The organism is Bradyrhizobium sp., from assembly GCF_035935975.1.
In the GTDB taxonomy this organism is placed as follows: domain Bacteria; phylum Pseudomonadota; class Alphaproteobacteria; order Rhizobiales; family Xanthobacteraceae; genus Bradyrhizobium.
The window spans coordinates 560,716-606,991 of the sequence record NZ_DASYWN010000041.1 but is presented as its reverse complement, the minus strand read 5'-3'; the positions used below and the strand labels follow the sequence as shown (position 1 = coordinate 606,991).

The window sequence follows — 46,276 nt, the reverse complement described above, 5'->3', positions numbered from 1 at the left end:
GATCTCGAACGGCTTCCAGCAGGTCGATTCGGGCACCAAGATGATCCATCTCGGCAAGAACACGTCGAGCCGCATCATCTCGAAGGGCATCGCCGCCGGCAAGTCGCAGAACACCTATCGCGGTCTCGTCACCGCGCACCGCAAGGCGACCGGCGCGCGCAACTTCACCGCCTGCGATTCCCTGCTGATCGGCGACAAATGCGGCGCGCACACCGTGCCGTACATCGAGGCCAAGAACTCTTCGGCAACGTTCGAGCACGAGGCGACGACGTCGAAGATCTCCGAGGACGTGCTGTTCTACTGCGTCCAGCGCGGCCTTAGCCAGGAAGAGGCTGTCGGCCTCGTCGTCAACGGCTTCGTCAAGGACGTGCTGCAGCAACTGCCGATGGAATTCGCGGTGGAAGCGCAGAAGCTGATCTCGATCTCGCTTGAAGGGAGCGTCGGATGACCGCCTTCGAGCCCAACAGGCAAGGAGAAGTGTGATGACGGTGCTCCTCGACATCCGCGGGTTGAAGGCCGAGATCGACGGCCGGCAAATTCTCAACGGCCTCGATCTCGTCGTGAACAAGGGCGAGATCCATGCCATCATGGGTCCCAACGGCGCGGGCAAGTCGACCCTGTCCTATGTGCTGTCGGGAAAGCCGGGCTATGAGATCACCGGCGGCGAGGTGTTCTTCAATGGCGAGGATCTCCTCGCCATGGATCCGGACGAGCGCGCCGCTAAGGGGCTGTTCCTGGCCTTTCAGTATCCGCTGGAAATTCCGGGCGTCGCCACGCTCACGTTCCTGCGCACGGCGCTGAACGCCCAGCGCAAGAAGCGCGGGGAGGAGGAACTGTCGTCGCCCGACGTGCTCAAGCGCGTACGCGAACTCGCCAAGCAACTCAGCATCGATCCCGAGATGCTCAAACGGCCACTCAATGTCGGTTTCTCCGGTGGTGAGAAGAAGCGTAACGAGACGCTCCAGATGGCGCTGCTGGAGCCGCGCCTCTGCGTGCTGGACGAGACAGATTCCGGTCTCGACATCGACGCGCTGCGTATCGTCGCCGACGGTGTCAATCGCCTGCGCGCTGCGGACCGGGGGATGATCGTCATCACCCATTACCAGAGGCTGCTGGATTACATCGTGCCCGATGTCGTGCACGTGCTGTCGGCCGGCCGCATCGTCAAGACCGGCGGCAAGGAGCTCGCGCTCGAGCTGGAAGCAACGGGCTACGCGCAGTATCAGAGCGAGGCGGCCTGACAATGAATGCCGAGATCCGTCCCGTGAAGACCGCCGCCGAGATCGGGCTTGCCGATCTGTTCGCGGCTGCGCACAAGGGCCTGCCCGGCGGGAGCGATGTGAAGGCTCTCCGCCGCGATGCCTTCGATCGCTTCGTGGCACAGGGCCTGCCGCATTCGCGCGTCGAATCATGGAAATACACCGATCTCAGGCGCCTTGTGCGCGACGCCAAGCCGCTCGCGCCCCTGCCTAGTGCCGCTGCCAAGGCGGCTGCGGTAAAGTCGGGGACCGCCTTTGCGGACCTCGATTTTCGCAGGCTGGTCATCGTCGATGGCGCCTTCGTCCCCGAACTGTCGGATCTTGCCGATCTCGAGCCCGGCCTCAGCGTCCGTGCGACAATCAAGACACTCGATGGCGATGGCATGCCGAGCGCGCTCGATGCCGGGATGGCCGGGGATGACGTGGCTGTGGCACTCAACACCGCGTTCGCTGCAGATGGGGTGATGATCGCGGTCGATCCCGATGTCGTCGTGGCGCGGCCGATCCACCTGGCGTTCGTGACCACGGCCGCCACACCGTCCGCGATGTTCACGCGGTCGTTGCTGGAGCTCGGGAGCGGTGCCGCCGTCACGCTGGTCGAGACGCATGAGGGGCCGGATCAGTCGGAGTACCAGGTCAACACCGCGCTTCGGATGATCGTCGGGGACCGCGCCGTGCTCGACCATGTCAAGGTCACCGGTGAGGGCGCGGCCGCATTGCATATCGCGACGCTGCTGGCCGAGATCGGCGCTGGGGCGACCTATCGCGAATTCGGCTTCACGACCGGCGGCGCCGTGGTGCGCAACCAGCTCTTTCTGAGGTTTGCAGGCGAGGGGATCACGGCCAGCGTGCACCAGGCGTGCCTGCTGGCCGGCCGCCAGCACGCCGACACCACGCTGACCGTCGATCATGCCGCCGCCGGCTCTCAGAGCCGAGAGGTGTTCAAGGCCGTGGTCGACGACGAGGCTCGCGCGGTGTTCCAGGGCAAGATCACGGTGCAACCGGGCGCGCAGCAGACCGACGCAAGGATGATGGCGCGCGCGCTGCTGCTATCGGACGAGGCGGTCGCCAATTGCAAGCCGGAGTTGGAGATCTTCGCGGACGACGTTCAGTGCGGGCACGGCACGACCACGGGTGCGCTGGACGACCAGCTGAAGTTCTACCTGATGGCCCGGGGCATTCCGGAGAAGGAGGCCGAAGCGCTGCTGATCCAGGCGTTCGTGGGCGAGGTGATCGACGCAATCGTGCGCGAGGATCTGCGCGAGGCGTTGTCGCGGATAATGCTCGATTGGCTCAAGGGGCGGGACTAGGTCCATGCATCCGGCGGTGAGCAACGGAAGTTACGACGTCTATCGCGTCCGCCAGGACTTTCCGATCCTGTCCATGCAGGTCCACGGCAAGAAGCTGGTCTACCTGGACAACGCAGCCTCCGCGCAGAAGCCGCTGGCGGTGCTGGAGCGGTTGACCGAAGCCTACACCAGTGAATATGCCAACGTGCATCGCGGTCTGCACTACCTCGCCAACGCCGCCACGGAGGCCTATGAAGGCGCCCGCGACAGGGTCGCAAAGTTCCTCAATGCGGAGCGGCGCGAGGAGATCGTGTTCACGCGCGGCGCCACCGAAGCGATCAATCTCGTGGCGCAGACCTTCGGTCGTGAAAGGATCGGCGAGGGCGATGAGATCGTGCTCTCGATCATGGAGCACCACGCCAACATCGTTCCCTGGCACTTCCTGCGCGAGCGGCAGGGCGCGGTGATCAAATGGGCTCCGGTTGACGACGACGGCAATTTCCTGATCGACGAATTCGAAAAGCTGCTGACCGCGCGGACCAGGTTGGTCGCGATCACCCAGATGTCGAACGTGCTGGGCAGCGTCGTTCCGGTCAAGGAGGTCGTCCGCCTGGCTCATGCGCGCGGGATCCCGGTGCTGGTTGACGGCTCGCAGGCCGCCGTCCACATGGAGGTCGACGTACGCGATATCGACTGCGATTTCTACGTCATCACCGGCCACAAGCTGTACGGACCGACCGGGATCGGGGCGCTCTACGGCAAGTACGAGCACCTCGCCGCGATGCCGCCGTTCAACGGAGGCGGCGAGATGATCCGGGAAGTCTCGTGCGATTCCGTCAGCTATGGCGAGCCGCCGCATCGCTTCGAGGCAGGTACGCCGCCGATCGTGCAGGCGATCGGCTTGGGTGCTGCGATCGACTACATCGAGTCCATCGGCAAGGAGCGAATCCGAAAGCATGAGAGCGGCCTGCTCGCCTATGCCCAGGAACGGCTGCGCGGAATCAACTCGTTGCGGATCATCGGCACGGCCGCCGAGAAGGGGGCGCTGGTGTCCTTCGAGATGAAGAATGCCCACGCTCACGACTTTGCCACCGTGATCGACCGTTCGGGCGTCGCGGTGCGGGCAGGCACTCATTGCGCGATGCCGCTGCTCGATCGCTTCGGCGTGACCGCGACCTGCCGCGCCTCGTTCGCCCTCTACAACACGATGGAGGAGGTCGATGCGCTGGCGGAAGCCCTGACCAGGGCGCAGGAGCTGTTCTCATGAGTGGCCGGATCGCGACCAAGCCGCTGCCTGCCGAATCGCGGTCGGTCAAACCGCGGCCGGTCGCCCGCATCGTCTGCGACGCCCGTCAGCGTCAGGCGGTCCGGAACGGGGAGCGGCGTTTCACCGGCGAGTTTGCGCCCGGAGAACCGGTCTGCGCGGCGGCGCTGATCAGGAACGATGGCATGTATCCGCACAAAGATGTCGGGGAGGCGCTGGTGCACCCCGGCGACGCCGGGATCGTGCGCGAGAGCTGGCGCTTCCTCGGCGAGGTCTATTACACGGTCGAGTTCATGGCCCGGTCGGTGTTCGTCATCATGCGGGGCCGCGAGATGGTCCGGATGGGAACCGCCTTCGACGCCGCCTGACGTCCCCCGTAAGGTCTCAAGCGGCCTTGGCCAGCGTGGCGTGTGCGTCTGCGCGCATCCGGGCCACCATCGATCGGAAGCCGTTGGAGCGTTGCGGCGTCAAATGCTCGCCGAGACCGAGCTGTTCGAACAGCGTGACCGGATCTTCGCCGGCGATCTCCGAGGCCGTCCGTCCCGACAATAATGCAATCAGGATCGCGACCAGGCCGCGAACGATGTGGGCATCGCTGTCGCCGGCAAAGGTAAGGAACGGCTGTCCATCGCGCTGCTCGACGGCCGTTGCCAGCCAGACCTGGCTGACGCAGCCCTGCACCTTGTTGGCGTCGGTGCGCTGCACCTCGGGAAACGGCGGCAGCTTGCGCCCGAGCTCGATGACGTAGCGGTACCGATCGTCCCACTCCTCGAGCAGGGAAAAGTTCTCGATGATGTCCGTGATCGGCGCCGGTTGCGGTTGGGGCATCGGTTCCTTCCTGAAGGTTACGCTTGGAGGACCGCGTCAGCCGAAGGCCACGCGGATGAGCCGGGACGGCACGTTGCGAAAGATCGGGGTGGTCAGAGCCCGGTCGACCGCCTCGCACACCGCGTCGAACGAGATCGGCTTGCAGACGATGCCGCGCGCGCCGCGTTCGAGAGCGAGCCGGGCGAGCGGATCGGAGCTGCGGTCGGCGACGACCAGGACCGCTGCGCCGCCATAGCGTCTGCCGAGTGCCGCGACGATCCCGTCATTCTCGCCCTGCAGAATGCTCGTTCCGACGAGCACCGTGTCCGGTGCATCCATGGCCGACGCCAGGGCGTCGTCGAGCGACGCAAAAGTGTAGGTACGATAGCGCTCTTGCAGGATGTAGTGGAGCGCGGACCGCACCACCTGATCGCGTTCGATCACGAATACGGTCGATTGGTCGTCGTTCGCGTGCCATTCCGGTTCGTATTGCATGGAAACCTCGATGCGTTGGTGAGACGCATCAAGCAAGCTCCGTACCGCGGCGAGGATCGGTGTTTTCGTAAGCAAAGGCGCATGTTCGACGTGTGTTGGTCGCGCTCTCGGTTTGTTTTGTTTCAGACAGCCTCTCGCGCAGGTGCATGTCGACATGATGCGATGTCGGGTTTGCAACAATCGCCGGTCGCTTCGCTATCTGCCTTCAATCGCTTCGCTTTTCTCGCTCGGGAAGGGTTGGCACACCCGTTGCAAAAGTCTCTGCGCAAGGCGCGGTCGTCAGACCTGCTCTCCTCGCTATCCGGGAGCTGGTCGGCCCCGCGCGAGTGAGATCGAGAGAGCGGCGCGCCGGACCATCGGCCGAAGGAAAGCAGAGTGTCTACACCAGGGACAGATCGGGTTGTGAGATTTGTCCGTATATCGGGCGCTTCGGAGGAGGCGTCCGACCCTTCACACAGAGGATAACCGAAGGATATTCGCATGAGCCTAGCAACCACCGAGAGCGTCGCCGAGATCAAGGCCCGCAACAAGCAACTGATCGACGAGGTCCTGAAGGTTTATCCGGAGAAGACCGCCAAGCGCCGCGCCAAGCACCTCAATGTGCACGAGGCCGGCAAGTCCGATTGCGGCGTCAAGTCGAACCTGAAGTCGATTCCCGGTGTGATGACCATTCGCGGCTGCGCCTATGCCGGCTCGAAGGGCGTGGTGTGGGGGCCGATCAAGGACATGATCCACATCAGCCACGGCCCTGTGGGCTGCGGCCAGTATTCCTGGGCCGCGCGGCGCAACTACTACATTGGCACAACCGGCATCGACACCTTCGTCACGATGCAGTTCACCTCCGATTTCCAGGAAAAGGACATCGTGTTCGGAGGCGACAAGAAGCTCGCGAAGATCATCGACGAGATCCAGGAGCTGTTCCCGCTCAACCACGGCATCACCATCCAGTCCGAATGCCCGATCGGTCTGATCGGCGACGACATCGAGGCCGTCTCGAAGGTGAAGTCGAAGGAGTATGACGGCAAGACCATCGTGCCGGTGCGCTGCGAGGGCTTTCGCGGCGTCTCGCAGTCGCTCGGCCACCACATCGCCAACGATGCCGTGCGCGACTGGATCTTCGACAAGGTCTCCCCGGAAGCGAAGCCGGCGTTCGAATCCACGCCCTACGATGTCGCGATCATCGGCGACTACAACATCGGCGGCGACGCCTGGTCCTCGCGCATCCTGCTCGAGGAGATGGGGCTGCGCGTGATCGCGCAATGGTCCGGCGACGGCAGTCTTGCCGAGCTGGAGGCGACGCCCAAGGCGAAGCTGAACGTACTGCACTGCTATCGCTCGATGAACTACATCTCGCGTCACATGGAGGAGAAGTTCGGTATTCCCTGGTGCGAGTACAATTTCTTCGGCCCCTCCAAGATCGCGGAATCGCTGCGCAAGATCGCGAGCTTCTTCGACGACAAGATCAAGGAAGGCGCCGAGCGCGTCATCGCCAAATACCAGCCGCTGATGGATGCGGTGATCGCCAAGTATCGCCCGCGCCTCGAAGGCAAGACGGTGATGCTGTTCGTCGGCGGCCTGCGGCCCCGGCACGTGATCGGCGCCTATGAGGATCTCGGCATGGAGGTCGTCGGCACCGGCTACGAGTTCGGCCATAACGACGACTACCAGCGCACCGCCCAGCACTACGTCAAGGACGGCACGCTGATCTACGACGACGTCACCGGTTACGAGTTCGAGCGCTTCGTCGAGAAGATCCAGCCCGACCTCGTCGGCTCCGGCATCAAGGAGAAGTACGTCTTCCAGAAGATGGGTGTGCCGTTCCGGCAGATGCACTCCTGGGACTATTCCGGTCCCTATCACGGCTATGACGGGTTCGCGATCTTCGCGCGCGACATGGACATGGCCATCAACTCCCCGATCTGGAAGAAGACCAAGGCACCCTGGAAGGATGCCCCGCGGCCGAGCCTGATGGCGGCCGAATAACAGAGGCGAGGTCCGGCTCTTCCCGATCCCCGGGAAGAGCCGAGAGACAGGCGATCGAACACGACATCCAACGAAGGTGCCAAGATGACTCAGAATGCCGAACACGTGCTCGATCACTTCGAGCTGTTCCGCGGTCCGGAATACCAGCAGATGCTGGCCAACAAGAAGACGCTGTTCGAAAATCCGCATGATCCCGCGGAGGTCGAGCGCATCCGCGAATGGGCCAAGACGCCTGAATATCGCGAGAGGAATTTTGCCCGCGAGGCCCTGACCGTCAATCCTGCCAAGGCCTGCCAGCCGCTCGGCGCGGTGTTCGTCGCCGTCGGCTTCGAGGGCACGTTGCCCTTCGTGCACGGCTCGCAGGGCTGCGTCGCCTATTACCGCAGCCATCTGTCGCGGCATTTCAAGGAGCCGAGCTCCTGCGTCTCCTCGTCGATGACGGAGGACGCAGCCGTGTTCGGCGGCCTGAACAACATGATCGACGGGCTTGCCAACACCTACAACATGTATAAGCCGAAGATGATCGCGGTCTCCACCACCTGCATGGCGGAGGTGATCGGCGACGACCTCAACGCCTTCATCAAGACCGCCAAGGAGAAGGGCTCGGTTCCGGCGGAGTACGATGTTCCGTTCGCCCACACGCCCGCCTTCGTCGGCAGCCATGTGACCGGCTACGACAATGCACTCAAGGGCATTCTCGACCACTTTTGGGACGGCAAGGCCGGCACCGCGCCGAAGCTGGAGCGCAAGGAGAACGACAAGATCAACTTCATCGGCGGCTTCGATGGCTACACCGTCGGCAACATCCGCGAGATGAAGCGCATTTTCGAGCTGATGGGGATCGAGTACACGATCCTTGCCGACAACAGCGACGTGTTCGACACCCCGACCGACGGCGAATTCCGCATGTATGACGGCGGTACCACGCTGGAGGATGCCGCGAATGCAATCCACGCCAGGGCGACGATCTCCATGCAGCAATATTGCACGGAGAAGACGCTCCCCTTCATCGCAAACCACGGCCACGAGGTCGCAGCCTTCAACCATCCGGTCGGCGTCAGCGCCACTGACGAGTTCCTGATGACGCTGTCGCGGATCACCGGCAAGGCGATCCCGAAGGCGCTGGAGCAGGAGCGCGGTCGCCTGGTCGACGCCATGGCCGACTCCAGCGCGCATATCCACGGCAAGAAGTTCGCGATCTACGGCGATCCGGACCTCTGCTACGGGCTCGCGGCGTTCCTGCTCGAGCTCGGCGCCGAGCCGACCCACGTGCTCTCCACCAACGGCAACAAGGCGTGGGCCGAGAAGATGGAGGCGCTGTTTGCGAGTTCGCCGTTCGGCAAGAATTGCCACGCTTATGCCGGCAAGGATCTCTGGCACATGCGCTCGCTGCTGTTCACCGAGCCGGTCGACTTCCTGATCGGCAACACCTACGGCAAGTACCTGGAGCGCGACACGGGCACGCCGCTGATCCGCATCGGCTTCCCGGTGTTCGACCGCCATCATCACCATCGTTATCCGGTGTGGGGCTATCAGGGTGGCATGAACGTTCTGGTCAAGATCCTCGACAAGATCTTCGACGAGATCGACAAGAACACCAACGTGCCGGCCAAGACCGACTACAGCTTCGACATCATCCGTTGATGCCGGGGAGAGCTGCCGCCGCCCGACGGGGCGGCGGCAGACCACCAGTCTAGCCAGAGCGATCGAGACTGCGGGGCATCATGCTCGCGCAGCGGGTCAGGGAATAGGAGAGACGCATGAGCTCGCTGTCGGCCACCATTCAAGACGTCTTCAACGAGCCGGGCTGCGGCAAGAACGCCAACAAGACGGAGGCCGAGCGCAAGAAGGGCTGCACCAAGCAGCTGCAGCCAGGTGGGGCTGCCGGCGGCTGCGCCTTCGACGGCGCCAAGATCGCGCTCCAGCCGTTCACCGACGTCGCCCATCTCGTCCATGGTCCGATCGCCTGCGAGGGCAATTCCTGGGACAATCGCGGGTCAGCCTCGTCGGGCTCCGATCTCTGGCGGCGAAGCTTCACCACCGACATGAACGAGACCGATATCGTGTTCGGCGGCGAGAAGCGGCTCTACAAGGCGATCAAGGAGGTCATCGAGAAATACGATCCGCCGGCGATCTTCGTCTACCAGACCTGCGTGCCCGCCATGATCGGCGACGACATCAATGCGGTCTGCAAGGCCGCGGCGACGAAATTCGGCAAGCCGGTCATCCCCGTCAATTCCCCGGGCTTCGTCGGCCCGAAGAACCTCGGCAACAAGCTCGCCGGCGAAGCGCTGCTCGAGCACGTGATCGGTACCGAGGAGCCCGACTACACCACGCCTTACGACATCAACATCATCGGGGAATACAATCTCTCGGGCGAGTTCTGGCAGATCAAGCCGCTGCTCGACGAGCTCGGCATCCGCATCCTCTCCTGCATCTCCGGCGACGGCAAATATCGTGAGCTTGCCTATTCGCACCGGGCGAAGGCGGCGATGATGGTCTGCTCCAAGGCGATGATCAATGTCGCCCGCAAGATGGAGGAGCGCTACGGCATTCCGTTCTTCGAAGGCTCGTTCTACGGCATCCAGGATTCCAGCGATTCGCTGCGGGAGATTGCCCGTATGCTGATCGAGCGCGGTGCGCCGGCGGAACTGATGGAGCGGACCGAGGCGGTGATCGCACGCGAGGAAGCCAAGGCCTGGACTGCGATCGAGCGCTTCAAGCCGCGCTTCAAGGACAAGAAGGTGCTGCTGATCACCGGCGGCGTCAAATCCTGGTCGGTGGTCGCAGCGCTGCAGGAGGCGGGGCTGGAGATCGTCGGCACGTCCGTGAAGAAGTCGACCAAGGAGGACAAGGAGCGGATCAAGGAGCTGATGGGCCAGGACGCCCACATGATCGAGGATATGACACCGCGCGAGATGTACAAGATGCTGAAGGACGCGCGCGCCGACATCATGCTCTCCGGCGGCAAGTCGCAATTCGTCGCCCTGAAGGCGGCGATGCCCTGGCTCGACATCAACCAGGAGCGCTGTCACGGCTATATGGGCTACATCGGCATGGTCAAGCTGATGGAGGAAATCGAGAAGGCGCTCTACAACCCAATGTGGGCGCAGCTCCGCAAGCCAGCGCCGTGGGACGATGCCGGCGTCAACTGGCAGACCAAGGCGATGGCGGAGATGGATGCGCAGGCCGCGGAGATCGCCGCCGACCCGGCTCGCGCCGAGGCGGCGCGCCGCGCCAGGAAGATCTGCGTCTGCAAGACCGTCGACGTCGGCAGCATCGAGGATGCCATCGCTGCGCACGGCCTCACCACTGTCGATGGGGTGAAGGAGCATACCAACGCTTCGGGTGGCTGTGGTGCCTGCAAGGGACGGGTCGAGGACATCCTGGCGACCCGGCCGGCGCCGGTGCTGCAGGCAGCGGAGTAGGGCGCTCCTCATGGCGATCGTCACCACGTCCAAAAAGGCCTGCTCGGTCAATCCGCTCAAGATGAGCCAGCCGATCGGCGGCTCCTTCGCCTTCATGGGCCTGCGCGGTGCGATGCCGTTGCTGCACGGCTCGCAGGGCTGCACCTCGTTCGGGCTGACGCTGTTCGTGCGGCACTTCAAGGAGGCCGTGCCGATGCAGACCACGGCCATGAGCGAGGTTGCGACCGTGCTCGGCGGCTATGAGAATGTCGAGCAGGCCATCCTCAACATCTACAATCGCACCAAGCCCGAGATCATCGGCATCAACTCGACCGGCGTCACCGAGACCAAGGGCGACGACGTCGAGGGGTTTATTCGCCTGATCCGGCAGAAGCATCCGCAGCTCGAGAAGTTCCCGCTGGTCTACGTCTCCACGCCCGATTTCAAGGACGCGTTCCAGGACGGTTGGGAGAAGACGGTCGCGCGCATGGTCGAGTTGCTGGTCGATCCGGTCGACGCTTCGGCGCCTCGCGATCCCGCGCGCGTCAATGTCCTGCCGGGCTGCCACCTCACGCCCGGCGATCTCGACGAGCTGCGCACGATCATCGAGGATTTCGGGCTTCGCCCGTCCTTCCTGCCGGATCTCGCTGGCTCCCTCGATGGTCATATCCCGGACGAGTTCACGCCGACCACGATCGGCGGCATCGGGGTCGACGAGATCGCCACCATGGGGCAGGCGGGCTGGACGATCGCGATCGGCGCGCAGATGAAGCGTGCGGCGGAAGCCATGCAGGAGAGGGCCGGCGTGCCGTTCCGGCTGTTCGAGCGGCTCTGCGGGCTGATCCCCAATGACGAGTTCATCGCCTTCCTGAGTGAGATCAGCGGCCGGCCTGTGCCGCCGAAATATCGCCGGCAGCGCGGCCAGCTTGCGGACGCGATGCTGGACACGCATTTCCACATCGGCGGCCGCAAGCTGGCGATCGGTGCCGAGCCGGACCTGCTGTTCGACCTGTCGAGCATGCTGCACGAGATGGGCGCCGAGGTCTCGGTTGCGGTGACCACCACGGCGTCGCCCGTGCTGGAGCGTGTCAGGACGAACGAGGTCCTGATTGGCGATCTCGAGGATCTCGAGGAGCTCGCCAAGACGCGCGACTGCGATCTGCTCATCACCCATTCGCATGGCCGCCAGGCGGCCTCGCGCTTGAAAATCCCGTTCTATCGCGCGGGTTTCCCGATGTTCGACCGCCTCGGCGCCGGGCATCTGATGTCGGTCGGCTATCGTGGCACCCGCGATCTGGTGTTCGATCTCGCCAATCTCGTCATCGCCGACCGCGAGGACAACCATCAGCCGACGCCCGAGACCTGGCGGAACACCGAGACCGGCCTTCAGGTCGTTCCGCCGCAACTGCACTGAACGAAGGAGAGGGACCAGATCGATGAAAGTCGCCTTTGCGACCCAGGACCTGAAGCGCGTCGACGCGCATTTCGGCTGGGCCAAGAACATCGCCATCTACGACGTCAGCCCCGAGGGACACCATTTCGTCGAGGCCATCCAGTTCGATGGCGACCTCAAGGAGGACGGCAACGAGGACAAGCTGGCGCCGAAGATCGAGGCGATCAAGGATTGCACGATCCTCTATGTCGCGGCGATCGGCGGCTCGGGCGCGGCACGGGTCGTCGCCAACAACATCCACCCGATGAAGGTGGCGCAGCCTGAAGCGATCGACGACCTCTGCGTCAAGCTGGAGGACGTGCTGAAGGGGGCACCGCCGCCCTGGTTGCGCAAGGTGCTGGCGAAGGACCAGGAACGCAGCTTTGATCTCGAAGACTGAGGACAACCATCATGCCTGAGGCCGCAGAACTCGTTCAACCCGACGCCGCGGCCGACGCGCCGTTCGTCAAGGAGCTCGTCAAGATCTGGCGCGCCCAGGACACCCATGGCGCCTGGGAGGGCAAGAAGGATCTCGACCTGCTCGAGCCCTACATTCTCGACAAGGAGAAGCGGCGCGCGCTGCCGATCGTCGGCGATCCCGATCCCGATACGATCTGGCGCATGGAGCTGTTCTTCAATGCGGTCGCGCTTTCGGTCGAGAAGGCGACGGGAGTCATGATCTCGCCGATGCTGAAGATGCATCACGAAGGCTTCGGCCGCATGGTCCTGATCGGCGGACGGTTGATCGTCGTCAACAAGCAGTTGCGCGACGTGCACCGGTTCGGCTTCGACAATCTCGGCAAGCTCGCGGCCGAGGGCGACAAATACGTCGCCGGCGCCGTCGAAATGATCCGCAAATTCCCAGACGTTGCGAACTACTGAGGTTGAGCATGAGCGATCTTGAAACCCTGAAGGCCGAGATCAAGAAGCTGTCGGCCAAGGCGACGCAGGCCAAGATGGACCTCCACGATCTCTCGGAGGAGCTGCCGATCAACTGGACCTCGATCCTGAGCGTGGCCCAGAAGGCCCACGACGCCTTTTCCGAGCTCGAGCGCAAGCGCGAGGACCTCAAGATGCTGGAAAAGGCCTGACTGGATCCCGATCATGTCCTATGCAACCCGCGACGGCCGCGATTGGAGGCCGGATTATCTGGTTTCGATCGATCCCAAGAAATGCATCGGCTGCGGCCGCTGCTACAAGGTCTGCGGTCGCGAGGTCATGACGCTGAAGGGGATCAACGAGGACGGCGAGATGATCGACCTCGATGACGATGATGACGAGGTCGAGAAGAAAGTCATGGTGATGAACGACGACGGCGCCTGCATCGGTTGCGGCGCCTGCGCGCGGGTCTGCCCGACCAACTGCCAGACCCACGCTCCCGCGGCCGCCTGAGCGGTAACGGCGGACGTGTGATGAGTAAGACCCAGTTTGCCAGGTACAATATCGGCCAGGTGATCCGCCATCGGCTCTATGCGATGCGCGGGGTCATCTTCGACGTCGACACGTCGTTCGCCGGCACGGATGGCGAGCCGGTTACGAACGGGACTGCCAGTGGTCTGGTCTACCGGCTGTTTGCCGAGGACGACGAAGTTCCCTATGTGGCGAGTATCGCCGAAACTGACCTCGAGCCCGACGATTCCGGCGAGCCGGTCAGGCATCCCGGGATCGGGGCCATGTTCGAGGTCGGCGAGGCAGGCAGCTATCGCCGGCGCAGGCACCTGATCAATTGATGCGTGGCGAACCACGTCATCCGTTCTATTCGATGCCCTGCTCGCGTGCCTTCATCATTGCGGCAACGCGGAATCGCTCGTGGATGGCGACGGGATTGGCGAGCATGTCTGCTTCGGCCTGCTTGAACGCGGCGAGAACGACGTCGGCTTCCTCGCGCGTCAGGGGCACGCGCCCGGCCATGTGCGTCGCTTCGGGGGCGGCCGCCCGGATCGCACGGCGATAGGGGTGATCCTTCACCTCGATCAGCTCATTCGCCTCGAGCTTGCCGCCAAGCGTGATCGCGAGCCCGACGATTTCGAGCTTGCGGCCGTCCTGTGTGATCTTGACCAATATCGCCATTGTTACTCGGCCTCCTGCGCCGCGAACCACATGTAACCGCCGTCATCCCAGAGCCGCGCCAGGGCCTGGCCGGGGCTCCAGGCGGGATGCTGCTGCTTTGTCGCGCGAAACTCCGTCTCGAAGCGCGATGCGTCCTCACCCAGGAGATGAGCGACGAAGAAGTCGGCCTTCGATCGCAGAACGAAGGCCGATCGGTCGCCACTCGCCCGCAACTCGAACCTGTCGCCATCGGACAGGACACGGATTGCTGTCTCGCTTTCGTCTGTTGTGGCAGCCATCACGGGACCATCGGCATCGCGAAGCCGGGGCGGGGATGAGCGTCGTAATAGTCGGGCCGCTCCGGCCAGCCACCTTCGGCGTTGAACTTGAAGGCGGTGATCCTCACGGGCGCGCCTTGCGAGCAGGACACTTCGGCGAACTTGATCTCGCGCGGGCCGGGGCCGGCGGAGAAATCCGCAACCACAGTGCCGTCCGCCTTGCAGGCGCGGGCAAAGCCTGGTGTGCCGACGGTGCCCGCAGGCACGGGATTGGCTACGAAGCTGACGTCGGCGCCAAAGGCCGGGCTTGCGAATTTGAAGATGGCCAATACGCCGCTGCGATCGACCGGGCGATCGGCGGTGATCGGGCGCGCGACCGAATAGACGGTCAGCGTGCCGCCATCGAGCAGCGCCTTGATCTCGTCTTCTGAGCAGGCGGAAAATTCCGACGCGACGTTCATGTGCTTCTCCATGCCAACGGGCCTGAGTGAGCAACATCAATTTCCGTGCCACGCCGCGCCAGCACATTGAGACCGCATCAAGACCACCGGACGCGGCGGAAACGGCGCACGGCGGGTGCCCGGATGCGGCTTCGGCTGACGCGCCTTACAGCAAGCACGACGCGCATGTCGGATTCCGGACAGACGACATGACGAGGTCGCCGCCGCGCATCTAGCGCGAATCTTGCAATGCCGCCCGGGCACTTGACCGCACAGGAGGACAGCATGGACCAGAATACCGCTTATGCGATCTGCGCCTTCAATGACATTCCGAGCCAGCGGGCGATCGGCTTCCAGCTCATGATCGTCGGCGAGGACGGCGGCGCGCGGCCGTGGCCGATCGTGATCGTGCGCTGGGGCAAGCAGGTATTCGGCTATCTCAACCGGTGCCCGCACGACGGCGTGAACCTGGACTGGGAGCGCCACCAGTTCCTGGACGGCAACGGCACCAGGCTGATGTGCGGCAAGCATGGCGCGACGTTCGAGCTCGGCACCGGCCATTGCGTCGATGGACCGTGCAAGGGCGACAGCCTGACGCCGATCGCGCTGGCCGTCCTCGACGGCGATATCTGCGTCACCGGCGTGACGCTGGTCGAGGACGACGAAACGGTCTGCGAAGAGGAAGCCTGACGCCGCTGCGTCAGACCGGGCGGTTTTCGTTGCGGTTCTTCACCGGTTCCATCTTTGCCACGCCGTCTTCAAAGGAGATCTCGGCATAGGAACCGTCGAGATCCCTGGCGGCGTCGAGCAGGTAGTCGAGCTTGCCGGCGGTGTCGAGCTTCTTGATGTCGTTCTTGTCGACGCCGGCGAGGTCCATCATTTCCTTCCACACCGTGGATTCGTCGCACGGCAAGATCCGGAACTCGATATCGCCGATCCTGGTGCGGTATTTGGCCAGCAGGTCGATGTTGTTGCAGAACATGAAGTAGCTGCCCTTCGGGCTGAGCGCGCCGTTCATCACCTTGGCGACGTCGGCGAGATAGGCGAAGGAATGCAGATAGCCCGCGAGCACCGGGATGGTCTCTTCACCCTCTTGCGCGACCGTCAGCACCTGCTCGATCGAATAGTCGGGCGGCCGCTTCTCGTCGGCGACCTGAGCCTGGAACTTCAGCGCAATATCGCCGCGAAAGCCGAAACGGCCGGGCTTCGTCGTGTCGCCTTTCAGCACCGCGTTGAGCAGCCGCCCTTCCTTGTCCAGGCGGCCGAGAGCGGTGTTGTCGATCGACGTCATGAATACCTCCTTGGTTCATCTGCCGCGCGGATCTCGGTCGGGCGCGGAATCTCAACGGCCCTTATGCAAGGAGTTTGCCGCCCTTCATCAGTGACACCGAAAGTTCGAAGGCTGGGCAAATTCGGCCGGTCTTGTTCAGCGGATCGGCTCCGTCCGGTATCGCGTTGCCATTCCGTTTGTTGCGGCGCTGCCAAGGCTCCGTGTCGCAAACCCGACACGCGTCGCAAAGGCAACAGACGAAAGGTGATGAAAACGCTGCGGTTTCAGGCGGATGTGCTCTGGCACGGGACTTGCGATCCCTCATTGCAACAGACCCAGACAGCGAGGGCGAGCGATGATCAATCTGACGGACAGCGCGGTGAATGCGGTGAAGACCGCGATCTCCTCGGCGGCGGAGCCGGCGAGCGGGCTCCGGATCATGGTCGAGACCGGCGGCTGCGCCGGGTTCAAATACATGATGGGCCTCGCCGAGGAAGCCAAGCCTGACGACACCGTGATCGAACGCGGCGGCGTGAAGGTGTTCGTCGACAACAAGAGCCACGAGCATCTCAACGGCACCACGATCGACTTCGTCGTTGCGCTGGAGGGGTCCGGCTTCACCTTCGACAATCCCAACGCGAAGTCGAGCTGCTCCTGCGGCAAGTCGTTCAGCTAAGCCGTCCCCTTATCCGACCCGCAAGAAAGAGAATACGAAATGCTCGTCGAATCCGAACATTTGAAGCAGCCGCCGGCGACCGAACCCTCGGATCGCGAGCGCATCGTCCGCGCCGTGCTCGATGAGGTTCGCCCCAATCTCAAGCGCGACGGGGGTGATTGCGAGCTGATCGAGATCGACGGCAACAAGATCATGGTTAAGCTCACCGGGGCCTGCGTGTTCTGCAAGCTCGCCAGCGCGACGTTGGAGGGTATCCAGGCCCGGCTGATCGAACGGCTCGGTGAGTTCGTCCGCCTGATCCCAGTTGCTGGAGCGGCCAAGCCTCGTCACTGAACAGGCCTCGTCACTGAGAGAGGGATGCCGTGCGGCCGATCTACCTCGACAATAACGCGACGACCCGCACGGATCCCTCCGTCGTCGCGGCGATGCTGCCGTTCTTCTCCGAGCAGTTCGGCAACGCGTCCTCGGTGCATGCCTTCGGCAGCGACGTCGCAGGGGCGGTGAGGGAAGCGCGGCGCGGAGTTCAGGCGCTGATCGGCGCCGCCTTCGACCATGAGATCGTATTCACTTCGGGCGGGACCGAAGCCGACAACACCGCGATCCTCTCGGCCCTGGCCGTGCAGGAGGGGCGCGACGAGATCGTCACCACGGCGGTGGAGCATCCCGCTGTGCTGTCGTTGGTCGACGAGTTGGGCCGCCGCGGCGTCAAGAGCCATCTCATTCCCGTCGATACGCGCGGCCGATTGGACATCGAGGCCTATCGGCGCGCGCTCGGTCCCCGTACCGCCATTGCATCCGTGATGTGGGCGAACAACGAGACCGGCACGATCTTCCCCGTCGAATTCCTGGCCAAGATGGCCCATTCGGCCGGCGCGCTGTTTCACACCGACGCGGTGCAGGCCGTGGGCCGGATTCCGGTCGATCTGAAGTCGACCGAGATCGACATGCTGTCGTTGTCCGGCCACAAGCTGCACGGGCCCAAGGGGATCGGCGCGCTCTATCTTCGCAAGGGAACGCCATTCAAGCCGCTGATCCTGGGCGGGCCGCAGGAACGTCGTCGCCGCGCCGGCACGGAGAACGTTCCCGGCATCGTCGGTCTCGGCAAGGCGGCAGCGCTTGCGGCTGCGCACCTCGAGCAGGAGCGGACGCAAGTGGCCGCGCTGCGTGACCGGATGGAGCAGGGCATTCTTCGGCTCGGCCACTGCATGGTGCTGGGCGATCTGAAAAGCCGGCTGCCGAACACGTCGAACATCGCCTTCGAGCATCTCGAGGGTGAGGCGATCATCCATCATTTGAACCGCGTCGGCATTGCCGCTTCGCTCGGCTCGGCCTGTGCGTCCGGCTCGATGGAGCCGTCGCACGTGCTGCGCGCGATGAACGTTCCGCCGCGCGTACTGCGCGGCGCGATCCGCTTCTCGTTGTCGCGCGAGACCGCGCCCGACGATATCGACCGCGTCCTGCAGGTTCTGCCGGACATCCTTTCGAAACTGAGAGCATTGTCTCCTTCGTGGCAAGAGCGCGCGAGCGACACCTCTCTTACCGAGGAGCTCAGCTCATGAAAGTCATGATTCGCCGCTCGCCCGAGACCGGCCTGTCGATCTACGTGCCGAAGAAGGATCTCGAGGAGCCGATCGTCGAATCCGAGCACGAGACGCTGTGGGGCGGCTGGATCAAGATCGCCAATGGTTGGGTGCTCGATTTGCCGCAGATGGCCGCCGATACCAACTTGCCGATCACGATCAATGCCAAGAAGCGTGGCGGAGAGGGAGACGAGTGATGAACGCGCCGGTTCCGCAGATCGACTTCGCCAATCCGGCCGATGCCGAGGCCATCCTCGGCGGTGTCGTCGCGCGCATGCGCGCAGGCGAGGTCATTCCCTATCTCGGGCCGGCCGTCGCGGAGCTTGCGGCGCCCGCGGTGCCGATGAATCCGGAAGCGCTGGCGGCCTTCTTCGGCACCAAGGTCGCGCTGCCGCGACGTGCCAGAGGCAATGCCTGGGCGTCGGCGCAGCACATCGAAAGCACACGTCATCGGGCCACCGTGACCGCACTGATGGCGGAGGCTTTTGCGACGCCGGTGACGCCGACGGCGCTGCAGCGCCATCTTGCGACGTTGCCGCTGCCGCTGATTGTCGATAGCTGGTACGACGGTGCGATGCGCAGCGCGTTCGCAGGGCGTGGCGATTGGGGCGAGATCCAGGGCATCACCCGGGCCGGCATCGGTGAAGATCGCTGGTATCGCTTCTACGATGCCGCCGGGAAGGAAGTCGATCGCGCGGAAGCCAAGGGCTGGACCACAATTCTCTACAAGCCCCATGGCGGCGTGGCGCCGGCGAAGAACTTCCTGATCTCCGACGCGGACTATGTCGAGGTGCTGACGGAGATCGACATCCAGACGCCGATTCCGGACGAGGTGAAGGCGCGCCGCACCGGCCGCAGCTTCCTGTTCCTCGGTTGCCGCTTCAACGACCAGCTGCTGCGCACCTATGCCCGGCAGGTGTCGAAGCGCTCGGCTGAGAGCCACTATGCCGTGGTCGAGCCGGATGCGCTGTCGAAGAACGAGCTGCGCTTCCTGGTCAGCCAGGGCCTGACCCCGCTCGCGATCCCGCTTTCGCGCGCGATCGAGATCGTATTGGCGGGCTGATTGTCATTGCATATTCGGTCTGATCCCGCTGCGCGAACCAGCTTCGCGCGGCGCGGCTTCGGCTGCACATCGAGGCTCGCGGTCGATGACGTCGCATCTGTCATCTTTCCAACACGCGTTGCCAATCCGACATTTCCCGACGCGCGCGCTAACTCCTTGAAGTCAGCCATGAAAGTCGCCGAGCGCGACGATGGCATGCAGGTTGCTAATACCTTTCTAGAACGACTCTTAGGACGCTTCTCGAAAACCGGATCTGTTCGGCCTGCAAGGAGAACTGAACGATGGATGCTTCAGCGCAATACGATTTGAATAACGGCAATGGCGCCGAGATCGGCGAGATCATGCAAAGCATCGCCGAGCACAAGGGCTGCGGCACCACCGGCGGCAGCGGCAAGGCGAGCTGCGGATCGCAGGCCGGGCAGGGCGACCTGCCGACCGAGATCTGGGAGAAGGTGAAGAACCATCCCTGCTACAGCGAGGAAGCGCATCATCACTACGCGCGCATGCATGTCGCGGTGGCGCCCGCCTGCAACATCCAGTGCAACTACTGCAATCGCAAATACGACTGCGCCAATGAATCGCGCCCCGGCGTGGTCAGCGAGAAGCTGACGCCGGAACAGGCCGCCAAGAAGGTGCTCGCGGTCGCTTCCACCATTCCGCAAATGACCGTGCTTGGCATCGCCGGCCCCGGCGATCCGCTGGCCAACCCCGAAAAGACCTTCAAGACCTTCGAGCTGATCTACAACACGGCGCCTGACATCAAGCTGTGCCTGTCGACCAACGGCCTCATGCTGCCCGATCACGTCGACACCATCGCGAAGTACAACGTCGACCACGTCACCATTACCATCAACATGGTCGACCCCGAGATCGGGGCGCAGATCTATCCCTGGATCTTCTACAAGCACAAGCGCTACACGGGTTACGAGGCCGCCAAGATCCTGACCGATCGCCAGCTCCAGGGTCTGGAGATGCTCACCGAGCGCGGCATCCTCTGCAAGATCAACTCGGTGATGATTCCCGGCATCAATGACCAGCACCTGGTCGAGGTCAACAGGGCCGTGAAGTCGCGCGGCGCCTTCCTGCACAACATCATGCCGCTGATCTCCGCGCCGGAGCACGGCACCGTGTTCGGCCTGAACGGCCAGCGCGGTCCGAGCGCGCAGGAGCTGAAAGCGCTGCAGGATTCCTGCGAAGGCGAGATGAACATGATGCGGCATTGCCGGCAGTGCCGCGCCGACGCGGTCGGCCTGCTCGGCGAGGACCGCAGTGCCGAGTTCACCACCGAGAAGATCATGGCGATGGAGGTGAAGTACGACGCCGACACCCGCAAGGCCTATCAGGCCAAGGTCGAGGAGGAGCGCGTCGCCAAGGTCGCCGCCAAGCAGGAGGAGCTTGCCGAGCTCGCAGGCAATTCCAGCGACATCAAGGTGCTGGCCGCGGTCGCGACCAAAGGCTCCGGCCTGATCAACGAGCACTTTGGCCATGCCAAGGAGTTCCAGGTCTACGAACTCTCCACGGCAGGCGCGAAATTCGTCGGCCACCGCCGCGTCGATCTCTACTGCCAGGGCGGCTACGGTGAGGAAGACAGCCTCGAAACCATCATCCGCGCCATCAACGACTGCCACGCGGTGTTCGTGGCCAAGATCGGCGGCTGCCCGAAGGCCGACCTGGTCAAGGCCGGCATCGAGCCGGTCGACCAATATGCGCACGAGTTCATCGAGAAGTCGGCGATCGCCTGGTTCAAGGCTTATCTCGACAAGGTCAACAGCGGCGAGATCGCGCACGCGGAGCGCGGCGATGCCGCCATCCGCCAGGGCGCGTTGATTTCGGCGGCTTGAGGAGAGAGCGATGCCGTTCAAGATCATCGCCTCGCAATGCACGAGCTGCTCAGCCTGCGAGCCGGAATGCCCGAACGTCGCCATCCGCGAGAAGGGCGGCACGTTCGTGATCGATCCAAAGAAATGCACCGAATGCCTTGGCCATTTCGACGAACCGCAATGCGTGGCGGTGTGCCCGGTCGACAACACCTGCGTGATCGATACGTCGCTGCCGCGCTACCAGGCACCAGCTTGAGAGGGACGACATGAACTTCACGATCACACCGGCGGCGCAGAAATTCATGCGCATGATGCTCCGCGTGGACGGCGGGGCGGGCAGCGGTTTCCGCCTCGCGGTCAGCCCGGGCGGCTGTTCGGGCCTTGCGGCGGATATCCACGTGCTTGCCGCGCCGCAGGCCGGCGACGCCGTGGTCGAGCGCGATGGCGTCAAGCTGTTCCTGCCGGCAGAAAGCCGGTTGCTGCTCGACGGCGTCACCATCGACTTCAAGGATACGCCGACCCAGACCGGGCTGGTGTTCCACGATCCGAAGCAGGTCTCCTGCGGTCATCATTAGGTGGTCCCGATGCAGTCCGACGCGGGCTTCAATCCGCAATCCGAGATCAACGACGCGCTGGTCACCGGCGCGTTGCTCGGTGGCGGACTGCCGAGCGAGGCCGAGCATCACCTTTGGCAGGCCGGACTGTCCTATCACCTGGATGGGATTGCGGAGAGCCATCTGCGGGAGGCCGAAGCGCTCGCGCCCGGCCACGCGGCGGTGCTGATAGGGCTCTATCGCTTCTACTTCTACAAGGGCCGCCTTGCCGAGGCGCTGGAGATCGCAAACCGCTGTCTCGCCAAGGCGGCGCACGACAATGGCCTACCGCCCGACTGGCAAGCTGTCTCCGCCGGTGACGCCGCGTTCGGCCAGTATGAGAGCATGCTGCCGCGGTTCTTCCTGTTCTCGCTGAAGGGATATGCCTACCTCCAGATGCGGCTGGGGCGGATCGAGGAGGGGCGGCTCGCGGTCCGGAAGCTGTTGGAGCTCGATCCCACCGACAAGATCGGCGCCAAGGTGCTGCTTGGCGTTCTCGATCGGAAGGGGCACGACGATGATGACTGACGACATCGACGAAGCCTGCGACTGGCGGGGCGATCAGGTCGACTGTGCCGGCTGCGCACATCTGGCGCTCAACACCGCCGGCGGCTGCCGCATCAGGCATGCCTGCGTCAACGATCGCTATGCACGCCGGATCGATCGGTTCTTCAATTGGAACCCCGATCTTGCCGACGTCTATCTCGGCCATCCGCATTTCGAGGTGCGTGCGATCGCCGCCAAGTTCGCCAATCTGTTTCTGCTGCCTCCGCTGCTGGGGGACGCCGACGAAACCGTGCGCTGGAACGCGGTCCGGCGGCTCCCCAAGCGCTACGCGCTGCAATTGCGCAAGGATCCGCATCGGGAGGTCAGGATGCGGGTTGCGACCCTGATCGAAGGTGACGAACTGCTGCCGATGGCCTCCGACGAGGACTACTACGTCCGTCTCGTCGTCGCGCGCAAGCTGGCGCCGCTGCTGCTCGGTCGGATGATCGACGATGAGGAGGCGGAAGTGCGCCGCGTCGTGGCCCGGCGCATTCCGGATGGATGGCTGCCCGGCATGATCAACGATCGCGATGCCGCGGTGCGGCTCGAGATCGCGCAGCGCCTGTCGCCGGAACTGCTGGTGCTGATGCGCCGCGACCCGGACTGGCGCATCCGCTACGAGGTCGCCAGCCGGGCCGCGGTCGACGAGCTCATGCTGCTCGCCGAGGACGATGACAGCATGGCGCGCGAGGTCGCGCGCACGCGCGTGGCGGTGCGGTTGGAACGGGAAACGGAGGCGTCCGTATGAGCAACATCGTCCGCGACAGTGACGTCGTCGAGCTGAGTGCGCCGCCCTTCTTCAGCTTCGGCGAGAAGGTGCGGGCCAAGCGCACCATCCGCAACGACGGCACCTATGCCGGCAAGGAGATCGGCGACATCCTCGCCAAGAAGGGAGAGGTCGGTTACGTCGTCTCGATCGGCACGTTCCTGCAGCAATTCTACATCTACGGCGTCGAATTCCTCGAAAGCGGAAACCGCGTCGGGATGAAGCGCAAGGAGCTCGACCCCGCCACCCCGCGCGACATTGTCGAGGACATTCCGTTGCCGGAGACCGCATCATGATGATCGAACCCAAGCTGCCGAAATATCAATGGGGCCAGCGCGTGAAGGCGGCGGTGGACCTGCACAATGACGGCTCGTTTCCCGATGCGCCGGCGGAGGGTCTCCTGGTCGGCATCGGCGACACCGGGGAGATCGTCCAGGTCGGTCGGCACACCGAGGCAAACCTGCCGATCTACCTCGTCGAGTTCGGCGAGCGGCTTGTGGTCGGCTGTCTCGAAGAAGAAATCAGTGCGCTGTAGGAGGCGCGAGATGAATGCCGCGGTCCTCAGACAGATCGACCCGGGGATGCCAGCGCATCCCAACGAGCTCGACCGCAAGCGGATCGAGCGCGCGTTGGGATCGCGGCAGCGCTACCGCTACGTCTCGCCGAAGGTGAGCTGCGTGACCGGGGGCTATCACATCGAGAGTCCGTGCTGCTCGCGCAACATCGACGCCGACGGAGGCGTGATCGACGTCGCACTGCTGCATCACGATGCGGCCAGCGCGACCTGGCAGGTCTTTCGCAAGGATCACCGGACCGGCGCCTGGGAGCTGCACGGCGTTCATCAGCGGCTGGGGTCGGTCACCGACGTCCTGAACGCCGATCCCGAGCGCGTGTTCTGGCAATAGCAGGATTTGACCGAGATGGCATTGGCAGCGGCGGAGCTGGCGGAAATTGAGCAGGTGCTGACGACGTCGGATGCGGCGGCGCAGGCCTATCTCGAGCTGAGACGAAAATTCGCGCACCTTGTCTGGATCCGCTGCGATGCATCCGACGTGACGGAGACGCCGTTCCGCAGCTTTGACGCGTTCGACCTGCACCTGCTCGACAGCGCCGATCACTGCGCGCAGATTACCGACGATCCCGCGCGCGCGACCGGACTCGTACTGGCGAAGCGGGAGGCCAGGTCATGACCGAGCCTGCTCTGGCCTATGACGACGTCGCTGAGACTTGCGAGGCGCCTGCCGAGGCGGGCCAGGGCGCCGTCATTCCGCTCTCCGACCCTGATATCACGCTGGCCGAGATCGCGGCGGTGGATGCCGTCCTGCGCTCGCCGCGGCTCTCCAGCGGACCGCTCGTGGAAGAGTTCGAGGCGGCGTTTGCCGCCTATGTCGGCCGGGCCTACGCGGTCGCGGTGCCCAGCGGCACGATCGGCCTCCTGCTCGTGCTGAAGGCCTGCGGCATCGGTACAGGCGACGAGGTCGTCGCCTCGTCCTATTCGTTCCGTGAAACCGCGCACGCGATCAGCCTCGCCGGCGCACGGCCGGTGTTTGCCGATATCGACTACTGGTCCGGCAATCTGGCGCCCGCAAAGGTGGAGGAGCGGATCACGGCCAGGACCCGCGCCGTCCTCGCCTGCAACAACAACGGCCATCCTGCGCCCTGGTCGGAGCTGCGCGATATCGCGACCCGGCACGGTCTCCTCCTGCTGGAGGATTCCAGCGAGGCGATCGGCTCGCGCTACAAGGGCGCGCTGGTCGGCAGCTTCGGCGACGTCGCGGTGTTCGATTTCGCCCAGCCGTCGCTCCTGACTTGCGGTGAGGGCGGCATGGTCGTGACCGACGATGTCGATCTCGCGGTGACCTTGCGCCGTCATCGGTCACATCGGCTGAACGAGCGCTCTTCTGTCGTGGTCAGCTCGACGGCGGCCTATCAGGCCGGGATCAGTGACCTCGCCGCCGCGCTCGGGCTGGCGCAGCTCGGCCGCATCGATGAGATCATCGAGCGGCGCCGGTTGACCGAGCAGCTCTACGCGACCCACGTGCAGTCGTTCGAGGGCATCAAGCCGCCTTACGTCGCCCCCGACGTGACGGAGGTGAACTGGTTCCTCTATCTCGTGCATCTCGGCACGCGCTTTACCCGGTCGAGCCGCGACGCCATTGCCGAGGATCTCCGCGTCGAGCAGGTGGAGGCGGCAGCCTACAGTCATCCGCTGCACCTGCAGCGGCACTATTTCGATCTCGGCTATCGCCGCGGCGACCTGCTGGTCACCGAGAAGATCGCCGATCGCGCCGTCGCGCTGCCGTTCCATACGCATCTCACCGACAGCCAGATCGAATTCATCGTCGAGACCATGAAGGACGCCTCGATCAACGTCGGCGCAGGGGCGGCGATCTACTGAATAACAGATCCGTACAACAGAGAGGGTAAAGACATGACCACACTGACGATCATGCCCGAGGGCAAGACCATCGAGGTTGCGGAGGGAACGACGCTGCTGGCCGCGCTGCTCGGCGCCGAGATCGCGATCCCGCACAAATGCGAGGGCCAGGCCAAATGCGGCTCCTGCCACATCTACGTGCAGGAGGGCCGCAAGGGCCTGTCGAAGATCGCGCGGCTCGAGAACGAGAAGCTCGATGCGATCGTCGGTGTCGGCTCGAAATCGCGGCTCGCCTGCCAGGCCACCGTGCTCGGCACCGAGGACGTCAAGATCGAGCTGCTCGGCTTCTCGTCGGGCCTGTGAGCGGGAGCGGAGCCATGGACACGAACGTCATTCTTCACGCGCGCTTTGCGCCGAACGGCGCCGTGGTCGAGATGAGCGAGCGGCCCGATGGCCTCACGCCGCAGGCCTGGTTCGACTTCCTGAGCGACAAGGCCGGCGACGTCTACCAGACGCTCGCCGGGGGCCGGGGTGTTTTCAGGCTGACGCGCGAGGAACTCGCGGCGCTCAAGCAAGCGGCCGTGCCGGCGGCGGCCTGACCGGCGAGGGGAGTGCCCATGGGCCCGGAAGAGATCGAAGTCTTCGTCATCTGCGCCAGCGATGACATCGAGCGTGGCGGGGCCAGGGCTTTCAGCCTGTCGCGCATCGACGTGTCAGGCGAGAGCCGGCCCTTTCCGATCGTGGTGATCCGGACCCATGACAACGCCTATGTCGGTTATGTCCACGCCTGTCCGCATGACGGGGTCTGGCTCAACATCGGCAGCGGCGACTTCTTCACGCAGGACCGCGCGTTCCTCAAATGCGGCCGCCACGGTGCCACGTTCGAGATCGACAGCGGGCTCTGCATCGACGGTCCCTGCAACGGCAAGAACCTCCAGCCGATCGCGCTGGCGGTGGTGGACGGCGAAGTCTGCCTTTGTGGCGAGCGCCTGGTCGAGGATGACCGGCCGTTCGGCGGCTTCGAGGACCATGATGAAACCATGGAAATCATGATTCACCCGGACTAGGAGGCCAGGCGTGACCGTCGCTCAACTGCTCGATCGACTGAGAGGGCTGCCGGAGGACGCCGTTGTTCTGATGGATAGCGGGGACGGGCTGTCGCGCGTGTCCACGCTGGAATTTGTCGCCGATCAAGGCCCTGGCGCGCCGGCGGAGGTCATCCTGTCGCCCAGCATGGACGAGTAGAGGCGTACAGCAGAAAGCATAGGCATGAGCGATAGCGCGGTCACAGTTTCAATGTTCGAGCGGATCGGCGGCACGGTCGTGATCGACCGCCTCGTAGAGAGCTTCTATCGCCGGATGGATACGCTCCCCGAAGCCGAAGGCATTCGGGCCATGCATCCGGACGATCTCGCGTCGACCAAGCAGGTGCTCAAGCGCTATCTGTCCGAATGGACCGGGGGTCCAAAACTCTATTCGCCGGAGAAGGGTCATCCGCGACTGCGTCAGCGCCATATGGGCTTTCCGATCGGCAGTTCCGAGCGCGACGCCTGGCTGCTGTGCATGCGCGGCGCGCTGGAGGAGACGGTCGCCGATGAAGCAGCTTGCGGAGAGCTCGATGCCGCACTCACCAAGCTCGCCGACTGGATGCGCAACCAGGCCGGAAATCCACATGACGCGCGCGGCGGGCACGCCTGAGAGACGTTCCGTCACCCCGACAGCGGCAGGCCAAAGAATTCTTCCTCGGCGCCGCCCCACGCCTTGTGCAGGGCAAGGCCGCTTTGCCACCGTCCCAGTTCAGACTCATTGGCTGCGCGGTGCGTGATCTTGCCTTCGGGCTTCTCGGCCAGCAGGAAAGCCTTGCCGTTTCGAATGAAGCGGTTGAGATCCTTGGTGTCGGTCGGCCGCACCACGCAACGTGGCGCATCGTCGATGAGAATGGTGGTCGGAAGCATGCGGAACTCCCTGCTGTCGGCTAGAGCATGATCTAAAGCGCGATGACGATTCATCCTAATCTCGTCGCTCTTTAGAAGCCGTCTTGCTTGCGGCCCCAGGGGTGCGAGCCCGGGACCAGCACCGCCTTGATCCCGGCCTTGGCGATGTCGGCCATGCTGGCGTAGAGCGTCCCCTCGTGCACCAGGGCGCCGCGTCCCGTCATGATGGCGACGTAGCGGGCCGCGGGATCGGTCTCGCAGAGATAGCCTCCACCGGGATCGAGCGTGTTGCGAGCGTTGCCGTCCCAGTCGATGAAAAATCCAGCCGCGATTGACATCAGTGTTCCCCTCAGTCCATCGGCGGTCCGAGATCGTCGCCGCCCTTCTTCTTTTTCTTCTTCTCGGTCTTCGCCTGGGCATAGGCGCCGGCATTCTTCAGCAGGATCGGCTTTTGTCCCTCGACATATTGCGAGATCCAGAACAGGGTCCGTTCCAGCGCCTGCTCCGCCGCATCCTCGCGAAAACTGCCGCGCTCGTCGCAGGAGAACCCCTGGGCGGCTTCGGGATATGTGAAGGCGCTGACGTCAGGACGCCAGGCACGGAACTGTGCGATGGCCTCCAATGGAAGCTCCGGATCGCACTCGCCGAAATGCAGCAGCGTCGGCACCTTCCGTTTCTCACGATAGTCGGCGACGGTCGCGCTGCCGTCATAGCCGATCACGCAGGCGATGCCGTTGACCTTGTTGGCCGCGGCGTAGGCGAGGTCGCCGCCCCAGCAATAGCCGACGACCGCGACCTTGCCGGCGTCCTTCACCGCGTCGACGGTCGCCTGGATGTCCGAGATGGCCTGCTCCTTGCCGATCTGCGCGCTGATGGCCGCGCCCTCGGCCTTGCCACCCTCGTCGTGACCGAGGCTGACGCCCGGCTTCACCCGGTCGAACAGGGATGGTGCGATCGCGACATAACCCGCGGCTGCGAACGCATCGGCGGCCTTGCGGATTTCCGGCGTGAGGCCGAAAACATCCTGGAGAACGACGACGGCGCCCTTGGGCACCTCCGTCGGCTCGGCACGATAGGCGGAGAAGCTGGCTCCGTCACTGGCGGTCAGTTCGATCATCTGCGTTCTCTCCTCTCAGGTGGAGCATTGGCTGTTGCGCTAGAGCAGGCCGAGCTCGAGCTTGACGTCGTCGGACATCCGCGATGAGTCCCAGGGGGGATCGAAGACCAGTCGCACCGCGACCTTCTCGATGCCGGCAACCTCGATCACCGCCTTCTCGACCCAGCTCAGCATCTCGCCCGCGACCGGGCAGCCCGGCGCGGTCAGGGTCATGTCGATCTCGACCAGGCCGGCATCCTTCGGCTCGATCCGGTAGATCAGGCCGAGGTCGTAGACGTTCACGGGAATCTCGGGATCGTGAACGGTCCGCAGCGCGGCGACGATGCCCGCGGTCAGCGTGTCGTTGCCGGCGAGGTCTGTCGTCATGGTCACCTCACTGGAGTCCCTCGGCGAGCGCGGCGACGACCGGCCAGCCGACCGCGCCTGTGGGGTCGAGCCGGCGCAGGGCTGCAAGCAGTTCGTGTGCCTGCCTTTGCTCGTCCTTGCGCAGATGGATGAAGGCGAGCGCCTTCAACGTATAGAGTGCGAAGCGGCCGGCGCCGTCCGGCAGCTCGGCGTGCGGCTGCCAGCTTCGCCAATCGGGGCTCCAGCCGGCCTGATGCGCGGCCTCGCGCAGCCCGCGCTCAGCGATGCTCTGGGCCTCGTCGAGACGGCCGCGATAGGTGTGGGTCTTGTAGAGGCAGAAATAGACCGCAAGCTCCGTCGGCGCCGCATCCAGGGCCTGGCGGAAAATGCGATCGGCCTCGAGAGGATCGCGGCGATAGCTGACCACGCCCTGCTGGAGCAGCGCGTCGATCTCAGGCGCGAGATCCCCGAAATTGATAGAGTCGGAATCGACGAGAACGGCCGTCATGCGCCGCTCGCCATTGTCGGGATTCGGCGCGGCTCGCTCAACCTGCCGGAGTCTGTATGAGACACTTCGAGTTCCTCGTCTTGTGTATCGGAATACGGATGTGTCCTCGCAAAGCAAAAGCTGGGCCGGACGGAAAAATGCCGTGACGTCGCATCGCTTCGAGGTGCGGCGAAGCATTATCGTCCTGTGCGGAGCGAAGTCGCCCGAGTTCGTCACGTCATCGACACGGCTGCGTGCGGCGTTGTCGCAAGTCGAACATGACGGCGGCGCGGAGGCACGCAAGTCCCTCTGAATGCACATGTTCCGAAACTGGTTTGGCGCTTGCATGGCGTGGCGCGAACAGGAGTGTGCGACATGGCGATGGCGGGACCGGACATCGAGCTATTGATCAGGGAAGCGTTTCCGGACGCCCATGTGATCGTGACCGACCTTGCCGGCGATGGCGATCACTACGGCGCGCGCGTCGTTTCGCAGGCATTCGCCGGAAAGAGCCGGATTCAACAACATCAGATGGTCTACGCCGCCCTGAAGGGACGAATGGGCGAGGCGCTCCACGCGCTCGCGCTCGAAACCGCGGTGCCGACATGAACATGGAAGGACAGAGCATGAATGAGCCGACCGAACAACGAATCAAGGACATCATCGCGGGCAGCGACGTCGTGCTGTTCATGAAGGGCATCCCGGCCGCGCCGCAATGCGGCTTCTCCGGCACTGTCGTGCAGATCCTGAACGGCCTTGGCGTGTCCTTCACCGGCATCAACGTGCTTGCTGATCCCGACATCCGCGACGGCATCAAGACGTTCTCGAACTGGCCGACCATTCCCCAGCTCTACGTCAAGGGGGAGTTCATCGGCGGCTGCGACATCGTGCGCGAGATGTCCAAGCTGGGTGAGCTGGCCGCGGTGTTGAACGACAAGGGCGTTGCGGTGGCGGCGTCATGAGCGACGGCATGAACGAAGAGTTCGAGCTGCCGCAGCTCTATCGCCATCACGTTTTCGCCTGCCACACCCAGCGGCCGCCGGGTCATCCGCGCGGAAGCTGTGGTGCCTCCGGCGGTGGACCGTTGTGGGAGCGGCTTGGCAAGGCGATCGAGACAAAGGGGCTCACGGATGTCGGATTCACGGCATCGGGCTGTCTCGGCTTCTGTGCCGCCGGTCCGCTGATGGTCGTCTATCCCGACGGCGTCTGGTATCGGCCGACGACGCCTGAGGATATCGACGAGATCGTCGACGAGCACCTGACGCAAGGCCGGCGCGTCGACCGCCTGGTGATGGTGCTTGCGCGGAGCTGAGGTTACTGCTCCGCGCAGCGCGGCGTCGCCTCCGGCCGCGTGCAAGCCTGCAGGTCGTCGCGTTCGCCGCCGAGCAGTGACGGCACCGGTTCTCGGTCGAAACCGGCGCATCTTGCGCCATCGACATCGATCAGCGGACGCCGGATCAGAAGGGGATCGGCGAGCATCAGGGCGATCGCGTTTGCCGCATCGATCTCCGCAGGCTTTACGTCGCCCGACTTGACCCGCGGTGCGGCCGGATTGAACCACGAGATGACAGACGTCTCGCCGAAGAAGCTACGCAGCTCCGTTGCCGTCCATGGCTCCGTCAGCAGGCTCTTCGCGAGCACCCGATGTCCGGCGGCTTCCAGCGCGCGGATCTGCCGGGCGTTGGTTCCGCAGCCCGGCTTCTGGTAAAACAGCACGACCGCCACGCCGGCACTCCTACTTCATCGCGCTGAGCTGGATCAGCGGTGCAGCGCCACCGCGGCCGAGGATCGTGTCGACCTTCTTGCGGACGCCTTCCAGCGTCAGCGGCTTGACCACGGCGCCATGGGCGCCGGCCTTGATCCCTTCGACCGCAGTGGTCTCGTCCGACTTGTCGGTGACGATGAGAATGCGCACGCTCGGGAAGCGCGTACCGATCTCGTCGATCAGGCCCGGTCCGCGCGCCTTCAGGAACGAGACTCCGAGCAGAACCACGTCGGGCTTGAGCCAGTCCACGCCCTTGGCATAGGCCTCTTCTGGCGTGGCGAGCTCGTGCGTTTCGATCTCGTCGTGCAGCATGAATTGGAGCGCTGCGCGGGTGATCTCGTCTTCGTCCACGACGAATACGCGCCGCTGGTCGACGGCCTTGGCGGTCTCGACACCGATCTGCATCTGTCCTTCTCCTCTGATGGTCTCGCATTGGGGATGAGCAATTTCCGTTCCGCGCCTGCGTGACGGAATTGCGGTGCATTCGCACCGTAATCGCCGGACAGCTTGTCTGGTTTCTGACAGAGACCCTACCTCTGTAGGGTTCGACACAGCTTCTGTCGGCCGTGGCGGTCGAAATATTTCGCGAACGTGATCAGCACCTTAGAGCGCGCACGGCGAATGGCACGGCCATTGCTAATTGGATGCAGCAACAACGAGTGAGGGCTGAGAACACGCCGACGCCGATGGCGAGCGATGTTCTCCTTCCCGAACCCCGCGGGCCCACGCTTCTGAGAGAGAAGCAATCTCGCGCGAGAAGCGCGGAGTCATTGGCAATCGGTTGATGGAGAGCAACATGTCTTCACTGAGACAAATCGCGTTTTACGGCAAGGGTGGTATCGGCAAATCGACGACGTCGCAGAACACGCTCGCGGCGCTTGCCGAGATGGGCCACAAGATCCTGATCGTCGGCTGCGACCCCAAGGCGGACTCGACCCGCCTGATCCTGCACGCCAAGGCGCAGGACACGATCTTGAGTCTGGCGGCGAACGCCGGCAGCGTCGAGGACCTCGAAATTGAGGACGTGATGAAGGTCGGCTACCAGAACATCCGCTGCGTCGAGTCCGGTGGTCCGGAGCCGGGCGTCGGCTGCGCCGGCCGAGGCGTCATCACCTCGATCAACTTTCTGGAAGAGAACGGCGCCTATGAGGACATCGACTACGTGTCCTACGACGTGCTCGGCGACGTCGTCTGTGGCGGCTTCGCGATGCCGATCCGCGAGAACAAGGCGCAGGAGATCTATATCGTGATGTCCGGCGAGATGATGGCGATGTATGCCGCCAACAACATCTCCAAGGGCATTCTGAAATACGCCAATTCCGGCGGCGTGCGCCTCGGCGGCCTGGTCTGCAACGAACGCCAGACCGACAAGGAGCTGGAGCTGGCGGAAGCGCTGGCCAAGAAGCTCGGCACTCAGCTCATCTATTTCGTGCCGCGCGACAACATCGTGCAGCACGCGGAGCTGCGCCGCATGACGGTGCTGGAATATGCGCCGGAGTCCAAGCAGGCGGATCACTATCGCAACCTCGCGAACAGGATCCACAACAACGCCGGCAAAGGCATCATCCCGACTCCGATCACCATGGACGAGCTCGAGGACATGCTGATGGAGCACGGCATCATGAAGGCGGTCGACGAGAGCCAGGTCGGCAAGTCCGCCGCCGAGCTCGCGACGGCCTGACCACCTGCCGGCCTCCTCATATCGGGGAGGCCGGCCCCTGTCGACGATCCCTGCGGCATAACCGGCGGAGCTTTCCGTGATTGCGGCGCAAGCGAGTACGATCCAAGCGACGGCGCATCTGCCGGCAGGGGCCGACGTCGATGGGCCGCATGGCGGGATAGAATTCTACCGTCTGCTGACCGGCCGCGATCCGGCGGAAGTCGAGATCAGCGCCGACGATGATTTCGACCGTCATGTGCTGGCGTCGATCCTGGCTGTCGCCGCGATGGACGGTGGCTCGATCGCAGAGCGCGCCGGTCTGTCGGACCAGGAGTTCAACGATCTGCTGGCCGGCCATTTCCCGGCGGCCATGGTCCGCGCCTTCGCGTGGATGCCGAAATCCGCGGGCGAGCTCGATGACGAGACCATCATGGTGCGCGATCTCCTGCTCGGGCAGCGCTCGACGGATGGCGAGGTGGGCCGCTGGCTCGCAGCGATGGTGGCGCGGCGCGCGATGGAGCCGAACCATCTCTGGGAGGACCTCGGATTGCGCGAGCGGCCGGAATTGTCGCGCCTGCTGACGCGCCATTTTGCGCCGCTGGCGACCCGCAATACCAGGAACATGCGCTGGAAGCGCTTCTTCTACCGCATGCTCTGTGAGGACGACGGCTTCGTGATGTGCACGACGCCGGTCTGCACCCAATGCAACGATTTTGACCTCTGCTTCGGTGAGGAGAGCGGCGAGAGCCGCATGGCCGAACGCCGGCGGGAATATTTGCGTGACGGCGGCGATCATGCCGATGCCGGCCGGTCGGCGTGAGGTGATCATGGACGCTTTCCCCCAGATATCGCTGATCGAACGACCGGACTTGCGGTCTGCCTGCCATGAGCCCGGCGACGACGGAGCCGTCACGTCACGCCGGTTGCGCAATGCGGGTCTGCGGCCGACGCGTCAGCGGGTGTTGCTGGGGGATTTGCTGTTCGGTCGGGGTGACCGGCATGTCACCGCCGAGATGCTGTTTGCCGAGGCGGCAGGGGCCAACATCCAGCTCTCGCTGGCCACGGTCTACAACACGCTGAACCAGTTCACCCAGGCCGGGTTGCTTCGCCGGATCGGGCCGGATGGCTCGCGGTCGTTCTTCGACACCAATACGACGGTGCATCCGCATTTCTATCTTCACGGCGAGGATGTCCTCGTCGACGTCCCCGAGACGCTTCTTCTGGAACAGATGCCCGAGCCCTTGCCGGGCCATGAGATCTCGCGGCTCGACATCATCATCCATATCCGCCGCAAACCCGCTGGGATCTGACACGTCGCCTATCTGACGCTGTCGTATTTGCGACAAAGCCGACGGTGCCGATAAGTCTATGTATTTCAATTGCTTGGTGATCATTCTGACGGTGGCACGGGGGTTGCTGAACGCCTGATCGAATGAATGATCTGGAGTGCGCGGATGGCGTTTTCCGACCCGACGAAGCGACTGGATGGCGGTCAGCCCCGACCGGTCGTCCTCAACGACACCACCTTGCGCGACGGCGAACAAGCGCCGGGCGTTGCCTTCACCACCGCGGAAAAAGTCTCGATCGCGCGCGCGCTGGCGTCCGCCGGCGTCACCGAGATCGAAGCCGGTACGCCCGCGATGGGGCACGACGAGATCAGCGCGATCCGCGCCATCGTCGAGGCCGCTCTGCCGGTGACGGCGATCGGCTGGTGCCGGATGCGTATCGCCGATGTCGACGCCGCGATCGAAGCCGGCGTCTCCATGGTGAATGTGTCGATTCCCGCCTCGGACGTGCAGATTGCGGCCAAGCTCAGCGGCGACCGCGCGGCGGCGCTGGAGCAGGTGAGGCGGGTGGTCGGCTACGCCCGCGACAAGGGACTGGATGTTGCGGTCGGCGGCGAAGATTCATCGCGCGCCGACGTGGATTTTCTGGTCGAGCTGGTCGCTACCGCCCGGGCCGCCGGCGCGCGGCGGTTCCGCATCGCCGACACGCTGAGCGTGCTCGACCCCGATGCGTCATTCGCTTTGATCGCAGCGCTCCGCGCCACCACCGATCTCGAGCTCGAATTCCACGGCCACGACGACCTTGGGCTGGCGACCGCCAACACGCTTGCCGCGATCAAGGCCGGTGCGACCCATGCCTCCGTTACCGTGATCGGTCTTGGCGAGCGGGCCGGCAACGCCCCGCTGGAGGAGGTCGCCGTCGCTCTCAAGCAGCTCTACGGCTGCGAGACCGGCGTGGTGCTGTCCGAACTGGAGAACGTTGCAGCCGTGGTCGCCGCGGCGGCGGCGCGCGCCATTCCCCTCAACAAGGCAATCGTCGGCGAGCATGTCTTCACCCACGAATCCGGTATTCACGTCGACGGACTGCTGAAGGACCAGCGAACCTACCAGGCGCTCGATCCGCGGCTGCTCGGTCGTTCCAACCGCATCGTGATCGGCAAGCATTCGGGGCTCGCCGCGATCACCGCGCTGCTCGCCGAATTGCAGCTTTCGGTCAATGCGGAGGAGGCGAGGTCCGTCCTCGCCCGCGTGCGCCAGCACGCCGTCGCACATAAGGGTGCGGTTGCACGCGAGACGGTGACCGCGATCTGGCGCGAGGTGCGCGAACGTTCCCTACCTAATTGCGCGTGAGGTGATCATGGCCTGTGTCGTCGACATTCCGCTCGCTGAACCGTCCCCTCCCGGACCGGTCAAGCCGTCTCTGCTCAAATTGATCCGCGGGGACATCGGCTGCGTTCGCCTGCGCGATCCAGCCGCGCGCAGCCAGATCGAAACGCTCCTGACCTATCCCGGCGTCCATGCCGTGATCTGGTATCGGATTGCCAACTGGCTGTGGACCGGCGGGTGGCGTTTTCCGGCCCGGCTTCTGTCCTGGCTCGGGCGCTTCCTGAGCAATGTCGACATCCATCCCGCGGCGCGCATCGGTCACCGTTTTTTCATCGATCACGGCGCCTGTGTCGTCATCGGCGAGACCGCGGAGATCGGCGACGACGTGACGCTCTACCACGGCGTCACGCTCGGCGGCACATCGTGGTTTCCAGGCAAGCGTCATCCGACGCTGGAGGACCGTGTCGTGGTCGGTGCCGGCGCCAAGATCCTCGGGCCGATCACCGTCGGTGCCGGCGCGCGTGTCGGGGCCAATTCGGTGGTGATCGACAGCACGCCGCCTGACGTGACCGTGGTCGGCATTCCCGCGCGAGTCGTGCGTCCGCAGCTCAGCCATCGTCGCGTCGTCGGCCGGATCGACCTCGACCATCACCTGATGCCGGATCCCGTCGGCGACGCCATCGCCGTCTTGCTCGACCGCGTCGAGTTCCTGGAGGCGCGGCTGACCCATATGCAGAAGCGCCGGCGGGACCCGGGCGAGGCGACGACGTCGCTCACGCCCTGTGCAGCACCGCAGCGCCAGACGGAGACCGACAATGGCTGAAGGCATCCTTGCGCAATTGAGCAACGCATCAGCGGCCGAAGAATTCTTCGCGCTGCTCGGCGTCGACTATGATCCAGGGCTCGTCAACGTGGCACGGCTGCACATCTTGCGGCGCATGGGTCAGTACCTTGCCGGCGAGGATTTTACCGGTGCGACGGACGCGGTCGTCGCGGAGCGCTGCAAGGCCGTGCTGGAGCGGGCCTATGCGGACTTCGTTGCGTCGTCGCCGATCGACCAGCGCGTGTTCAAGGTGTTGAAGGACGCCGTTGCGCCGCAGCCCAAGCCAGGGCCGACATTGGTGCAGATCGGAACGCTGAAGTGAGGGCGCTCTGTCGCATTTGCGACGCGTGTCGGGAAGCCGCTGTCGGCTTCGCTGTCAGCGCGGATGCAGCTGATACCGTCGCCACCATAAGTCGCTGTAGCGGCGTCTGATTTCGGTCACCTCTGCAGTTGGTACGACACTTGCTGTTCTTCTTGTGAACCAAGTTCTGGAGCCGAGACCTGGAGAAACGCATGCATATCGTCGTCTGCATCAAGCAGGTCCCCGACTCCGCGCAGATTCGCGTGCATCCCGTGACCAACACCATCATGCGTCAGGGGGTGCCGACCATCATCAACCCCTACGATCTCTTTGCGCTGGAGGCAGCGCTCGAGCTGCGCGATCAGTTCGGTGGCGAGGTCACCGTGTTGACCATGGGGCCGCCGTCGGCCGAGGACTCCTTGCGCAAGGCGCTGACCTTCGGCGCCGACCGCGCCGTGCTCTTGACCGACCGCTTCTTTGCCGGAGCCGATACGCTCGCCACGACCTATGCGCTTGCCACGGCGATCCGCAAGGTCTCGACCGAGTTCGGCGCGCCCGATCTCGTTTTCACGGGCAAGCAGACCATCGACGGCGATACTGCCCAGGTCGGTCCCGGCATCGCCAAACGGCTCGGCCTGTTGCAGCTCACCTATGTCGCGAAGATCAGCGCGCTCGACCTGGCGGCGCGGACCATCGACGCCGAGCGGCGCTCGGAAGGCGGCGTGCAGATCCTGCGCACGAGATTACCCTGCCTCGTCACCATGCTGGAGGCGACCAACCAGATCCGCCGCGGTGCGATGGCCGATGCGCTCCGTGCCGCGCGTGCCCCGGTCGTGAAGTGGAGCGCGCAGGATGCCGGCGTCGAGGACATCTCGAAATGCGGCCTGCGCGGCTCGCCCACCATCGTCAAGCGGGTCTTCGCGCCCGCGGCGCGCAGCGAGAAGGCAACGCTGATCGAGCCCGGCGAGCAGCCGGCGGAGGCGCTGATCGACGCCATCTTCGCGCGCCAAGCGGGGCTCGAGACCGAGCTCGCCACGCTGGCGCGCGGCTTCTGAGGCAAGGGGAGCAAGCATCATGGGCACCGCACCGAAGACCGCCGCATCTGCTTCCGGACGCGCCGCGACCAAGAAGGAGCTGCCGGAGCATTTCAAGGCCTATAAGCACGTCTGGGTCTTCATCGAGCAGGAGCGCGGCCAGGTGCACCCGGTGTCCTGGGAGCTGATGGGCGCCGGCCGCAAGCTCGCCGACAAGCTCAAGGTCGACCTCGCTGCCGTGGTGATCGGACCGGAGGGAGAGGCAACGCAGAGCGCCGCCGCCGAATCGTTCTGCTACGGCGCCGACCTCGTCTACATGGTGGCCGATAACCTGCTTGCCGACTATCGCAACGAGTCCTACACCAAGGCGCTGACCGACGTCGTCAACACCTACAAGCCCGAGATTCTTCTGCTTGGCGCCACCACGCTCGGTCGCGACCTCGCCGGCTCGGTCGCGACGACACTGCTGACGGGGCTGACCGCGGACTGCACCGAGCTCGACGTCGATACCGACGGCTCGCTTGCCGCGACCCGCCCGACCTTCGGCGGCTCGCTGCTCTGCACGATCTACACGCTGAACTACCGGCCGCAGATGGCGACCGTGCGCCCGCGCGTGATGGCGATGCCGGAGCGCAATCCGCGTCCCGTCGGCCGGATCGTCGGTCATCCGCTCGGCCTCGTCGAGGACGACATCGTGACCAAGGTGCTGTCGTTCCTGCCCGATCGCGATTCCGCAAAGTCCAATCTTGCCTATGCCGACGTCGTCGTCGCCGGCGGGCTGGGGCTCGGATCACCGGAGAATTTTCAGCTGGTGCGCCAGCTCGCAACAGTGCTCGGTGCCGAATATGGCTGCTCGCGCCCGCTGGTGCAGAAAGGCTGGGTCACCTCCGACCGGCAGATCGGACAGACCGGCAAGACCATCCGGCCGAAGCTCTACATCGCCGCCGGCATCTCCGGGGCGATCCAGCACCGCGTCGGCGTCGAGGGCGCCGATCTCATCGTGGCCATCAACACCGACCGGAACGCGCCGATCTTCGAGTTCGCCCATGTCGGCATCGTCACCGATGCCATCCGCCTGTTACCGGCGCTGACGGCGGCGTTCCGTGCACGGCTGTCGCCGCATTCGCGGGACCGGATCGCAAGCTAGGAGAGGGAGAAGCGCCATGATCGAGGAAAAATTCGATGCCATCGTCGTCGGCGCCGGGATGGCCGGCAACGCGGCGGCGCTGACGCTGGCCCAGCGCGGGCTGAAGGTGCTCCAGCTCGAGCGCGGCGAGTATTCCGGCTCGAAGAACGTGCAGGGCGCGATCCTCTATGCCGACATGCTGGAGAAGCTCGTTCCCGATTTCCGCGAGGACGCGCCGCTGGAGCGGCACCTGGTCGAGCAGCGCTTCTGGATGATGGACGACCGTTCGCACACGGGCCTGCACTACCGCTCCGACGATTTCAACGAGGAGAAGCCGAACCGCTACACCATCATCCGTGCGCAGTTCGACCGGTGGTTCTCGCAGAAGGTCCGCGACGCCGGCGCCATCGTGCTGTGCGAGACCACGGTGACGGAGCTCGCGCAGGACGCCTACGGCAAGGTGATCGGCGTGCGCACCGATCGCGCGGACGGCGAGATCCATGCCGACGTCGTCGTGCTGGCGGAAGGCGTCAACGGCCTGCTCGGGACGCGCGCTGGTCTGCGGGAGCGGCCGAAGCCCGACAAGGTCGCGCTTGCCGTGAAGGAGATGCACTTCCTGCCGCGCGAGACCATCGAGGCACGCTTCAATCTTCGGGGCGACGAAGGCATGGTGATCGAGGCCGCCGGCACCATCTCGCGTGGCATGACCGGCATGGGCTTCATCTATGCCAACAAGGAATGCATCTCGCTCGGCATCGGCTGCCTGGTTGCTGACTTCCAGCGCACCGGTGAGACGCCGTATGGCCTGCTTGACCGCTTCAAGCGGCATCCCTCGGTCGCTCCCTTGATCGAGGGCTCCGAGGTCAAGGAATATGCCGCGCACCTCATTCCCGAGGGCGGCTTCAACGCGATCCCGCAGCTCTACGGCGAGGGCTGGGTCGTGGTCGGCGACGCCGCGCAACTCAACAACGCCATCCATCGTGAAGGATCGAACCTTGCAATGACCTCGGGCCGGATCGCAGCGGAGGCGATCTTCCAGGTCAAGTCGCGCAAGGATCCGATGACGGCGGAGAACCTGTCGCTCTACAAGAAGATGCTGGACGAGTCCTTCGTCATCAAGGACCTGAAGAAGTACAAGGACATGCCTGCGCTGATGCACACCCAGTCGCAGAACTTCTTCCTGACCTATCCGGAGCTGGTTTCCAAGGCGATGCAGAACTTCCTGCGCGTCGACGGCACGCCGAAGGTGGAGAAAGAGAAGACGACGTTCAAATCGTTCATCAAGGCGCGCTCCTGGAGCGGGCTGTTCGGAGACGCTTTCCGCCTCGCGCGCGCCTGGCGGTGAGACAAGGAAACGCAACACTAGCGATGGAGACCAAAGCCATGTCGATCGAGCCATCCGTGCGTGTCGAGGACAAGCTGTTCTACAACCGTTACCTGGTCGATGCCGGCCGGGCGCACATCAAGGTGCGGCCGCACACCACGCCGTCCCCGGAGCTCTTGAGCATGCTGAAGGCCTGCCCGGCACGGTGCTACGAGCTCAACGACAAGGGCCAGGTGGAGATCACCGTCGATGGCTGCATCGAGTGCGGAACCTGCCGCGTGATCTGCGAGGGGAGCGGCGACATCGAGTGGAGCTATCCGCGCGGCGGCTACGGCGTGCTGTTCAAGTTCGGTTGATCCATGAAGCTCAGCGCCCGCAACATTCTCCCCGGACGGGTCATCGCCGTCACCAAGGGCACGACGACGGCCCATGTGAAGATCGAGCTCGCGCCGGGGCTGGTGGTGTTCTCTGCGATCACCAACGAGGCCGTCGACGATCTCGCCCTGAAAGTGGGCGATACCGTCTCGGCGGTGATCAAGTCATCCGACGTGATGATCGGCAAGTAGTGCCGCTTGGGCGTCGGCGGGCAGACGTGCCGCGCGGGCCCGCTTCATGCGCGATGACAGATCCTGCCACCAGCCCTCGATCGCACTTCGTTCACACAACAGGCTGGTGCCGATGCCGCCGGTAAAATCGTTCCAGGCGTCCAAGCATTTTTCGGGCACGGCCGTAAGCACGGGGATACCGGCGGCGATGGCGTTGGCCAGCTCGTCGCGCAGGCCTTCGCCGGCCGCTTCCTGCTTGGAGAACTTGTTGATCACGACGAGATCGACATCTGCCGCGATGGCGCGCGTGACGGCGACGGCCGCTTCGGCAAGTCCCGCGGAGTCGAGCTTGCAGGCCGTGGCGCCAGAGCCGAGCGGCTGACAGATCGATATCTCGCGGCTGGTCATGAGGTCGATCGCCTGCATACCAACCTGACAGCCGCCGCCGTCCTTGATATTGCGCTGGACGACCCCGCCGATCCGCTCATGCGATCGCACCAGAGTTTCGGCGAAGTCGGCGAGCAGGGTATCGACGTCGTCCTTCGGATGGTAAAGAATCGCGGCGACGCGGTTCGGGTCGATGTCGTGGAAGTCGATCGGCATAGCGGGCATCCTCGTCGGGTTTCCTACGCTCTTGCGTCGATCCGAGCAATCTCCATGCCGATCGCGGCTCGCGCGAGGCGGTGGCGCCGGACGGAAGTCGTCTAGCCGTCCCGCGCCGACGACGCGGCCGTGTTCCATCAGCACCAGATGATCGGCAAAGCGCTCGATCTCCGTCATGTCGTGGCTGATATAGAAGACCGGCAGTGACAGTCGCGCATGCACCCGCTCGAGGAACGGCAGAATCTCGTTCTTGGTGGTGCGGTCGAGCGCGGCCAGCGGCTCGTCCATCAGCAGGAGTTTTGGCTGTGACAGCAGAGCGCGGCCGATCGCCACGCGCTGTCGCTCGCCGCCGGAGAGGCGATGCGGCGATCGGTCGAGCAGCCCGGCGAGGCCGAGCAGCTCGATGACCTCGTCGAAGTCGATCTGCGCGCCTGCGGCCCTCGGTGCGCCGAACAGGAGATTGCCGCGCACGGAAAGATGCGAAAACAGGCTGGCTTCCTGGAACACGTAGCCGATCGGCCGCCGATGCACTGGCCGAAACGATGAACGATCCTGCCAGATTTCGCCATCGACCGCACAAAAGCCGTCGGCCATGCGTTGCAGGCCGGCGATGCAGCGCGCCACGGTGGTCTTGCCGCAGCCTGACGGGCCGAAGATCGCAGTGACGCCAGAGGCGGGCACGCTGAGCTCGGCATCGAGCGTGAAGGCGCCGAGCCTGCCGCGGAAGGCCGCGTTGATCCGGCCGGGTTCGGCGTGCCTCATGCGGCCTTCCTTCTGCTGCGCTTGTCGATCAGCGTCATGGTCAGGATCACTGCGAAAGCGAAGATCACCATACCGCCGGCAAGGACACTTGCCTCTCGCCAGCGCGAGGTCTCGACATAGTCGAAAATCGCGACCGACAGTACCTTGGTGTGGCCGGGAATGTTGCCGCCGATCATCAGGACCAGACCGAATTCGCCGACCGTATGTGCAAAGCCAAGCACTGCGCCGGTCATGAAGCCCGGCCGGGCGAGCGGCACCGCGACGCTCCAGAACGTGCGCAAGGGCGACGCCCGCAAGGTGGCGGCGACCTCGAGCGGCCGCTCGCCTATCGCAGTGAAGGCGTTCCGGATCGGCTGCACGACGAAGGGCATCGAATACACCACCGAGCCGATGATCAGGCCTTCAAAGGTGAAGGCGAGCGTGCGTCCGCCCCACAGGCGCGCGATCCATCCGCCCGGCCCGTCAGGACCGAGCATGACCAGCAGGTAGAAGCCGAGCACGGTCGGCGGCAGCACCAGCGGCAGGGCGACCACGCTTGCGACGATCTCGGTCCACCATCCCGTCGCGCGCGCCAGCCACCAGGCGAGCGGAGTTGCCAGCACCAGCAGGATCACGGTCGAGATGGCGGCAAGCTCGATCGTCAACAGCACTGACTGGCGGATCTCCGCCGACCAGACCTCCATGCGCGTCAGCTCTGCCCGTCCAGCACGTAGCCGTATTTCTCGATAATGGCGCGCGCCTCGGGTCCCCTGAGGAAGGCGATGAAGGCGCCCGCGGCTTCGTTGCCGGCGCCGGTCTTCAGCAGGACCGCGTCCTGGCGGATCGGGTTATAAAGCGACTGCGGGACCTCCCAGCGGGAACCGGCATCGCTACCGGTCAATTGCGACAATGCGACGAATCCGACCTCGGCGTTGCCGGTCTCGATGAACTGATAGGCCTGGGTGATGGTCGCGCCTTCGACCAGCTTCGGCTTCAGGGCGTCGTACAGGTTCAGCGATTTCATGGTCTCCACGGCGGCGAGCCCGTAAGGCGCTGCGGCCGGATTGCAGATCGAGAGCTTTGCGAACGACGCGGCCTTCAGCGTTTCCTCGCCGGTCACGACGCCAGGCGATTTGCTCCATAGCACGAGCTTGCCGATGGCATAGGTGAAGCGGCCGTCTGGGACCGCAAGACCGTCCTCGACGAGCTTTTTCGGCCGGGAATCGTCGGCGGACAGGAATACCTGGAACGGCGCGCCCTGGGTGATCTGGGTATAAAACTGCCCGCTCGCTCCGAAGCTCAGCACCGCCTCATGACCGGTCTTCTGCTTGAAGAGCGCGGCGATCTCCTTGGCAGCATCGGTGAAGTTGGCGGCCACGGCGACATTTGTCTGCGCGGCCTGTGCTTGCGTGAACGCGAGCAGCAGGACCGTGGCGGCGGCTATGGTGCGAAACAGCTTCATGATGAACTCCAGCGGGCGGCAATCGCATCCGCGCAGCCTGATTGCTGCGAGGCGTCGCCCATGAACGGTTCAGCAATCGGCGTGCCGGATCGATGGGCGGATTTTGGTGTGCGCCTTGCAGTAACAGGTATCGAAACAGCGGAATTCCCGCCAATCGCAGCGGCGGGACCGACGATCCATGTCGGCTTTCCGACAAAGTCGTCGACAAGCCGACACCAACGAAGGGAAGCACGATATGGCGACCGTTGCATCACGCGCCGAACTCGAAAGGCTGCTGGAAGACGACGTCCCCTACGGCGATCTGACCACCGAGGCGCTTGGAATCGCCGCCATCAAGGGCGTCATGCATTTTGTCGCACGCGCGCCGATGGTGCTTGCGGTTGCCGAGGATGCCGCTGAAATCATCGAGCTCTCCGGTTGCAGGGTCGAACTGTTTGCCGCATCCGGCTCGGCGCTGGAGCAGGGCGCGCCGATCCTGGAAGCGCGAGGTCCGGCCGCGGCGCTGCTCAAGAGCTGGAAGGTCGCGCAGACCTTGATCGAGATCTGGTCGGGCGTGGCCAGCGAGACCCGTGCCATCGTGGATGCGGCGAGGGCGGTTGCTCCGCATATCCCGATCGCCTGCACGCGCAAGAACGTGCCGGGCACCAAGCGCTTTGCCGTGGCGGCCGTGAAGGCGGGCAGTGCCGTCATGCATCGGCTCGGCCTCTCGGAGACGGTGCTGGTGTTTCCGGAGCACCGCGCCTTCCTCGGCGAGCGGCCGCTGTTCGAGGCGGTCGAGCGATTGCGCCAGGCGGCGCCGGAGAAGAAGCTGGTGATCGAGGTCAAGACGGCCGATGCCGCACTTGCCGCCGCGGTTGCGGGCTTCGACGTGATTCAAGCCGAGAAATTCTCGCCGGCCGAGATCGCTGCGTTGGTCAAGCGCATGGGTTCGATGGCCTATACGCGCGCACGTCCCATCATCGCCGCAGCCGGCGGGGTGAACGCCGGCAACGCGGCGGACTATGCGGCTGCCGGCGCCGATGTCCTGGTCACGTCTTCGCCCTATCTGGCCAAGCCGAAGGATGTGCAGGTGCAGATCGCTCCTACCGGCGAGAATGCAGCCTGGGTGCGCGATTCCCTCGGCTCAAGGGTGGAGGCGCATGTGAATCCGGTCTGCAGCGACTAGCCTGCCGTTTGACGGTTGTTGTCCGTGTCGGCTGGCGTCTGCCGGCGCGCGGTTACGATCCCCGGCTCGCGACCCAATTGAAGTCTCGTGGTTCGGCCCATCTGGCGGAGGACTGAAGCTCGTCCACCGCCACTTATCTTGATGCGCTTAAATTTGCGCTGGTTATCGCGCTCCGGACATGCGCCGCGACGGATGATTTCCGTGAGGGCGTCAGCGCGTTCTTCGATAGGCGCCCCCACGCGGTTCTAGGGCCTTGCTACGCCGCAAGGTCGTCTACTGCGGCTCGATCCCGGCCGACTTGATGATTCGTCCCCATTTGCCGATCTCAGCCTTCAGGAACGTTTCGAGCGCTTCGGGGGTGGCACGCTCGGTCTCGACCGGCGCCATGCTGAGCTCGGCGAAGCGGCTGATCAGGGCGGGATCCTTCAGGGCCGTCTGCAGCGCACCGACGAGATGGTCGACGACGGGCTTCGGCGTGCCGCGTGGCGCGTAGAGGCCATACCAGGTCGTGACATTGAATTCGGGAACTCCGGCTTCTGCTGAGGTCGGTACGTCAGGCAACGTCGCGACGCGCGTCTTGCTGGTGATGGCGTAGCCCTTGATCGTTTTCGACTGGATGTACGGCGTCGGCCCGGTCGCGGGATCGCAATAGACGTCGATATGGCCGGCTATGACGTCGTTCAGCGCAGGTCCGCCGCCCTTATAGTAGATCTGCGAGAGTTTTGTATCGGTGGTGCTCATGAACATCAGGCCGCAGAGCTGCGAGGCCGAGCCGAGACCGACATTGCCGAAGGTCATCTTGTCGCCCTCGCTGCGGATGCGTGCGATCATCTCGCCGAGATCGTTGGCCGGAAAGTTCGGCCGGGCCACCAGAATCATTGGCACGTCGGTCACGAGCCCGATCATGGCGAAGTCGCTGACAGGGTCGAACGGCAGTTTTGCGTAGAGCGCGGGCGCAGTGGCCTGGCCGACATGCATCAACAGCAGCGTATAGCCATCGGGCGCAGCCTTGGCGACGCGGTTGGTGCCAAGCGTACCGCCGGCGCCGACGACATTCTCGATGACGATGGACTGTTTCAGCGTCGCGCTCATGGCGTTGCCGAGGATTCGCGCGATGACGTCGCCGGGGCCGCCGGCGGAGAATGGCACGATCATCGTGACCGGGCGGGAAGGGTAGTCGTCCGCGATCGCGGTGCCGCAAGGGTAGAGCAGGAACAACAGGATCAGCGATCGTACGAGATACGTCATCGAACACTCCCTGGCGGCAATTTTTTAGTCGTCGGAAGGCGCCGCCTCCTTGGCCGCCGACGATTTTTCAATCATGTCGAGCGCGGCTACTGCGGCCGCATTGATGTGGTCGACGCAGCAGCGCTCGGCGAGGTCCGGATCGCCGCTCTGGATCGCGCGCCAGATCGCGGTGACCTCGCGCAGGCTTTTGTTGATCCGCTTCGGCTGCGACATCGACGTGATCCGCAACAGCTGGATGCGGTCGTGGAGCGGCTTGAGCATGCGCTCGATGAAGGCATTGCGGCAGCCGCCGATCAGCGCGCCGTAAAAATCGGTCTTTGCTTCCAGGCAGCCGACCAGATCCTGCTTGGCGGCGGCGGCCTTCAGCCGCGCGAGCGCATCACCGATTCGGCGCGCGACCTCGGGGTCGTTGAGGCGGGCGCATTCGCGGCCGGCGTATCCTTCGAGGACCGCGCGTGCCGCGTAGAGCTGCCGAGCTTCCTCCAGGCTGATCGTGGAGACCACGGGGCCTCGGTGGGGGACGGAGTTGACCAGGCCGTCGGCCTCGAGGGCGCGCAGCGCTTCGCGGATCGAGGGACGGCTGACACCCA

68 protein-coding genes and 1 pseudogene (1 of these 69 cut by a window edge) are annotated in these 46,276 nt (G+C 64.4%); 50 read left to right on the top strand and 19 right to left on the bottom strand.

Going from position 1 to position 46,276, the window contains the following annotated elements; translation table 11 throughout:
• From VGR99_RS25840 to VGR99_RS25820, 5 genes are all read left to right on the top strand, one after another.
• Window positions 1-448 (top strand): SufD family Fe-S cluster assembly protein (locus tag VGR99_RS25840; RefSeq protein ID WP_326900337.1); only part of this gene is annotated, 448 nt, incomplete at its 5' end.
• A 34-nt stretch (window positions 449-482) separates the two neighbouring features.
• Window positions 483-1,241 (top strand): Fe-S cluster assembly ATPase SufC, encoded by a 759-nt coding sequence (gene sufC / locus VGR99_RS25835; protein WP_326902419.1) that lies wholly within the window; start codon window positions 483-485, stop codon window positions 1,239-1,241.
• A gap of 2 nt (window positions 1,242-1,243) precedes the next feature.
• On the top strand, window positions 1,244-2,569 hold the full coding sequence (sufD, locus tag VGR99_RS25830) for a Fe-S cluster assembly protein SufD (RefSeq protein WP_326902418.1): 1,326 nt from the start codon (window positions 1,244-1,246) through the stop codon (window positions 2,567-2,569).
• A 4-nt stretch (window positions 2,570-2,573) separates the two neighbouring features.
• A complete protein-coding gene (locus tag VGR99_RS25825) occupies window positions 2,574-3,815 on the top strand; it encodes a cysteine desulfurase (protein WP_326902417.1) in 1,242 nt (413 codons plus the stop codon).
• Window positions 3,812-4,180, top strand: a complete 369-nt coding sequence (locus tag VGR99_RS25820) for a nitrogen fixation protein NifZ (protein ID WP_326902416.1) — start codon at window positions 3,812-3,814, stop codon at window positions 4,178-4,180. Before VGR99_RS25825 ends, VGR99_RS25820 begins: the two co-directional genes overlap by 4 nt.
• A gap of 16 nt (window positions 4,181-4,196) precedes the next feature.
• Here the strand turns inward: VGR99_RS25820 and VGR99_RS25815 are convergent, their stop codons facing one another.
• Window positions 4,197-4,640 carry a SufE family protein gene (locus VGR99_RS25815; protein WP_326902415.1) on the bottom strand — a complete coding sequence of 148 codons (444 nt, stop codon included), beginning with the start codon at window positions 4,638-4,640 and terminating at the stop codon, window positions 4,197-4,199.
• A gap of 36 nt (window positions 4,641-4,676) precedes the next feature.
• Complete coding sequence (locus VGR99_RS25810; protein WP_326902414.1) at window positions 4,677-5,114, bottom strand: hypothetical protein; 438 nt, start codon at window positions 5,112-5,114, stop codon at window positions 4,677-4,679.
• Between the two features lie 480 nt (window positions 5,115-5,594).
• Between VGR99_RS25810 and nifD the strand changes: the two genes are divergently transcribed.
• From nifD to hspQ, 9 genes are all read left to right on the top strand, one after another.
• A complete protein-coding gene (nifD, locus tag VGR99_RS25805; RefSeq protein WP_326902412.1) occupies window positions 5,595-7,097 on the top strand; it encodes a nitrogenase molybdenum-iron protein alpha chain in 1,503 nt (500 codons plus the stop codon).
• A gap of 84 nt (window positions 7,098-7,181) precedes the next feature.
• Entirely contained in the window at window positions 7,182-8,741 is a 1,560-nt protein-coding gene (gene nifK / locus VGR99_RS25800; RefSeq protein WP_326902411.1) for a nitrogenase molybdenum-iron protein subunit beta, read from the top strand.
• Between the two features lie 116 nt (window positions 8,742-8,857).
• Complete coding sequence (gene nifE / locus VGR99_RS25795; protein ID WP_326902410.1) at window positions 8,858-10,525, top strand: nitrogenase iron-molybdenum cofactor biosynthesis protein NifE; 1,668 nt, start codon at window positions 8,858-8,860, stop codon at window positions 10,523-10,525.
• A gap of 10 nt (window positions 10,526-10,535) precedes the next feature.
• Window positions 10,536-11,918, top strand: a complete 1,383-nt coding sequence (nifN, locus tag VGR99_RS25790) for a nitrogenase iron-molybdenum cofactor biosynthesis protein NifN (RefSeq protein WP_326902409.1) — start codon at window positions 10,536-10,538, stop codon at window positions 11,916-11,918.
• 22 nt (window positions 11,919-11,940) lie between these two features.
• Window positions 11,941-12,336, top strand: coding sequence for a nitrogen fixation protein NifX (gene nifX, locus VGR99_RS25785; RefSeq protein ID WP_326902408.1), 396 nt, complete (start codon window positions 11,941-11,943; stop codon window positions 12,334-12,336).
• 11 nt (window positions 12,337-12,347) lie between these two features.
• Window positions 12,348-12,818: a NifX-associated nitrogen fixation protein gene (locus VGR99_RS25780; RefSeq protein WP_326902406.1), complete on the top strand. Its 471-nt coding sequence runs from the start codon at window positions 12,348-12,350 to the stop codon at window positions 12,816-12,818.
• A gap of 8 nt (window positions 12,819-12,826) precedes the next feature.
• Entirely contained in the window at window positions 12,827-13,027 is a 201-nt protein-coding gene (locus tag VGR99_RS25775) for a CCE_0567 family metalloprotein (protein ID WP_326902405.1), read from the top strand.
• A gap of 13 nt (window positions 13,028-13,040) precedes the next feature.
• Window positions 13,041-13,328: a ferredoxin III, nif-specific gene (gene fdxB / locus VGR99_RS25770; RefSeq protein WP_326902404.1), complete on the top strand. Its 288-nt coding sequence runs from the start codon at window positions 13,041-13,043 to the stop codon at window positions 13,326-13,328.
• 20 nt (window positions 13,329-13,348) lie between these two features.
• On the top strand, window positions 13,349-13,666 hold the full coding sequence (gene hspQ, locus VGR99_RS25765) for a heat shock protein HspQ (protein ID WP_326902402.1): 318 nt from the start codon (window positions 13,349-13,351) through the stop codon (window positions 13,664-13,666).
• Between the two features lie 25 nt (window positions 13,667-13,691).
• Here hspQ and VGR99_RS25760 read toward each other — a convergent pair whose 3' ends face one another.
• From VGR99_RS25760 to VGR99_RS25750, 3 genes are read right to left on the bottom strand one after another with little or no spacing between them, the layout of a single operon-like run.
• Entirely contained in the window at window positions 13,692-14,006 is a 315-nt protein-coding gene (locus tag VGR99_RS25760) for a hypothetical protein (RefSeq protein ID WP_326902401.1), read from the bottom strand.
• Between the two features lie 2 nt (window positions 14,007-14,008).
• Window positions 14,009-14,284 (bottom strand): hypothetical protein, encoded by a 276-nt coding sequence (locus tag VGR99_RS25755; protein WP_326902400.1) that lies wholly within the window; start codon window positions 14,282-14,284, stop codon window positions 14,009-14,011.
• Window positions 14,284-14,724, bottom strand: a complete 441-nt coding sequence (locus VGR99_RS25750; protein ID WP_326902398.1) for a hypothetical protein — start codon at window positions 14,722-14,724, stop codon at window positions 14,284-14,286. The genes VGR99_RS25755 and VGR99_RS25750 overlap by 1 nt, the downstream gene beginning before the upstream one ends.
• A 264-nt stretch (window positions 14,725-14,988) precedes the next feature.
• On the opposite strand from VGR99_RS25750, the gene VGR99_RS25745 reads away from it, so the two are divergent.
• Window positions 14,989-15,393 (top strand): Rieske (2Fe-2S) protein, encoded by a 405-nt coding sequence (locus tag VGR99_RS25745; RefSeq protein ID WP_326902396.1) that lies wholly within the window; start codon window positions 14,989-14,991, stop codon window positions 15,391-15,393.
• A 10-nt stretch (window positions 15,394-15,403) separates the two neighbouring features.
• On the opposite strand, the gene VGR99_RS25740 is transcribed toward VGR99_RS25745, so the two are convergent.
• Window positions 15,404-15,994 carry a hypothetical protein gene (locus VGR99_RS25740; RefSeq protein WP_326902395.1) on the bottom strand — a complete coding sequence of 197 codons (591 nt, stop codon included), beginning with the start codon at window positions 15,992-15,994 and terminating at the stop codon, window positions 15,404-15,406.
• A 334-nt stretch (window positions 15,995-16,328) separates the two neighbouring features.
• Between VGR99_RS25740 and VGR99_RS25735 the strand changes: the two genes are divergently transcribed.
• The 20 genes from VGR99_RS25735 to VGR99_RS25640 all read left to right on the top strand — a co-directional run bounded on the left by VGR99_RS25735 (window position 16,329) and on the right by VGR99_RS25640 (window position 27,092).
• Window positions 16,329-16,649, top strand: a complete 321-nt coding sequence (locus tag VGR99_RS25735; protein WP_326902394.1) for an iron-sulfur cluster assembly accessory protein — start codon at window positions 16,329-16,331, stop codon at window positions 16,647-16,649.
• 39 nt (window positions 16,650-16,688) lie between these two features.
• Window positions 16,689-16,982: a NifU family protein gene (locus VGR99_RS25730; protein WP_326902393.1), complete on the top strand. Its 294-nt coding sequence runs from the start codon at window positions 16,689-16,691 to the stop codon at window positions 16,980-16,982.
• 29 nt (window positions 16,983-17,011) lie between these two features.
• Complete coding sequence (nifS, locus tag VGR99_RS25725; protein ID WP_326902391.1) at window positions 17,012-18,208, top strand: cysteine desulfurase NifS; 1,197 nt, start codon at window positions 17,012-17,014, stop codon at window positions 18,206-18,208.
• Window positions 18,205-18,426, top strand: coding sequence for a putative nitrogen fixation protein NifT (nifT, locus tag VGR99_RS25720; protein WP_100178678.1), 222 nt, complete (start codon window positions 18,205-18,207; stop codon window positions 18,424-18,426). Before nifS ends, nifT begins: the two co-directional genes overlap by 4 nt.
• Window positions 18,426-19,292, top strand: coding sequence for an SIR2 family protein (locus VGR99_RS25715; RefSeq protein WP_326902389.1), 867 nt, complete (start codon window positions 18,426-18,428; stop codon window positions 19,290-19,292). Before nifT ends, VGR99_RS25715 begins: the two co-directional genes overlap by 1 nt.
• 281 nt (window positions 19,293-19,573) lie before the next feature.
• The gene (gene nifB, locus VGR99_RS25710) at window positions 19,574-21,133 is read left to right on the top strand and encodes a nitrogenase cofactor biosynthesis protein NifB (protein WP_326902388.1); all 1,560 of its coding nucleotides are present in this window, start codon (window positions 19,574-19,576) and stop codon (window positions 21,131-21,133) included.
• A 10-nt stretch (window positions 21,134-21,143) separates the two neighbouring features.
• Window positions 21,144-21,368: a 4Fe-4S binding protein gene (locus VGR99_RS25705; RefSeq protein WP_025037807.1), complete on the top strand. Its 225-nt coding sequence runs from the start codon at window positions 21,144-21,146 to the stop codon at window positions 21,366-21,368.
• A gap of 10 nt (window positions 21,369-21,378) precedes the next feature.
• Entirely contained in the window at window positions 21,379-21,687 is a 309-nt protein-coding gene (locus VGR99_RS25700) for a HesB/IscA family protein (protein WP_094891022.1), read from the top strand.
• Window positions 21,688-21,696: 9 nt separating this feature from the next.
• Window positions 21,697-22,233: a tetratricopeptide repeat protein gene (locus tag VGR99_RS25695; RefSeq protein ID WP_326902386.1), complete on the top strand. Its 537-nt coding sequence runs from the start codon at window positions 21,697-21,699 to the stop codon at window positions 22,231-22,233.
• The gene (locus VGR99_RS25690; protein WP_326902461.1) at window positions 22,226-22,999 is read left to right on the top strand and encodes a 4Fe4S-binding leucine-rich repeat protein; all 774 of its coding nucleotides are present in this window, start codon (window positions 22,226-22,228) and stop codon (window positions 22,997-22,999) included. Before VGR99_RS25695 ends, VGR99_RS25690 begins: the two co-directional genes overlap by 8 nt.
• On the top strand, window positions 22,996-23,313 hold the full coding sequence (locus VGR99_RS25685; protein ID WP_326902384.1) for a nitrogen fixation protein NifZ: 318 nt from the start codon (window positions 22,996-22,998) through the stop codon (window positions 23,311-23,313). Before VGR99_RS25690 ends, VGR99_RS25685 begins: the two co-directional genes overlap by 4 nt.
• A complete protein-coding gene (locus VGR99_RS25680) occupies window positions 23,313-23,552 on the top strand; it encodes a nitrogen fixation protein NifZ (protein ID WP_326902460.1) in 240 nt (79 codons plus the stop codon). The genes VGR99_RS25685 and VGR99_RS25680 overlap by 1 nt, the downstream gene beginning before the upstream one ends.
• 10 nt (window positions 23,553-23,562) lie before the next feature.
• Window positions 23,563-23,922, top strand: a complete 360-nt coding sequence (locus tag VGR99_RS25675) for a hypothetical protein (RefSeq protein ID WP_326902383.1) — start codon at window positions 23,563-23,565, stop codon at window positions 23,920-23,922.
• Window positions 23,923-23,937: 15 nt separating this feature from the next.
• Window positions 23,938-24,207: a hypothetical protein gene (locus tag VGR99_RS25670; RefSeq protein WP_326902459.1), complete on the top strand. Its 270-nt coding sequence runs from the start codon at window positions 23,938-23,940 to the stop codon at window positions 24,205-24,207.
• On the top strand, window positions 24,204-25,415 hold the full coding sequence (locus tag VGR99_RS25665; protein ID WP_326902382.1) for a DegT/DnrJ/EryC1/StrS family aminotransferase: 1,212 nt from the start codon (window positions 24,204-24,206) through the stop codon (window positions 25,413-25,415). Before VGR99_RS25670 ends, VGR99_RS25665 begins: the two co-directional genes overlap by 4 nt.
• Before the next feature lie 33 nt (window positions 25,416-25,448).
• Complete coding sequence (locus tag VGR99_RS25660; RefSeq protein WP_326902381.1) at window positions 25,449-25,757, top strand: 2Fe-2S iron-sulfur cluster-binding protein; 309 nt, start codon at window positions 25,449-25,451, stop codon at window positions 25,755-25,757.
• A gap of 14 nt (window positions 25,758-25,771) precedes the next feature.
• Window positions 25,772-25,993, top strand: coding sequence for a hypothetical protein (locus VGR99_RS25655; RefSeq protein ID WP_326902379.1), 222 nt, complete (start codon window positions 25,772-25,774; stop codon window positions 25,991-25,993).
• 18 nt (window positions 25,994-26,011) lie between these two features.
• Entirely contained in the window at window positions 26,012-26,461 is a 450-nt protein-coding gene (locus VGR99_RS25650) for a Rieske (2Fe-2S) protein (RefSeq protein ID WP_326902378.1), read from the top strand.
• 10 nt (window positions 26,462-26,471) lie between these two features.
• Entirely contained in the window at window positions 26,472-26,639 is a 168-nt protein-coding gene (locus VGR99_RS25645) for a hypothetical protein (RefSeq protein ID WP_326902376.1), read from the top strand.
• A 24-nt stretch (window positions 26,640-26,663) separates the two neighbouring features.
• Complete coding sequence (locus VGR99_RS25640; protein ID WP_326902375.1) at window positions 26,664-27,092, top strand: group II truncated hemoglobin; 429 nt, start codon at window positions 26,664-26,666, stop codon at window positions 27,090-27,092.
• Window positions 27,093-27,103: 11 nt separating this feature from the next.
• On the opposite strand, the gene VGR99_RS25635 is transcribed toward VGR99_RS25640, so the two are convergent.
• The 5 genes from VGR99_RS25635 to VGR99_RS25615 all read right to left on the bottom strand — a co-directional run bounded on the left by VGR99_RS25635 (window position 27,104) and on the right by VGR99_RS25615 (window position 29,298).
• Window positions 27,104-27,349 (bottom strand): hypothetical protein, encoded by a 246-nt coding sequence (locus VGR99_RS25635; RefSeq protein WP_326902374.1) that lies wholly within the window; start codon window positions 27,347-27,349, stop codon window positions 27,104-27,106.
• A gap of 71 nt (window positions 27,350-27,420) precedes the next feature.
• Window positions 27,421-27,666: a hypothetical protein gene (locus VGR99_RS25630; protein WP_326902373.1), complete on the bottom strand. Its 246-nt coding sequence runs from the start codon at window positions 27,664-27,666 to the stop codon at window positions 27,421-27,423.
• Between the two features lie 11 nt (window positions 27,667-27,677).
• A complete protein-coding gene (locus VGR99_RS25625) occupies window positions 27,678-28,445 on the bottom strand; it encodes a dienelactone hydrolase family protein (protein WP_326902372.1) in 768 nt (255 codons plus the stop codon).
• A gap of 39 nt (window positions 28,446-28,484) precedes the next feature.
• Window positions 28,485-28,811, bottom strand: a complete 327-nt coding sequence (locus tag VGR99_RS25620) for an iron-sulfur cluster assembly protein (RefSeq protein WP_326902371.1) — start codon at window positions 28,809-28,811, stop codon at window positions 28,485-28,487.
• A 7-nt stretch (window positions 28,812-28,818) separates the two neighbouring features.
• A complete protein-coding gene (locus tag VGR99_RS25615; RefSeq protein ID WP_326902370.1) occupies window positions 28,819-29,298 on the bottom strand; it encodes a hypothetical protein in 480 nt (159 codons plus the stop codon).
• Between the two features lie 354 nt (window positions 29,299-29,652).
• Here VGR99_RS25615 and VGR99_RS25610 point away from each other — a divergent pair, with 354 nt between their 5' ends.
• The 3 genes from VGR99_RS25610 to VGR99_RS25600 are packed head-to-tail and all read left to right on the top strand — an operon-like array spanning window position 29,653 to window position 30,589.
• On the top strand, window positions 29,653-29,886 hold the full coding sequence (locus tag VGR99_RS25610; protein WP_326902368.1) for a BolA family transcriptional regulator: 234 nt from the start codon (window positions 29,653-29,655) through the stop codon (window positions 29,884-29,886).
• Window positions 29,887-29,903: 17 nt separating this feature from the next.
• Window positions 29,904-30,239: a Grx4 family monothiol glutaredoxin gene (gene grxD, locus VGR99_RS25605; protein WP_326902366.1), complete on the top strand. Its 336-nt coding sequence runs from the start codon at window positions 29,904-29,906 to the stop codon at window positions 30,237-30,239.
• Window positions 30,236-30,589 carry a (2Fe-2S) ferredoxin domain-containing protein gene (locus tag VGR99_RS25600; RefSeq protein ID WP_326902365.1) on the top strand — a complete coding sequence of 118 codons (354 nt, stop codon included), beginning with the start codon at window positions 30,236-30,238 and terminating at the stop codon, window positions 30,587-30,589. Before grxD ends, VGR99_RS25600 begins: the two co-directional genes overlap by 4 nt.
• Window positions 30,590-30,591: 2 nt before the next feature.
• On the opposite strand, the gene VGR99_RS25595 is transcribed toward VGR99_RS25600, so the two are convergent.
• The gene (locus tag VGR99_RS25595; RefSeq protein WP_326902364.1) at window positions 30,592-31,002 is read right to left on the bottom strand and encodes an ArsC/Spx/MgsR family protein; all 411 of its coding nucleotides are present in this window, start codon (window positions 31,000-31,002) and stop codon (window positions 30,592-30,594) included.
• A gap of 10 nt (window positions 31,003-31,012) precedes the next feature.
• Window positions 31,013-31,447, bottom strand: a complete 435-nt coding sequence (locus tag VGR99_RS25590; RefSeq protein WP_326902363.1) for a response regulator — start codon at window positions 31,445-31,447, stop codon at window positions 31,013-31,015.
• Window positions 31,448-31,838: 391 nt separating this feature from the next.
• Here VGR99_RS25590 and nifH point away from each other — a divergent pair, with 391 nt between their 5' ends.
• The 11 genes from nifH (at window position 31,839) to VGR99_RS25535 (ending at window position 40,488) form a co-directional block, all read left to right on the top strand.
• Window positions 31,839-32,723, top strand: coding sequence for a nitrogenase iron protein (gene nifH / locus VGR99_RS25585; protein WP_326902362.1), 885 nt, complete (start codon window positions 31,839-31,841; stop codon window positions 32,721-32,723).
• A gap of 76 nt (window positions 32,724-32,799) precedes the next feature.
• Window positions 32,800-33,522, top strand: a complete 723-nt coding sequence (locus VGR99_RS25580) for a nitrogen fixation protein NifQ (RefSeq protein WP_414645169.1) — start codon at window positions 32,800-32,802, stop codon at window positions 33,520-33,522.
• The gene (gene irr, locus VGR99_RS25575; RefSeq protein ID WP_326902361.1) at window positions 33,482-34,012 is read left to right on the top strand and encodes a Fur family transcriptional regulator Irr; all 531 of its coding nucleotides are present in this window, start codon (window positions 33,482-33,484) and stop codon (window positions 34,010-34,012) included. The genes VGR99_RS25580 and irr overlap by 41 nt, the downstream gene beginning before the upstream one ends.
• Before the next feature lie 144 nt (window positions 34,013-34,156).
• A complete protein-coding gene (gene nifV, locus VGR99_RS25570) occupies window positions 34,157-35,338 on the top strand; it encodes a homocitrate synthase (protein WP_326902359.1) in 1,182 nt (393 codons plus the stop codon).
• 7 nt (window positions 35,339-35,345) lie between these two features.
• Window positions 35,346-36,137, top strand: a complete 792-nt coding sequence (gene cysE / locus VGR99_RS25565; protein WP_326902358.1) for a serine O-acetyltransferase — start codon at window positions 35,346-35,348, stop codon at window positions 36,135-36,137.
• Entirely contained in the window at window positions 36,130-36,459 is a 330-nt protein-coding gene (gene nifW, locus VGR99_RS25560; RefSeq protein ID WP_326902356.1) for a nitrogenase stabilizing/protective protein NifW, read from the top strand. The genes cysE and nifW overlap by 8 nt, the downstream gene beginning before the upstream one ends.
• A 191-nt stretch (window positions 36,460-36,650) precedes the next feature.
• Complete coding sequence (locus VGR99_RS25555) at window positions 36,651-37,493, top strand: electron transfer flavoprotein subunit beta/FixA family protein (RefSeq protein WP_326902355.1); 843 nt, start codon at window positions 36,651-36,653, stop codon at window positions 37,491-37,493.
• A gap of 19 nt (window positions 37,494-37,512) precedes the next feature.
• The gene (locus VGR99_RS25550) at window positions 37,513-38,619 is read left to right on the top strand and encodes an electron transfer flavoprotein subunit alpha/FixB family protein (protein WP_326902354.1); all 1,107 of its coding nucleotides are present in this window, start codon (window positions 37,513-37,515) and stop codon (window positions 38,617-38,619) included.
• A 16-nt stretch (window positions 38,620-38,635) separates the two neighbouring features.
• Window positions 38,636-39,943: an FAD-dependent oxidoreductase gene (locus tag VGR99_RS25545; RefSeq protein WP_326902353.1), complete on the top strand. Its 1,308-nt coding sequence runs from the start codon at window positions 38,636-38,638 to the stop codon at window positions 39,941-39,943.
• 38 nt (window positions 39,944-39,981) lie between these two features.
• Window positions 39,982-40,278, top strand: a complete 297-nt coding sequence (locus tag VGR99_RS25540; protein ID WP_025037776.1) for a ferredoxin family protein — start codon at window positions 39,982-39,984, stop codon at window positions 40,276-40,278.
• Between the two features lie 3 nt (window positions 40,279-40,281).
• The gene (locus VGR99_RS25535; protein WP_061026950.1) at window positions 40,282-40,488 is read left to right on the top strand and encodes a TOBE domain-containing protein; all 207 of its coding nucleotides are present in this window, start codon (window positions 40,282-40,284) and stop codon (window positions 40,486-40,488) included.
• Here VGR99_RS25535 and VGR99_RS25530 read toward each other — a convergent pair.
• The 4 genes and pseudogenes from VGR99_RS25530 to modA all read right to left on the bottom strand — a co-directional run bounded on the left by VGR99_RS25530 (window position 40,462) and on the right by modA (window position 43,273).
• Window positions 40,462-41,070 carry a DUF2478 domain-containing protein gene (locus tag VGR99_RS25530; protein WP_326902455.1) on the bottom strand — a complete coding sequence of 203 codons (609 nt, stop codon included), beginning with the start codon at window positions 41,068-41,070 and terminating at the stop codon, window positions 40,462-40,464. The two genes, VGR99_RS25535 and VGR99_RS25530, sit on opposite strands and share 27 nt — an antisense overlap.
• Before the next feature lie 60 nt (window positions 41,071-41,130).
• A pseudogene (gene modC, locus VGR99_RS25525) lies at window positions 41,131-41,832 on the bottom strand (molybdenum ABC transporter ATP-binding protein); the annotation flags it as partial.
• Window positions 41,829-42,515 carry a molybdate ABC transporter permease subunit gene (gene modB, locus VGR99_RS25520; protein WP_326902351.1) on the bottom strand — a complete coding sequence of 229 codons (687 nt, stop codon included), beginning with the start codon at window positions 42,513-42,515 and terminating at the stop codon, window positions 41,829-41,831. The gene modB and the pseudogene modC, both read right to left, overlap by 4 nt.
• 5 nt (window positions 42,516-42,520) lie before the next feature.
• A complete protein-coding gene (modA, locus tag VGR99_RS25515; RefSeq protein ID WP_326902349.1) occupies window positions 42,521-43,273 on the bottom strand; it encodes a molybdate ABC transporter substrate-binding protein in 753 nt (250 codons plus the stop codon).
• A gap of 235 nt (window positions 43,274-43,508) precedes the next feature.
• Here modA and modD point away from each other — a divergent pair, with 235 nt between their 5' ends.
• Window positions 43,509-44,438: a ModD protein gene (gene modD, locus VGR99_RS25510; RefSeq protein ID WP_326902348.1), complete on the top strand. Its 930-nt coding sequence runs from the start codon at window positions 43,509-43,511 to the stop codon at window positions 44,436-44,438.
• A 273-nt stretch (window positions 44,439-44,711) separates the two neighbouring features.
• Here the strand turns inward: modD and VGR99_RS25505 are convergent, their stop codons facing one another.
• Both VGR99_RS25505 and VGR99_RS25500 read right to left on the bottom strand, forming a co-directional pair.
• Window positions 44,712-45,686, bottom strand: coding sequence for a tripartite tricarboxylate transporter substrate-binding protein (locus VGR99_RS25505; protein WP_326902347.1), 975 nt, complete (start codon window positions 45,684-45,686; stop codon window positions 44,712-44,714).
• Between the two features lie 24 nt (window positions 45,687-45,710).
• Window positions 45,711-46,276, bottom strand: the 3' portion of a protein-coding gene (locus VGR99_RS25500) for a GntR family transcriptional regulator (RefSeq protein ID WP_326902345.1). Its footprint extends 151 nt past the window's final position; only the last 566 of its 717 coding nucleotides appear in the window; its start codon lies beyond the right edge, outside the window; its stop codon occupies window positions 45,711-45,713.

Excerpts from the sequence above, each read along its gene's own strand:
- sufC (WP_326902419.1), top strand. The coding sequence starts at position 483 with ATGACGGTGCTCCTCGACATCCGCGGGTTGAAGGCCGAGATCGACGGC.
- sufD (WP_326902418.1), top strand. The coding sequence starts at position 1,244 with ATGAATGCCGAGATCCGTCCCGTGAAGACCGCCGCCGAGATCGGGCTT.
- VGR99_RS25825 (WP_326902417.1), top strand. The coding sequence starts at position 2,574 with ATGCATCCGGCGGTGAGCAACGGAAGTTACGACGTCTATCGCGTCCGC.
- VGR99_RS25820 (WP_326902416.1), top strand. The coding sequence starts at position 3,812 with ATGAGTGGCCGGATCGCGACCAAGCCGCTGCCTGCCGAATCGCGGTCG.
- VGR99_RS25815 (WP_326902415.1), bottom strand. The coding sequence starts at position 4,640 with ATGCCCCAACCGCAACCGGCGCCGATCACGGACATCATCGAGAACTTT.
- VGR99_RS25810 (WP_326902414.1), bottom strand. The coding sequence starts at position 5,114 with ATGCAATACGAACCGGAATGGCACGCGAACGACGACCAATCGACCGTA.
- nifD (WP_326902412.1), top strand. The coding sequence starts at position 5,595 with ATGAGCCTAGCAACCACCGAGAGCGTCGCCGAGATCAAGGCCCGCAAC.
- nifK (WP_326902411.1), top strand. The coding sequence starts at position 7,182 with ATGACTCAGAATGCCGAACACGTGCTCGATCACTTCGAGCTGTTCCGC.
- nifE (WP_326902410.1), top strand. The coding sequence starts at position 8,858 with ATGAGCTCGCTGTCGGCCACCATTCAAGACGTCTTCAACGAGCCGGGC.
- nifN (WP_326902409.1), top strand. The coding sequence starts at position 10,536 with ATGGCGATCGTCACCACGTCCAAAAAGGCCTGCTCGGTCAATCCGCTC.
- nifX (WP_326902408.1), top strand. The coding sequence starts at position 11,941 with ATGAAAGTCGCCTTTGCGACCCAGGACCTGAAGCGCGTCGACGCGCAT.
- VGR99_RS25780 (WP_326902406.1), top strand. The coding sequence starts at position 12,348 with ATGCCTGAGGCCGCAGAACTCGTTCAACCCGACGCCGCGGCCGACGCG.
- VGR99_RS25775 (WP_326902405.1), top strand. The coding sequence starts at position 12,827 with ATGAGCGATCTTGAAACCCTGAAGGCCGAGATCAAGAAGCTGTCGGCC.
- fdxB (WP_326902404.1), top strand. The coding sequence starts at position 13,041 with ATGTCCTATGCAACCCGCGACGGCCGCGATTGGAGGCCGGATTATCTG.
- hspQ (WP_326902402.1), top strand. The coding sequence starts at position 13,349 with ATGAGTAAGACCCAGTTTGCCAGGTACAATATCGGCCAGGTGATCCGC.
- VGR99_RS25760 (WP_326902401.1), bottom strand. The coding sequence starts at position 14,006 with ATGGCGATATTGGTCAAGATCACACAGGACGGCCGCAAGCTCGAAATC.
- VGR99_RS25755 (WP_326902400.1), bottom strand. The coding sequence starts at position 14,284 with ATGGCTGCCACAACAGACGAAAGCGAGACAGCAATCCGTGTCCTGTCC.
- VGR99_RS25750 (WP_326902398.1), bottom strand. The coding sequence starts at position 14,724 with ATGAACGTCGCGTCGGAATTTTCCGCCTGCTCAGAAGACGAGATCAAG.
- VGR99_RS25745 (WP_326902396.1), top strand. The coding sequence starts at position 14,989 with ATGGACCAGAATACCGCTTATGCGATCTGCGCCTTCAATGACATTCCG.
- VGR99_RS25740 (WP_326902395.1), bottom strand. The coding sequence starts at position 15,994 with ATGACGTCGATCGACAACACCGCTCTCGGCCGCCTGGACAAGGAAGGG.
- VGR99_RS25735 (WP_326902394.1), top strand. The coding sequence starts at position 16,329 with ATGATCAATCTGACGGACAGCGCGGTGAATGCGGTGAAGACCGCGATC.
- VGR99_RS25730 (WP_326902393.1), top strand. The coding sequence starts at position 16,689 with ATGCTCGTCGAATCCGAACATTTGAAGCAGCCGCCGGCGACCGAACCC.
- nifT (WP_100178678.1), top strand. The coding sequence starts at position 18,205 with ATGAAAGTCATGATTCGCCGCTCGCCCGAGACCGGCCTGTCGATCTAC.
- VGR99_RS25715 (WP_326902389.1), top strand. The coding sequence starts at position 18,426 with ATGAACGCGCCGGTTCCGCAGATCGACTTCGCCAATCCGGCCGATGCC.
- nifB (WP_326902388.1), top strand. The coding sequence starts at position 19,574 with ATGGATGCTTCAGCGCAATACGATTTGAATAACGGCAATGGCGCCGAG.
- VGR99_RS25705 (WP_025037807.1), top strand. The coding sequence starts at position 21,144 with ATGCCGTTCAAGATCATCGCCTCGCAATGCACGAGCTGCTCAGCCTGC.
- VGR99_RS25700 (WP_094891022.1), top strand. The coding sequence starts at position 21,379 with ATGAACTTCACGATCACACCGGCGGCGCAGAAATTCATGCGCATGATG.
- VGR99_RS25695 (WP_326902386.1), top strand. The coding sequence starts at position 21,697 with ATGCAGTCCGACGCGGGCTTCAATCCGCAATCCGAGATCAACGACGCG.
- VGR99_RS25690 (WP_326902461.1), top strand. The coding sequence starts at position 22,226 with ATGACTGACGACATCGACGAAGCCTGCGACTGGCGGGGCGATCAGGTC.
- VGR99_RS25685 (WP_326902384.1), top strand. The coding sequence starts at position 22,996 with ATGAGCAACATCGTCCGCGACAGTGACGTCGTCGAGCTGAGTGCGCCG.
- VGR99_RS25680 (WP_326902460.1), top strand. The coding sequence starts at position 23,313 with ATGATCGAACCCAAGCTGCCGAAATATCAATGGGGCCAGCGCGTGAAG.
- VGR99_RS25675 (WP_326902383.1), top strand. The coding sequence starts at position 23,563 with ATGAATGCCGCGGTCCTCAGACAGATCGACCCGGGGATGCCAGCGCAT.
- VGR99_RS25670 (WP_326902459.1), top strand. The coding sequence starts at position 23,938 with ATGGCATTGGCAGCGGCGGAGCTGGCGGAAATTGAGCAGGTGCTGACG.
- VGR99_RS25665 (WP_326902382.1), top strand. The coding sequence starts at position 24,204 with ATGACCGAGCCTGCTCTGGCCTATGACGACGTCGCTGAGACTTGCGAG.
- VGR99_RS25660 (WP_326902381.1), top strand. The coding sequence starts at position 25,449 with ATGACCACACTGACGATCATGCCCGAGGGCAAGACCATCGAGGTTGCG.
- VGR99_RS25655 (WP_326902379.1), top strand. The coding sequence starts at position 25,772 with ATGGACACGAACGTCATTCTTCACGCGCGCTTTGCGCCGAACGGCGCC.
- VGR99_RS25650 (WP_326902378.1), top strand. The coding sequence starts at position 26,012 with ATGGGCCCGGAAGAGATCGAAGTCTTCGTCATCTGCGCCAGCGATGAC.
- VGR99_RS25640 (WP_326902375.1), top strand. The coding sequence starts at position 26,664 with ATGAGCGATAGCGCGGTCACAGTTTCAATGTTCGAGCGGATCGGCGGC.
- VGR99_RS25635 (WP_326902374.1), bottom strand. The coding sequence starts at position 27,349 with ATGCTTCCGACCACCATTCTCATCGACGATGCGCCACGTTGCGTGGTG.
- VGR99_RS25630 (WP_326902373.1), bottom strand. The coding sequence starts at position 27,666 with ATGTCAATCGCGGCTGGATTTTTCATCGACTGGGACGGCAACGCTCGC.
- VGR99_RS25625 (WP_326902372.1), bottom strand. The coding sequence starts at position 28,445 with ATGATCGAACTGACCGCCAGTGACGGAGCCAGCTTCTCCGCCTATCGT.
- VGR99_RS25620 (WP_326902371.1), bottom strand. The coding sequence starts at position 28,811 with ATGACGACAGACCTCGCCGGCAACGACACGCTGACCGCGGGCATCGTC.
- VGR99_RS25615 (WP_326902370.1), bottom strand. The coding sequence starts at position 29,298 with ATGACGGCCGTTCTCGTCGATTCCGACTCTATCAATTTCGGGGATCTC.
- VGR99_RS25610 (WP_326902368.1), top strand. The coding sequence starts at position 29,653 with ATGGCGATGGCGGGACCGGACATCGAGCTATTGATCAGGGAAGCGTTT.
- grxD (WP_326902366.1), top strand. The coding sequence starts at position 29,904 with ATGAATGAGCCGACCGAACAACGAATCAAGGACATCATCGCGGGCAGC.
- VGR99_RS25600 (WP_326902365.1), top strand. The coding sequence starts at position 30,236 with ATGAGCGACGGCATGAACGAAGAGTTCGAGCTGCCGCAGCTCTATCGC.
- VGR99_RS25590 (WP_326902363.1), bottom strand. The coding sequence starts at position 31,447 with ATGCAGATCGGTGTCGAGACCGCCAAGGCCGTCGACCAGCGGCGCGTA.
- nifH (WP_326902362.1), top strand. The coding sequence starts at position 31,839 with ATGTCTTCACTGAGACAAATCGCGTTTTACGGCAAGGGTGGTATCGGC.
- nifV (WP_326902359.1), top strand. The coding sequence starts at position 34,157 with ATGGCGTTTTCCGACCCGACGAAGCGACTGGATGGCGGTCAGCCCCGA.
- cysE (WP_326902358.1), top strand. The coding sequence starts at position 35,346 with ATGGCCTGTGTCGTCGACATTCCGCTCGCTGAACCGTCCCCTCCCGGA.
- nifW (WP_326902356.1), top strand. The coding sequence starts at position 36,130 with ATGGCTGAAGGCATCCTTGCGCAATTGAGCAACGCATCAGCGGCCGAA.
- VGR99_RS25555 (WP_326902355.1), top strand. The coding sequence starts at position 36,651 with ATGCATATCGTCGTCTGCATCAAGCAGGTCCCCGACTCCGCGCAGATT.
- VGR99_RS25550 (WP_326902354.1), top strand. The coding sequence starts at position 37,513 with ATGGGCACCGCACCGAAGACCGCCGCATCTGCTTCCGGACGCGCCGCG.
- VGR99_RS25545 (WP_326902353.1), top strand. The coding sequence starts at position 38,636 with ATGATCGAGGAAAAATTCGATGCCATCGTCGTCGGCGCCGGGATGGCC.
- VGR99_RS25540 (WP_025037776.1), top strand. The coding sequence starts at position 39,982 with ATGTCGATCGAGCCATCCGTGCGTGTCGAGGACAAGCTGTTCTACAAC.
- VGR99_RS25535 (WP_061026950.1), top strand. The coding sequence starts at position 40,282 with ATGAAGCTCAGCGCCCGCAACATTCTCCCCGGACGGGTCATCGCCGTC.
- VGR99_RS25530 (WP_326902455.1), bottom strand. The coding sequence starts at position 41,070 with ATGCCGATCGACTTCCACGACATCGACCCGAACCGCGTCGCCGCGATT.
- modB (WP_326902351.1), bottom strand. The coding sequence starts at position 42,515 with ATGGAGGTCTGGTCGGCGGAGATCCGCCAGTCAGTGCTGTTGACGATC.
- modA (WP_326902349.1), bottom strand. The coding sequence starts at position 43,273 with ATGAAGCTGTTTCGCACCATAGCCGCCGCCACGGTCCTGCTGCTCGCG.
- modD (WP_326902348.1), top strand. The coding sequence starts at position 43,509 with ATGGCGACCGTTGCATCACGCGCCGAACTCGAAAGGCTGCTGGAAGAC.
- VGR99_RS25505 (WP_326902347.1), bottom strand. The coding sequence starts at position 45,686 with ATGACGTATCTCGTACGATCGCTGATCCTGTTGTTCCTGCTCTACCCT.